The organism is Microbacterium sp. LS_15 (genome assembly GCF_041954735.1).
In the GTDB taxonomy this organism is placed as follows: Bacteria; Actinomycetota; Actinomycetes; order Actinomycetales; family Microbacteriaceae; genus Microbacterium.
The window spans coordinates 1-56233 of sequence record NZ_JAVAYD010000012.1 but is presented as its reverse complement, the minus strand read 5'-3'; the positions used below and the strand labels follow the sequence as shown (position 1 = coordinate 56233).

Genomic DNA, 56233 nt, shown 5'->3' with positions numbered 1-56233 from the left:
GGGGCCGACCGCCGGCGGTCTCGCGCGGCTGAGCGACGGCGCCGAGGTGCGGTTCGATCGGGTGCTCGCCGCGCTCGGCCGTCGCGTCGACACGTCCGGTCTCGGTCTGGACGCGGCCGGAGTGCGCCTGGACGACAGCGGTGCGATCGTCGTCGACCGCACGATGCGCACCTCGAACCCTCGGATCCGGGCGGCCGGCGACACCACTCCGCTGCCCCGCTTCACCCACACGGCCGGCATGTACGCCAGCGTCGCGGCGACGAACGCGGTGCTCGGACTGCGACGCGCGATCGAGTCCGACGCCGTCCCGCGCGTCACCTTCACTGCCCCCGAGGTCGCCGCCGTCGGCGTCGCGCCCGCGGATGCCGCGGACCGCGGCCTTCGGGTCGTCGTGCAGCCGAACCGCGAGGTCGACCGGGCGATCGCCGACGGCAGGACTGAGGGGTACACGGCCGTCGTGCTCGACCGCAGATCCCGCGTCCGGGGCGCCGTGGTCGTCGGGCCGCGGGCGGGGGAGACCCTCGCGGAACTCACCGTGGCGACGAGACTCGGCCTGACGGCGGGAGCCCTCGCCGGGACGATCCACGCCTACCCCACGTACTCCGACGCGGGGTGGAGCGCGGTGGTCGCCGACACCCGGCGCGCGCTGTCCGGCGGCGCGGTGGGCCTCGCGATCCGGCTGCTGCGCGTCATCCGCCGCCGGCGCGACTGACGCGGGCGCGGCGTGCGCGGCCCGCGCGGCCGACAGCCGCCCCGGTCAGCGCAGGCTGCGGTATCCGACGACGATGCGCTGCACGGCGCTCACCGCCACGAACAGGCACCACCCGATCGCGATCTGCCACGACCAGAACGGGAGGATCAGCCACAGGGCGTGCACGGCGATCGTCTCGGTGCCCTCGGCGATCCGTCCGAGGAACGACAGCGAGCGTCCGTCGTCGATGGTCCGCCCGGTGCGCTCCGCGATCGAGGAGAAGGCCAGGAACGCCGTGCCGTTGACGTAGTAGGCGAAGAGCACGGCGAGGAACGGCCACCACGGGGCGTCGAACCCCGACGTCGCCCCGATCGCGACCCCCAGTACGGTCGCGCCGTACACCACGAAGTCGGCGGTGATGTCGAGGAAGCCGCCCGCGTCCGACCCGCCCTCATCGGCGCCGGGGCCGGCGGCCGCGCGTCGACGGCGTGCGAGGGTGCCGTCGAGGCCGTCCGCGACCCGCGAGACGAGCCACAGGACGAGTGCCGGCCACCAGAGCTGCAGCGCCGCGGCGACCGCCGACGCGACCCCGATCACGAGACCCGCCACGGTGATCCGATCCGGCGTCACCCCGCGACGATCGATCGCCGCGGTGATCACGTCGAGAGGGCGGCTCAGGGCAGCGCGGACGGCACGGTCAAGCACGGGAGTCCTCCTGCGGTGCGCTGCCTTCCCGCGCCCCCTGCCGCCGTCTCAGGACAGCGGCGGCGATCAATCCGCCGAGCACCAGCACCCCCAGCCCGGCCACCGCCACCCAGAACGCCGGTCCGAGCTCCACGCCGAAAGCGCCGAGCGCCACGTAGGCGGCCGAGCCGGGGATGATGCCCAGGGCCGTCCCGGCGGCGTAATCGCGCGGACCCACGGACGTCAGGCCCGCGCCGTAGTTGATGAGTGTGAACGGGATGATCGGCACGAGTCGGGCACCCAGCACCGCGAGGAATCCTCGATCGGCGAGAGCGGCGTCCACGCGTGCCACGCGGGCACCCGTGAGCTTCTCGACGGCCTCGCGCCCCAGCGCCCTCCCGATCACGAACGAGGCGGCCGAGCCGAGGAGAGCGCCCACGTAGACCATGGCGAGCGCGGGCCAGAAGCCCCACACCACACCGGCGGCGATCGTGAGGATGTTCTTCGGCACCGGGGTGAGCGTGATCGCCGCATAGCCGGCGATGAACAGTGCCGCGCCGCCGATTCCGAGGCCCTCCGCCCAGTCCCGCACGGCCTCGACATCGCTCGGCGTGAGGAGGAACCCAACCGTTCCGGCGACGGCGACGAACAGGAGGAGGATACCGAGACGGATCGCCGCCCTGCGGCGACCCCGAGGGGCGTCCTGATGATGCATGTCGTCAGCGTCCACGGCATCCCTCCGACCTCCTATAGCCTAGTCCGGCGCGATTCGCCCGGCCCCATCCCGAAACGAGGATCCCCATGACCAGCACCGGACGTCGTTCCCGCCGGGCGGTCGCCGCCCTCGCCGGCATCGCCCTGCCGCTCGCGGCGCTCGCCGCGTGCGCTGCTCCCTCGACGGGCGAGACCTCGACGTCCTACGACGACTGGGATGCCGTGCTCGACGACGCGAAGGGGCAGACCGTCCAGCTCTGGATGTACGGCGGCGACGACCAGGGCAACGCTTACGTCGACGACGTGCTCGCTCCGGCGGTCGCCGAGTACGGGGTGACGCTGGAGCGGGTGCCCGTCACGGACACGGTCGATGCCCTCAATCGCGTGTTCACCGAGATGCAGGCGGGTCGGGACGACGGCACGGTCGACCTCATCTGGGTCAACGGCGACAACTTCCGCACCGGCAAGGAAGCCGACGCGTGGCTCTGCGGCTGGACCGATCTGCTGCCCTCGATGGCCGCGACCGATCCCGACGATCCGCTCCTGCAGTCGGACTTCGGCACCCCCGTCGACGGGTGCGAGGCGCCGTGGCACAAGGCGCAGTTCACGCTGGCGTACAACGCCGAGGCGATCCCGGACCCGCCGACGACCCTCGAGGGCGTGCTGGAGTGGGCCGAGGCGAATCCCGGCCGGTTCACCTATCCGGCGCCGCCCGACTTCACCGGTTCGGTGTTCCTGCGCGAGGTCCTCGCGAGCGTCTCGGGTGGAGCGGACGAGGTTCCCGCGCAGTTCTCCGAGGAGGCCTTCGACGAGCTGGCCCCCGCCCTGTACGAGCGCCTCGCGGAGCTCGCGCCGAGTCTGTGGCGCGGCGGCGACACGTACCCCGCCGACGAGGCCGAGCTCGGTCAGCTGTTCGCCGACCGGCAGATCGACATGACGATGACCTACGGTCCGGCCACCCTCACCGGACTGGTCGCCGACGGGACCTACCCGCCGGGGACCACCGTCCTCCCGCTCGAGGACGGCACGGTGGGCAACGCGAGCTTCCTGGGGCTCCCGGCGAACTCGGACGCGATCGCCGGGGCGATGGTCGTCGCCGATGTCGCGCTCTCGGTCGAGCAGCAGGTCGAGAAGGCCAAGCCGGACGTCTGGGGCCAGTTCACCGTGCTGGACATCGACGCCCTCGGGGACGACGACCGTGCGCTGTTCGACGCCCTGCCCGAGTCGCCGGTCGTGCCCGGTTACGAGGTGCTGTCCGAGAACGCGCACGGCGAGCTCGCGGCGGAGTGGGTGCCGGCGCTCGACGAGGGCTGGCGGAAGAGCGTCCTCGCTCGATGAGCTTCGCACCGGTCACGCGACGAGGCGGGACGCGCGGCGAGCGGATGCGCAGTGCGCTCCTCGTGCTGCCCGCCGTCGTCGTCGCGGCCGTCGTGGCGGGCGGCGGACTGGGCGCGACCGCGCTGCAGGCCCTCGGGCTCATGCCCGTGGCGGGCCCTGTCACGCCGGGACTGGGGGCGTTCACGGCGCACTCGGACGACCTCTTCGCAGCGGTCACGGTGTCGCTCGCGATCGCCGCGAGTGCGACCGTCATCGCCGTCGTCGTCGGCACCGCGGCAGCCGTGGTGATCGCCGCAGGCAAGACGGGCAGCCGCGTGCTCGCGGGGCTCGGGGCGACGGCGATCACCGTGCCGCATCTGATCGGCGCCGCCACGGTGGGGCTGCTGCTGTCGGATGCGGGGGTGCTGCCCCGACTGCTCGGGATCGCGCCGGACGCGTGGCCGGCGTGGGTCGGCGGGCCGCTGTGGGGGGCGGTGATCGTGGAGTTCGCGTGGAAGGAGTCCGCTTTCGTCGCGCTCGTCGTCACGGGGACGCTCGCGACGCGCATCGCGACCTACGACGAGACGGCCGCTCTGCTCGGGGCCGGGCGATGGAAGCGGTTCCGCCATGTGCTGCTGCCCCTGACGGCGCCGACGATCGTCATCTGCGCGACCATCAGCTTCGTGTACGCGCTGGGGTCGTACGAGGTGTCGTGGCTGCTCGGACGTTCGTATCCCGAGCCGCTTCCGGTCCTCGCGGTGCGACTGTTCCAGGGCGTGGCGCTGGACTCGCGTCCCGAGGCAGCGGCCGTCGCCCTCGTGACCAGCGCGATCGCTCTCGCCGTCGTCGGGCTCGCCTTCGCAGCCCTGCGGCGCACAGCGGTGTGGAGGTGACGGGGTGACCTCTCCGGTGCTCGCGGCTCCACGCACCGTCAGTCGGGCGGTCCGGCTGGTCGCCACAGCCGCGCTGGTGCTGTGGTTCGCGATCCCGCTCCTTCCGCTGGCCCTGTGGGCATTCGCCGACGCGTGGTCCTTCCCGTCCCCGCTCCCCACCGCGTGGGGCGGGCAGGGCGTCGCGGATGCGATCGGCTTCGGCATCCTGCCCGCCTTCGGACGCTCGGTACTGCTCGGCCTCGTGGTGGCGGCGATAGCGACCCCGCTGGGTGCGCTGGCCGCGCGCGCTCTGACGTTCGGCGCCGTCCCGTTCCCCCGCGCGGTGTCCGCGCTCCTGCTGGCCCCGATCGCCCTTCCGCCGTTCGCCGCCGTGCTCGGCGTGAACGTCGTGCTGCTGCGTGCCCACGTTCCGCCCCTCGTCGGCGTGGTGCTGGTGCTGGTCGTGTTCGCGCTGCCGTACACGGCGTTCGTGATGCGCGCGGCCTACGGTGCGTACAACCGGTCGTACGAGGAGGAGGCGCGTCTGCTCGGGGCGTCGCGCCTACAGGTGCTGCGCCGCGTGCAGCTGCCCATGCTGGCTCCGGCGCTCGCGCGCGCCGCCTTCCTCGCCTTCCTGGTGGCCTGGAGCGACTACATCGTGACCGTCATCGTCGGAGGAGGCGCGCTCGTCAGTCTGCCGCTCGTCGTCGCGGGAGCGACGTCGGGGTTGGGGAACGACGCGGCCGTCGCCGTCATGTCGCTCGCCTCGGTCATCCCTCCGATCGCGCTGCTGCTCGCGGTGCTGGCATTCGGCGGACGCCGCTCGCCTCGCGCGGGCGCCTCGCGCGGGGGTGCGGCATCCGACCGCGGGGCGGCATCCGACCGTCGCGCGGCATCCGATTCCTCTCCGGCAGACGTGTCGGCCGTCCTCCCACAGTCAGGAACCCCGTCATGAGCGCCGATCTCGAGGTCGTCCGACTCGACAAGCACTTCGCCGGATCGCCGACCCCGGCCCTGCGCGACTTCTCCCTGCACGTCGCCGCGGGGACGTGCACCGCCGTCCTCGGTCCGAGCGGCTCCGGCAAGAGCACTCTGCTGCGCGTGATCGCGGGTCTCGAGCGCGCGGATGCCGGGCACGTGCGCATCGGCGGGCGGGAGATGGACGAGGTGGATGCCGAGCGGCGCGGCGTCGGCATGGTCTTCCAGCGGTCGCTGCTGTTCCCGCACCTGTCTGTGCGGGACAACGTCGCCTTCTCCGACAGGATCCGGGGCATGGGTCGGACACAGGCCCGGGATCGGGCGGAGGAGTACCTCGGGATGGTGCGACTCGGCGGATTCGGAGACCGGGGCGTCGACGAGCTGTCGGGCGGCCAGGAGCAGCGCGTGGCGATCGCGAGAGCGCTCGCCGCGGAACCTGCGGTGCTCCTGCTCGACGAGCCGTTCAGCGCACTCGATCCGGCGCTGCGCAGCGACATGCACGACCTGCTGGATGCTGTCCGGTCGCAGGTCGCGCCGACGATCGTGCTCGTCACCCATGACCGCGACGAAGCGGCGCGAGCCTCGGATCGCATCGCCCTCATCGAGCACGGAGTGCTCCTGCACGAGAGCGACGTCCACGACGCGTACCGTCGGCCGCAGAGCCTCCGCGCATCCGTGCTGATGGGCGGTCGCAACGCCGTGCGAGGGGCGGTGCGCGACGGCATCCATCAGAGTGCCCTCGGGGCCGTGCCGGTGCCCGGCGCTGTCGACGGGACCGGTGTGATCGTGGTGCGACAGGAGGACGTGACCGTGCAGGACGACGAGCCCGGCCGTGCGGCGGGAACCGTCGACGCCGAGGCCCTGGTGTTCGGCGGTGTGATCGAGGACGTGCGCGTCACGGGACCTCGATCCGAGGTGGTGGTGCGGTGCGGAGGCGTGCTGCTGCATGCGGAGGATGCACCGACACGGTCGCGTCGCATCGGCGAGCGGGTGTCGGTCGTGATCCCGGTGGGGGCGGTCCACGTCGTCGCCGAGTAAGGCCGCGCGCGGTGGGGCGCGCGGTGGCCGCGCGGTGGGTGTGCGCGCAGTGGGGCTGCGCTGTCCGTCAGCTCGCCGCGGGCTGCGCGGCGCCGGTCGTCCTCACCGCGGTGAGTCCTGCGGGCCGCGACACGACCTGCGGTTCGGCGCCGTCGCGCAGTGACGGCAGGGGGAGCAGGCGGCGCAGTTCGATGTTCTCGATCGGGTCGAGGACGGAGTGCTGCACGCAGGCGGGAACAAGGCGTCCGTCCTCGGGGTGGGACATGGCGTACATGCACGCGCCCAGGCGCTCCTGCGTCTCCTTGAGGAGCGGGTCGTCGGCGACCACGCCGTTCTGCATCATCTCCCAGGCCGGCGCGACCTGCTCGGCATCCATGAAGTTGTGGATCACGAAGGTCTTGAACGACACGGCGCCCTTGCGCGCCTCGCGGATGAGACGTCGGAGTCCGCCGGCGCGGCGGACCACGCGGCGGCCGAGGCCGATCAGCGGCGGGATGTCGCCCGGGTGCGATGCGATGGCTCTGATGACCTTGACGACGAGCGTCGACTTCGGGATGCCGCCGAAGATCATGCCGCCGAAGTGGGCGAGGAAACGGTCTCGCGCGGCGATGTCCTTCGGGTCGTCGGGGTCGAGCAGCGGCGCGAAGCTGCCACCGACGCGCACTCCGACCGTCGAGCGGTTGCATCGGGGGTCGCCGAACTGGGTCGCCTGCCACGGCAGCTTCTGTCCGGCGCCGCGTTCGATGCGCTCCCAGACCGCGTCGATCGTGACCTCGCCGAAGTCCTCCCGCCACCGCCGGTCGTCGCCGATGAACGCGGCAGGCTGGAAGGACATCATGTCGAACGGCATGTCGAGCACGTCTCGCGTGACCTGCTCCACCTCGTCGACGTTCGACGGCGTCACCGTCATGTTGTGCGCGAGGTAGCTGTCGACGCCGTGATCGCGCTTGAGGTCGATGAACATCTGCGCGAACTTCTCACGGAAGGGATTCAGTTCGGCTTCGCTCCGCGGACGCACCGCGCCGCGGCGTCCGCGCATGAGCGAGTCGAAATGGGCGGCGAACGAGACCTTGTCGAAGCGAGGCGTGCCCTCCCCGTCGAGCACGAGGTCGAGCAGGTAGTCGTACTCGAAGTCGCCGTGGGTCATCGACATCGGCTCGCGTCCGGCGTCGCGCATCGCGAGGAGCGCCTGTGCGTGGTCTTCGGCGGGGAGAAGGCTGACCTCGCCGCCGATCAACTGGGCGTGGGCGCGCGGACCGCGGACCTGTCGGAGATAGGACATCTGCGATGCGACGTTGTCGACGGTGTGGTCTCCGTCGATCCTGACCTTGTTCGCGTCTGCGGAGTGGTAGCAGGGCGAGCAGGTGAGGTTGCATTTGGGGAAGACGCCGTGGGTGCCCTCGCATCCGACTGCGCACCGCCCGAGCAGCTGGTTTGGCGTCTTCGCGTGCTCGGGCAGTTCCGCCCAGCGCAGCGCGAGGGCGCGCTTGGTCTCAGGGTGGATGGGCCTCGTGTCGAGTTCCCAGCGCTTGAGCATCGTTGCCAGTCCCATGGTGCCCTTTCCGGCCGGCCGTTCGCGCGGCAGTCCCCGGGTTGTTCGGTGCGGCGGTGCAGTCGGATTGGTGCCGCGATCCCATCCTGCTCCCGTCGTCGCTGCGAGGCGAGAGCAGAAGCCGATTTCAGTGGAAGAGCACGATCAGGTAGGCGGCGAACAGCACGAGGTGGGTGGCGCCGTGAGTCGCGGTGACGCGCTTCGCGGAGAACGTGGTGACCGACAGCAGCAGCGTCGCGCCGAGCATGAGCAGATTCGCGGGAGACTCGGCGAGCACGACGGTCTGGCCCGTCAGCATCCCGATGACGAGCACCGCCGGGATCGTGAGTCCGACCGTCGAGACGAGTGCGCCGTGACAGAGGTTGGTGACGCGCTGGGCCTCGCCGGCGAGCGCGGCGCGGATCGCGGTGATCGACTCGGGCAGGAACACGATCGCGGCGATGAGCACCCCGGCGAGGGCCGGCGGGGCTCCCAGACGAGCGAGGCCGTCGTCGAGCAGCGCGGCCATGTCGTGCGACAGGAGCACGATCGGGAGCACGGTGACGACGAGCAGGGCGAGACGCACGGCGACCTCGAGACGATGCGCGCGCAGAGTCGCGAGGATGCTCGTGCATGAGCGTGCGCCGGCCGCGACCGCGCCGGGCGTGAGAGTGCCGGGCGTTACTGTGCCTGGCTCGACGGCGCCGGCCTCGACAGTACCCACCTCGGTGAAGTCGGCGGCCTGGGCGCCCATCTGGCGCACGAGGAAGAACGCGTACACGCCGAGGGTCAGCACGACGACGGGAATCTCGTGCGCTACCGTGTACGAGCCGTCGACGCCGATGAGCGCGGGCAGGCCGAACGCGAGTGTGACGAGCAGCACGAGCATCGCGAGATAGGCGGAGGTTCCCGTACGGTTGTGCTGCAGCCCGCGGTGGCGGATGCCGCCGACCAGCAGCGCGAGGCCGATGACGAGGTTCATGATGATCATCGCGACCGCCATGACGGAGTCGCGGGCGATCGTCTGATGCTCGCCGGGCCCGAGCATGACGGCCGAGATGAGGATGACCTCGATCAGCACGATCGACAGCGTGAGGACGAGAGACCCGTAGGGGTCGCCGAGGCGGTGGGCGAGTGCTTCGGCCTGCTTCACGACGCCGAACGCGCAGACGAGGATGACGGCGACGATCGCGACGAGTCCGACGACGAGCACGGCGGCCGGTGCGGGTGTGGTGAACAGCGGGTGCGCGATGAGCACCGCGGCGAACGAGCCCCAGCCGAGCACGATGCGTGCGACGTCGCTGCGCCCGATGAGGCTGCGGAGGGATGTGTGCGGGGTGAGCGACATGGTCGCGCTCCTTCGAGTGGGGCCGTCCCCGATCGAGATGACGGCCGGGTCGTCCCGATCGCCGCGCGGTGCAGGTGCACCGACGCTCACAACACGGATCCAGGATAGGCGAGGAACCGGAGCAACAGCTGTGCACGTGGCACCTGCGTTCTTCATCCGGGAGTCCGTCATCCCGCGCGGGCGGGTGCTGCAGGGCGTCTGCCAGATCGCATCGGACTGCTGTCCGGTCGCGTCGACCCGCGTGCGGGAAGGCTGAGCCGCGGAGCGCGCCAAAGACGCGCAGGGTCCCACCAGGCGGGCCCCCGCACTTCCGGTATGCCCTCCTTCATGCGGATCTCCCACCCGGAGTGGTCGAGTGACCGGTGGTGCCACCAGCAGAGGGGGACACCGTTGTCGGTGTGGGTGGGTCCGCCTCTGGCATGTTCGGTGACGTGGTGGATCTCGCACCAGGACGCCGGGACATGGCATCCGGGGATCAGGCATTCCTTGTCGCGTGCGACGATCGCTCGTCGTTGGTGCACAGTGAACACGCGGTCCGTGCTGTCGATCCCGACGATCCGGCCCGCGTCCATGGTGACGCGCTGGATCGTGCCCGAGCACCCGACGTGTGCGGCGACCCCGACGGGCAGCTGACTCTCTGCGCCCGGTGCGCTCGCCCTGCCGCGCCCTGTTGCGAGATCCGTCGCGTCGACGGTGACGACGAGGTGGGAGCCGCGCCGCCCAGGCTGGGCATGTCACGGTGGCGAGCGGCGATCCCCAGCGCTGCGGCGAGAGCGTCGTGACGCTTCTGCATCGCCGTGCGGTCATCGATCACCGCCCGAGGGTCGGAGTTGAAGGGATCGAGCTCACCGACATCGCTGCCGCCGACACCCGAGCCGCCGACGTCCGCGCCGCTGCCACCCGAGCCGCCGGCATCCGGACCGCCGACGTCCGAGCCGTCCGCGCCCGAGCCGCCGGCCTCGGTCGGAGAGAACCGCACACCGAGTCGAGGCGGCCCGTCGCCCTTGGGGTTGTTCTGAGCGTCGAAGATCAGCTCCAACTGCGCGGCGACGTCGGGCGTCAGCGCGCCCGAGATGGTCCGGAGCCCGTTGCGCAGCCGTCCGACCGTGATGCCCCGCCGTCTCGCGGCTTCGTCTGCGGGTTCCGCGCCGTCGGGATCGAAGATGGCGGCCAGAGCCTCGGCGAGCAGTCGCAGGTCCTCCGGCATCGGAGCCGGCCCGCGCTCGGAGCTCCGCCCCGCGTCGGTGGCTGCCCGCGCGCCATCCGAACCACCCGCATCTGCGCGCCCCGCGTGCGCATCGTCACGTGCGCCCCTGGCCGCATCGGCGAGAAGCTCGTCGGCGCGGAGGCGCTCGTCGAGACCGATCCGATCGCGCACCTGCTCCATCGGCGCCGTCGCGGCGAGCACGCCCGCGATGCCGACCACACCGTCGAGCAGCGCGGTCCGCATCGCGGGCCAGCGGGCAGGCAGACGCTCGCCGGACAGGAGGTTGGTCTGTCGGCGCACCAGGTCGGCGACCTTGCCGAGATGCGTGGCGTCGGTCGTGTCGACGAGGAGCGCTCGCCGCAGCAGCTCGTTCTCGCTGCGGCACCCCGCGGAATGCGGGAATTCGACATCACCCGTCGCGACGGTCTCGACGATCACCGCTTCGATGCGCCGGAACGCGGCGCCCGCCACGGCCAGCACCTCTCTGCGCTCAGGCTCAGTCAAGCCGGCCAGTGCGTCGTCGGCCAGCACCTGATCGAGGTCGGAGATGACCTGGTCGAGGAGGGTGCGGGACCGGGATGACATGCCCTCAGTCAACACCGGGCTTCCGACATTCGCACCGCTCGATCCCGCGGATTTACGCCAGGTCAGAGCTGTATTCCGGTACTCGCGATCCGCGATCCGGCATATCGCCGGACCGAGTCAGCACGCCACCTCTCAGCGCGCCCGCCCCTCAGCGAGGTAGGCGAGCCGGTGCAGGGTCTCCGAGTTGCGCCACCGCAGCAGGGGAGTGGTGAGGAATCCGGGCAGCAGCGTCGCCGGACCGTTCACCGGTTCCTCGTCGATGCGCGCCATGCATCCGCCGTCGTACGTCCGCACGCGGATCGTGACGCGTGCCTCGCCGATGGGCCACCCCTTGGCGCGCATGACCATCTTCCGCGGCGGATCCCATTCCTCCACGACTGTCGTGTCGTCGAGCAGGGCGGGCCAGACGCCCACGGAGTGGTGCAGCTCGGCACCCGGCTGTGGCCAGGTCTCGTCGACGTCGCGCATGCGGGATGCGCCGACCACCCATCCGGGGTAGAGCCAGCCGTCGCCGAGCACTCCGAACACGTCCTCTGGGCGGCAGTCCAGGGTGCGTACGTTCTTCGCCATGTCGTCCACCTCTCGTCGGTCTCGTGCATGGTCCGCGCAGACGGGCACCGCATCCAAGGGGGTTGACGGGCGCCGCGCGACGCCCCAGACAGCACAGCACAGCACAGCACAGCACAGCACAGCACCCGAACGGCACAGCACGGCTCAGCGACAGAACGGCGCAGGACGGCACAGCACGGCTGCCAGACGCGACAGCGCAGTTCCCGATCGGAACAGCACCCGCAGAGCACCCGACTAGTACCACAACACCGCCGCCCGCGCCTCCCCCTGGAACCCTCCCGACCGCTCTGGGAGGGTCGGTGCATGGCACTCATCGATCTCCCCGTGCGGGCCGTCCGCCGCGTCGGCGAACTCGCCCGTGACGACGCTCCCGCCCTCCTCACCCACGGTTACGGCTTCGGATCGCGCATCTGGCGCCGTGTACGACCGGGGGCGCGGTCGGCACCGATGCGTCTGCTCGGCGACGACGCGGTGTTCGTGCGAGGCGTCGAGGGCGTCGAGCTGTTCTACGACGGCGATCGCATCGCTCGTCACGGCGCGATGCCCGCGGTGGTGCAGGAGTCGCTCTTCGGCCACGGTTCCGTGCACAGCCTCGACGGTGACGACCACCGGCATCGTAAGGCGACGTTCGTCGACGTCGCGTACGAGGACGAGCAGGTGGCCCGCCTCGCACCTCTCCTCGAACGGGAATGGGATGCGGAGCGCCGGGCGTGGCTCGACGGCGGCACGCGCAGCGCGTACGACGCGGCGGTCGGCGCCTTCGGGCGTGCAATCATGCGGTGGGCAGGACTTCCGGGCTCCGGAGCGGCGAAGACCCGATGGGCGGCACGTCTCGCGCAGATCGTCGACGGCTTCGGGTCGCCGTACTCGCCGGTGTATCTCGCGGCGATCGCGAACCGCTGGTGGTCCGACCGCCATGCCGCGCGTCTCATCGAGGCCGTGCGCGCGGGCGCCCTGCGTGCGGAGTCGGGGACCGCCCTGTACGAGTGGGCGCACCACCGCGACCGCGGTGGCGACCTGCTGCCGGCGCGCGTGGCCGGTGTCGAGCTGCAGAACAGCATCCGTCCGATGATCGCGGTCGCGCGGTTCGTCGCGTTCGCCGCGAAGGAACTGCACGATCGCCCCGAGTGGCGCGACCGCATCGCGGCCGAGACGGCCGAGCGCGGAGCGCTGGTCGGCGGTCCGCTGTCGATCATGTTCGCGCAGGAGATCCGTCGCACGGCGCCGTTCGTGCCCATGCTCCCCGGCTGGGCGATCGCCGACATCGACATCGATGGCCAGCACGTCGACGCCGGCGGACGGGTCGTGCTCGACCTTCTCGGAACCAACACGGACGACCGGTTCTGGGCGCGCTCCGACCGCTTCGACCCGGAGCGCTTCCGCGACGTGGGCGACGACTACGAGTCGCTCGCGGCGTTCGTCCCGCACGGCGGCGCCGACGTGCCGACCGGCCACCGCTGCCCCGGCGAGAAGCTCGCGATCTCGGGGCTCGCCGCCGCGATCGCGACGCTCAGCGATCCGCGCCTGCTCATCCTCGGCGCCGGCCTCGACGTGAACCGACGCCGTCTTCCCACCAAGCCGCGGTCCGGCGCACTGGTGCGGTCGGCGACGGCATCCGGCAGTCGCTGCCCGTTCCACTGACCCGCCCTCGCGGTTCCGCACGCTCTCCCGCAGGCTGTCAAGGGGAGGGCGCGATCGCGGGCGAGCACGGATGCTGGACGCCACCCCTCACGAGACGGGTGAACCACTCGACGAACGGAGACACCATGTCCGACCCGACCTCCACCTCGGATGCCGAGAACTCGTCGCACGACGAGACACCGATGGTGCCGCACGAGCTCACCCCGGAGCAGCTGTCCGACGACCCTGTCACGGGCGATCCCGAGGCCACGGGAGCCGCGGACGGAAGTTCCGAGGACAGCGCCGACGAGACCGGCGTCTGATCGGCACCCCGACCGGACGCCCCAGCGCCGGTCGCCACCCCCGCGGCGACCGGTCCCGACGCCCGCCGCACGGATTCCCCCTTTTCCTCGTGCGGCGGGCGCCTTTCCGCTCGGGCCAGGGGCCGGTGATCGGGCTCAGTCCCTCCCCGACACGTCCGTCCCCTCCGGCAGTTCCGTCACCGGAGCGATCACGACCTCCTGCACCTTCCAGTCGAGGTCGGTGATGCGGGCGGCGAGGTCGGCCGTCTGCTCGACAGTGACCCGCGAGCGCCGCGGCACGACGAACGCCTCGATGTGGAAGACCTGTCCCTGATCCCGCATCCGCACCGACGCCTCCTTGACCCACGGCTGCGAGCGCATGGTCGAGAGGATGTCGCCGGCCAGCGGATGCGGATGCTCGCTGTCGAACGTGCGGGCACGCTGGTCCATGAGGTCGATGATGGCGGTCTTGGTGTTCTTCACCCCGTCCCACACGATGCCGAGCGAGATGAAGAGGGCGGCGGCGCCGTCGAGCCACCAGAGGCCCGCACCGACTCCCAGCACGCCGACGATCGACGCGACGGTCGTCTGCCAGTCGGCCTTGGCCATGTCGGCGTCGGCGTACAGCAGCTTGTTGTGCAGTACGGGAGCGAGTCGCGCCTTGGCCGGGCCGTAGAAGAACACGGGGCCGACGATGATCACGGCCATGACGGCGACCATGAACCAGCCGAGCCAGACGGTGTGACCCCAGAGGTTCACGGTGCCGATCGTGGGATGTTCGGCGGCGATCAGCCCGGTGACGGCCTCGATCGCGAGGTTCGCGCCGACGGAGAGCAGCGCGACTCCGGCGACGAGGTGCCCGACGCCCATCGCCCGGTGCAGTCCGTACGGGTGCTTCACGGTCGGACGCCTCCGCACGAAGAGCAGCGCGATGAGGAACGCGAACTGGGGGATGAGCGACAGCATGTCCTCGATCCAGGCCGTGCGCATGGCCTGCGAGCCGCTCACGACCAGCGCGATCACCGCGATCGTCACCGAGGTGTACGCGATCGTGAACCACTCCCATCTGATCGCGCTGCGCAGCGCCTTCTGCTGCTCCTCCGGCAGCTCGGTGCGTCCGATGCGGTCGACGGCGCTCACGATCCGACCTCCTCGTCGAGGTAGGTCTCGAGTGCGGTGAGGAACCCGTTCTCGCCGAGCGGCACGAGCATCACGATCGGTCGCCCGTGCGCGCCCTCGATCTCCGGGTATCCGCGCGTCATACCCGCTCTGTCGAGCCAGGGGCTCCGGTCGGTCATCCCCCCGACGACGAGGTCCAGGTCGCCGCGCTCCAGCATCCCGACCAGTGTCTCCTCCGATCCCTCCGTCCAGTCGACATCGGCGTCGACCGTGTCGGCGAAGCCGGTCACGAGCTCGGGCAGACTGCCGTCGGGTCCGCCTCCGCCGTCGTCGGCGATCAGTCCGGGGTCGGCGGAGAAGCCGACTCGCAGCTCCGCACCGCGCACGCTCTCGAGGGTCCCATCGGGGTCGATGGGGATGGTGAGTCCGCACCCGGAGAGCCCGCCGGCGAGGAGCAGCGCCGCCGCAGCCGCGCAGATTCGTGTCGTTCTCATGGCGGCAGGATCGCTCCGTCTCTCTCGCGGTCGCAATGCTGTTGACGGGCGCTGTCGGCGAGGCTAGCGCCGCATCCCCGCTACGGTAGGCACATGCGACAGGCCCTGCGGACGTTCGGACGCATCCTCGCCGGGCACTGGCCCGCTCTCATGGCTTGGTATCTCGGGGGCGAGGCCGTGCACCGCGTGCTCATCGAGCTCGCGGGCGTCGTCGGCGGCCTCACGACCCTCGGCGGTCTGCTGCTGCTTCCGCTCGCGGTCGCCGCCCGCCTCGTCTCGTACGTGGCGATGTACCTGACGGTTCGTCCTTCGCTGCCGCACAGCAGGCGGGAGGATGCCGGCGGCGCCCGCGAGTTCGCCTCGGCCACCCTCGCCGCGATCCTGCCGTTCTTCGCGTTCTACACGGCGTGGGGAATGCTCGACGCGGACCAGATCGAGTTCTTCCGCATCGCCAGTGCGATCGCGCTCGCCGACTCCGGGTACCAGCTCGATCAGGTGGGCGACCGCGGCGGCCTCATCGGGGTCGGCGTGCTGCCCGTGGCGGTGCTCGTGATCGCGCTCGCCGCCCGCATCGTCTACCTGCGGTTCGCCGACCGACTGCCGCGCGGGGTCGTGGTGCTCGCGGTGTACGCCGAGGTGCTGTGGACCTTCATGCTCTTCACGCTCGTGGCGCGGTGGTGGAGCGGCGTGCTCGCCTGGGTCGGCGAGCGCGAGGTCGTGAGCCGCCTGCAGGTGTTCGGCGACTGGTTCGCCGTGAACCTCGCGCCGGTCGCGGCGGTGTGGGAGGCCGCGACCTGGATCGTGGGCATCGTGATCGCCGCCGTGATCGTGCCCGCGGCGTGGCTGACGGTCGCCGGTGTCGTGTTCGGCACGACGTTCGACTCGACCCCCGGGTTCTCGCGCTGGGGCTCGGGTGCTGCGCGCGGCACCGCGATGAGCATCGCCCGCACGCTGGTGATGCGGCTCGAGGGACTCTGGGCGGCGGTGGCCGTGATCTGGCGCGGTGGACCGCTGCTGTTCGGCGCATACGTGCTCGCCTACGCGCTGTGGGCTCTGGCGGAGCAGTCGGGCACACGCGGTCTGCTGCAGCTCATCGGCGGCCACGAGGCGTCGTTCTGGGCGGGGGCGTTCCCGCTCGCGACGCTCGCCGTCGCGGCCTTCGCTGAACCGCTCCGCGTCGCGATCGTCGCGACCGCCTACGACGAGGTCATCGGCCGCCCGCAGGCGGGACTCGACACGCGCCCGTCAGGGTTCGACGAGGAACCGGGCGGTCACGTGGTCGCCGCCCTCGACGTCGAGGAGGAGCGGCCCCTCGGCGTCGTCCGGCAGCAGGAACACCGCGAGGATGCGGTACGACGACCCCTCGATGGTGCATGACCTCTCGTCCTCGTCGTAGGGCACGTCGAGTCCGTCCCGCGAGCTCAGCCAGGTGCGCGAGGTCGCGGGCTCGGTCACGCTGATCGTGCAGGAGCCGGCCTCCGGCCCGCCGCTCGACGTCAACCGCACGCTCAGCGACCGCGTGCCTTCCGGCGCCTCGAACTCGCCCCATTCCGCCCCGGACAGCGACAGCGTCTGACCCGCCACGTCAGCGCTGGATCCCGCCTCCACGACGCGGCTCTCCGGGCGGATGGCGGGGAGCACGTCGAGCCAGACGTAGGCGCCCACGACGGCCACGATCGCGACGGCGAGCGCGAGGAGCGCGACGCGCTGCCGACGGAGCCGGATCACGGCGTCACCAGACCGGAGCGGGTGATCTCGACGGTGTCCTCGCGGGCGATGCCGTCGAGGGGGAGCGCGATCACGACGAGGTCGTCGAGCTCGGCGGTGTAGTAGTCGGGGGTCAGTCGCAGCTCGGCGGTGCCGGAGTCGACGTCGGCGGGGAGCTCGAACGCCAGCATCCCGATGGTGTCGATGCCGACGCGCAGCGGCGTGCCGACCAGCGACGCCGTCGGGCGCTCGCTCGCCTGGAACACGCGGTCGCCGATCGCGAGGGTCGCGAGTCGGATCGACGCATCGATCTCGGTCTCGGGCGCCGAGACGGTCACGGTCACGACGAGCCAGTTCCCCTCGGCGCTCCAGCCGTCGTCGGTCTCGACCGTCTGCGCGAAGCGCGCCCCGACCGCCGTGGCGACGAGCGCCCGCGACGATACGGTCTCGTCCATCGCCCCGCGCCGCTCGATCGGGGCGACGAGCGCGTCGTCGTCGGGTGTGAGCGCGACGAGCGCCCCGGCCCCGACCACGAGGCAGGCGCCGATGATCCAGGGGAGGGCGCGGTTTCTCATCGGTCCTCCGATGCGGTGGCGACCACGCGGGCGACGAGACCGTCGGGTCGCCACGTCACGACGCGCGACGAGAGGATGACGGTGCCGCGGCTGACCTCGGCCTCATGCACGTCGAGGGCGACGGCGCCGTCGGCGAAGGCGTCGGCGGGCACCGGCCAGGCGATCGTGACCTCGTCGGGGACGCCGGGCTGCAGGACGACCTGGCCGGCGGAGCCGTCGGCCCGCCAGACCGTCGCGCTGCCGGTGGCGTCTGCGCCGTGCAGGTCGAGCAGCGGCTCGGCGGTGTTCACGAGATTCGCCTTGAGCAGGTCGGCCGTCGTGCCGACGCCGATCGGCGCGTCGGCGAGGTTCTCCATGCGCGCCGTCAGGACGAGCAGCTTCTCGCCGGGCTCCGCCTCGAGGTACTCGGACTCGACGGCGTCGGCGAACGCGACGTCGAGCACGGTGATCGCATAGGTCGAGGTGCGCACCTCGTCGCCAGCCCCGACCTCGGCGGCCTCGGTCGTCGAGCGCGCCAGACCTCCGGTCACGATCACGATCACGACGACGAGGAGGACGGATGCCGCGACCACCCACACCCATCGGGGAACCTCGCGCAGCGCGCGGCCCCACCGTGACAGCACGGCGCCGACCCGCGTCTGCTCCCCCGAGATCGTCACGGGGCCAGCCTAGTCAGACCACGGGTCGGGGCGTGGTCGGCGTCAGCGACAGGTCTCGAACACGTGCCCGTCGGCGTCGGCCGGCTGCAGGTCGCGGTCGCGCAGCACCATCGACACGGGCGAGTCGGGGTCGGCGCACATCTCGGCGAACGGGCGGGGCAGCTCGTCGGTGTACTCGATGTCGATCACCTGGTCGTCGTACACCGCCGTGTAGGCGCCGCACTCCTCGTACGCCGCGCACTCCTCGACCACCGCGAAGTCGAAACCGGCGCGGTCGCGCAGCGCAGCGGCATCCTCGGCGGCGTTCTTCTGCCCTGCCGCGAGACCCGATGCGTGCGCCCGCTCGACGAGCAGCGTCGCGAGCGCGAGGTTGTCGTCGAGGGTGAGTGCGTCGTCCGAGCGCGTGTACGAGTCGAGGTTGTCGAACTCGACGGCGTCGAAGCCCGACTCCGCGCAGCCGTCGATCCACGGTCCGACCATGGCGGCGATCCGGTCGCGGCGCTCCGCCGTCGACGTGTCGAGGAGCGCCTCGTCCGGCCAGTCGGGGTCGAAGACGGGCTCGCCGTCATCCTGGAGGAGCAGGTCGTCCGCCCAGTCGTCGAGCTCGCCCGGCTGGGTCTGGAAGCCGTTCACGTAGCAGATCGAGTAGACGCCGTCGGCGGGCTCGGCCGACCGGTCGCGCCCCACGATGCCCACCCCGTCGGCCGGTTCGTAGGCGCCGCCGAGCTGGTAGTCGGGCACCGCGCCCGTCGGGAGCAGCGCGACGTCAGCGGATCCGGCCCCCGACGCGGTCGGCCCTCCCCCCGCCACCTGCTCGCCGGCGCAGCCGACCAGCGCCACGCCGACCACGGCTGCGGCGAGGAGAGCGGATGCCGCGCGCCTCACCGCGGCAGCGCAGAGTCGTCGGCCGTGCGGTCGAGGCGCCCCGTGACGAGGAACACCGCGATGATCGCGATGATCACGTACAGGTACACCGACAGGCCCGCGAACGCGAGCAGCGGACTGCCGGTGCCGGAGCCGCTGTCGACGCCGCCCGTCGCGAGGAACGTCGTCGGGTCCGTGACCGCGTGCAGCAGGATCGGCCAGACGAGGCTGCCGGTCACGCGGAGCGTCAGGTACATCGCGACCCCGAAGAAGAACGTGAAGCCCATCGTGAACAGCACGGTGCCGACCGGCTGCCCGCTGATGAGGTTCGAAGAGCCCGGTGAGGAAGGTGAGGAGGATCACGCTCACCGCGTAGGCGCTCCAGTCGGTCGCGCCGACCCGCAGCAGCGCGGCGACCACGACGATCACGGGGGCGATCCACATCCAGCCGCGACCGCGGCCCGGCTGGCGGCCGAACAGCTCGGGGAGCCATCTCACCGATGCGGCGAAGGCGAGCAGGAGGGCGGAGCCGATGACGACGGGGAGCAGCAGCGTGATCGTGACGCTCGCGGGGTCGTCGAACGGGTTCCTCACGTCGTACCGGCCACGGAATACGATGCCGATCAGCTGAGACGCGCCGATGTAGAGGGCGAGGTAGATCGCGGCGACGAAGATCGCACGCCACCACCCGCCGCGCTCCCAGAAGCGCTGCCAGGGGGAGGCGCGCCGGGCGGCCGTGGTGGCGTCAGTCACGTCTCACACCGTACAGTCCGGCGATCTCCTTGGACCCCATTCCCTCTGCGTACGTCGGGTGCTGCGGCCAGCCCTCGGGGGAGTCCTCCCACTCCTCCTGGCGTCCGTACGGGAGCAGGTCGACGAGACCCTGCAGGTGGCTGAGCCGCTCCGTGCCCCGTCCGTTCGTGTGCCACGTGCGGTAGACCGTGTCGCCGTCGCGCAGGAACACGTTCACGCCGAAGCCCTCGTCGGGCCCCGCATCCATGTCGCCCCCGAAGGAGCTGTCCGCACTGGAGTACCAGGCCATGCGGTTGCCGACCCGGTCTCGGTAGGCGAGGGCTTCGTCGATCGGACCGTTCGTCACGATCACGAAGCGCGCGTCGTAGTAGCGCTCGATCACGTCGAGGCGGGTGAACTGCGAGGTGAACCCGGTGCACCCGGGGCACTGCCACTCGTTCCCGTCCGACCACATGTGGTTGTAGACGATGAGCTGCGGATGTCCGTCGAACACCTCGGCCAGACGCACCGGGCCCTCGGCGCCCACCAGCGTGTACTCGGGCAGCTCGACCATGGGGAGTCGACGCCGCTGCGCGGCGATCGCGTCGAGCTCACGCGTCGCGGCCTTCTCACGCACCCGGAGATCGGCGAGCTCGCGGCGCCAGGTGTGGGCGTCGACCACGGGCGGGAGGGCGTTCTGGGGTGTGCTCACGGCTGGCCTCCGATGATCGGCGGGATCGTGCCCCCAGTCTGCGCCCGACCGCCGACAGCGTCAACGATCCGCGGCATCCGCGGCCGGAGCCGGCTCGCCCTCGGCGGGGTTGCGGCGGATGCCGACCCACGACACCACCCCGCCGAGCGCGAGCAGTGCCGCGGTCACCCAGGTGGCGTTGTGGAAGCCGCCCAGGTCGAGGGTGCCGCCGATGATGGTCGAGAGCATCGCGACCACCAGGAGCCCGGCGACCCGCGAGACGGCGTTGTTCACGGCCGAGGCGATGCCCGAGCGTGATTCGTCGATCGCCCCGAGGATCGCCGAGGTCAGCGGCGCGACAGTCAGCGACAGCCCGAGCCCCATCACGATCATGGCCGGGAGCACCTGCCACCAGTAGTCGAAGTCCTCGGCGACGAGCAGCAGCATGACCGCTCCGGCGGCCATCACGAGCGGGCCGACCGTCATGAAGATGCGGGGTCCGAACCGGCCGGCCCACGATCCGGCTCGCGAGCTCAGCAGGATCATGAGGATCGTCATCGGCAGGCTCGCGAGACCGGCGGCGGTCGCCGAGAGGCCGGCGCCCTGCTGCAGGTACACGCCGATCACGAAGCCGTTGAGCGACAGGGCGGCGTAGACGAAGAGCGTCGCGAGGTTGCCCCACGCGAAGTCCCGCACGCGGAACAGCGACAGTGGCATGAGCGGTGCCGCCGACCGCTGCTGACGCACGAGGAACAGGGCGAACAGCGCGGCGCCGACCACGCCGGGCAGCCAGATCGCGGGGGAGCCCCAGCCGAGGTTGGGCTGCTCGATGAGCGCGAAGACGACGGCGCCGAGGCCGACCGCGCAGAGGATGCCGCTGACCCAGTCGACCCGCACGCCGCTCGGTCTCTCGTTCAGCCTCAGTCGGGCGAGCAGCAGCAGGGTCACGCCGATCGGCAGGACGTTGATGAGGAAGACGAACCGCCAGGAGAGGAAGTCGACGAACAACCCGCCGAGCAGGGGGCCGACCAGCTGCGCGCCGGTCGTGAACGCCGTCCACACGCCGATGGCCCTCGCCTGCACGTCGGACCGCATGGTCGCGGTGATGAGCGCCAGCGAGCTCGGAACCAGCAGGGCGCCCGCCGCCCCCTGGGCGGCGCGCGCGATGATGAGGACGAGGGGATCCGGTGCCGCCGCGACCGCGATCGAGGCCACGCCGAAGGCGATCAGGCCCACGCGCATCACGAGCACCCGGCCGTAGGCGTCCGACAGTGACCCCGCGAGCAGGATCAGCGCGCTGAGCGTGATGAGGTACGCGTCGACGACCCACTGCTGCGTGGTGATGCCGCCGCCGAGCTCCCGGCTGATGGCGGGCAGCGCGACGGTGACCACGGTGCCGTCGAGGAACGTCACGAACGAGGCCAGCACCGCGACCGAGATCACCAGTCGCTGCAGGGGAGCGAAGCGGGAGGATGCCACAGGCCGACACTACTGCGGCTCGGCACCCCCGCGGGCGGTCGTCGCGCGGTACAGATCGCGGAGCCCGGTGAGACCCCGCTTCTCGAGGGCGCGGAGCTGACGCTGCGCACCGGTGCCCTGCTCCCGGACGTGAGCGAGCTGTGCGGTCGCGAAGGCGTCGTCGCCCTGTGCCGCGAGCGCCGGCGCGATGCGCGAGAGCATCCGGTCGATCACATCCCGCGCCGGAGCCGCGTCGCCCGTCGTCGGGTCGACGATCCTCGCCTCCTGACCGAAGCGGGAGGCGGTCCACAGGGACGCGTCGATCGCGTCGAGTCCGATCTCGGGGCCGTCGTCGAGGTCGTCGCTCGCGACGAGAGCGCGGCTCAGTGCCACCGCCAGCATCGCGTCGTCGACGTCGAGCTGCGTGTCGCACACGCGCACCTCCACGGTCGGATACCGCTCCGACAGTCGGGCTGTCCAGCCGATCGACGAGGCCTCGGTGATGCCGCGCAGCGCGAGCAGCCCGTCGACGCGCGCCCGGTAGTCGGTGTAGTCGTGCGCGTGCGGCGGCGTCCACCCCGTGGGCAGGCGCCGGGTGAGGATCGACCGCCAGCTCGCGAAGCCGGAGGGGCGGCCGTCTGCGAACGGCGAGTTGCCGGTGATCGCGAGCAGCGCCGGCATCCAGGCGCGGATGCGGTTGAGTGCCCGCACGCGCTCCTCGTCGTCGTGCACCTCGACGTGCACGTGCAGGCCGTTGACCTCGTGCGTGCGGGTCAGCCCGCCGAGGATGCCCGCGACCTCGTCGTAGTGCGCCGAGGGGGAGACGACCGTCTCGTCGGACCACACGAACGGAGTGCCCGTGGCGGCGACGATCGCGCCGTCGGGCGCCGCCCCCGCGGCCATCGCGGTGCGCATGCCGTGCAGCTGAGCGACGGCATCCGCTGTCGTCTCGAGCGGAGACGAGGCGGTCTCGAGCTGGGAGGTGAGGAACTCCGGGGTCACCGCGCCGCCTGCGCGCTGACCGACCAAGCGGTCGCGGAGTCCCTGGTTCATGGTCAGGGGAACGAGAGTGTCTTCGTCGAGGAGGAAGAACTCCTCCTCGATGCCGAACCTGGCCACGACCGTGCCCTAGTGGTTGCGCAACGCCGAGATCAACTCGGCCTTCCGCTTGCCGCTGTACCCGGTGAGGCCGAGTTCCTTCGCGCGCTTCCGCAGCTCGGGGACCGTCCAGTCCTCGTAGTCGCCGTGCTCGCCGCCGCGGCGGCCGACGGCGCTGCGGCCCTCCTTGGCCGCGGCGTTCGAGATGCGCGCGGCCTTCTCCTTCGACGCTCCCTCGTCGCGGAGCTCTTCGTAGAGCTCCGGATCCTTCAGGGAGCTGTTCCTGCGTCCTGGCATGTCGTTCTCCTCACTCACGTGGCACTGCTCTGCGTCAAGCCCCTCGTGCGGGGCGTTCGTCCGGGTCTACCGTGAAGCCATCGAGACGGGCGTGCCCTGCGCCCCGGAGAAGGGAAGACCGATGAATATCCTTCTGATCATCGTCATCGTGATCGCCGTCATCCTGGCCATCACGGGCGGACTGGTGCAGTCGCTCCAGTTCCTCCTGTGGGTGGGTCTGGTCCTGCTGGCCATCGCCGTGATCGCCTGGTTGATCCGATCCATCTCGGGTAACCGCACGCGCTGACCCGTCACCCAGTGAGGCCCGCTTCGGCGGGCCTCACTGCTGTGTGAGGGCTTATTCCTTGAAGCCGTCGCGGATGCTCTCGCCCGCCTTCTGCGCGGCATCCTTGACGTTCTCCCCGGCCTGCTTGGCCGAGGCCTTCGTCTGGTCGGCCTGGCCCTCGGCCTCGAGGCGCTCGTTGTCGGTCAGCTTGCCGACGCCCTCCTTGATCTTCCCGCCCAGCTTCTCGGCGTTGTTCTTGATGTCGTTGTCTGCACTCATGATGCGTCCTTTCATCGTCCGATCAACGGGACTGCCACCCTCGCACGACGCCTGCCAACCGACCACGGGATTGACAACGGACCCCGCGCATGACAGCACGATCCGGCGGTCGACGCGCACGGGATCCGGGGCTACTGTGGGCCACAGGCGGGTGGTCCTGCCCGCTCTCACACCCGGCTGAGGCCGACGACGGAAGCGGTGCGCGATGGACTCGATGATGATGGACGCCTGGCGGACGAACATGACCTCGGCCTCCGAGGCGACGACCATGGACCTGGCGGCGATGGACATGTCGGTGCTGCAGGCCTGTATGGACGCGTGCTCGGCGTGTGAGCAGGCGTGCACGGTGTGCTCGACGCAGCTCATGGACTGCGCACCGGCCTGCATGAACTGCGCCGACATGTGCAACACGATGATGCGCGCCCTGATGCGGATGCAGGGCATGACCCCCGCGTCGATGATGGCCATGCTCGACGCGTGCATCGCCATGTGTCAGACCTGCATGGACGAGTGCATGGAACACGCGGCGCACAGCGACGTCTGCCGCATGTGCGCCCAGGCCTGCCAGGCGTGCATGGACGCCTGCATGGCCGTGCGCGACATGATGGTCCCGGCCTGACGCGGATCTCGCAGCGACGAGACGAAAGCGCCTCAGTCGCGCGCGACGTTGAACTGGATGCGCCCGACGGCGAGCACCCCGTAGCGCTCGTGCAGGGCGACGGGCGTGCCGGCCGGAGCCTCGAGCGCGGCACCCGCCGCGTTCCAGAGCGCGTGCGCGACGCCGTCGAGCGTGCGCACCACGACGTCGCCGGTGCGCGCGTCCGCGTGCTCGACGATCGCGTCGACCCACTCCGAGGGCGTCGCCGATGCGAGCCTGGCCTGGATGAGGTGCAGCGCGTGACCGGGTGCATGCGAGGAGCAGGCGTCGCCGCGGTGGCACATGCACGCCGAACGCTCACGCACCGTCGAGGGTGAGAGGCGGTTCTGCGGCGTGGACACGGCTGGCTCCTTCGGGATGCGGTCGGGTGGGTGTTCCGGCCAGCGTAGGCGCGGCATCGGCCGGAGCGAACCCGCACCGACACGAGGCGAAACAAACAGGCGTATACTCGCCGGGTGCTGTTGTCGATGAGCGCTCCCGGGATGCCGGTGCGGGCGCGGAGCGGAGCCGCAGGCGCATCTCGCGCCGCGGGCAGAGGCTGACGATCGGCCGGAGGCGGAACATCCCGTCACCGGTGTCGCGTCGTACCCGGCATCCCGCCGGTCCTCTCTTCCGACCCCCAGCCGCCGTCGGCGGCCTGTTCTGAAAGCACACACTCTCATGCGTCCCATCGACGAGCGCGCCCTGCGCGCCTCCTTCATCAACGCCACCCGCAAAGAGGTCTCCGACATCTCGCTGCCGCCCGGCTTCGACGAGATCGACTTCGACAAGCTCGACTACCTCGGGTGGACCGACCCCAAGCTGCCGCGCCGCTCGTACGTCGTGGTGTGGATCGACGACGTCGTCATCGGCGTCGTCCTGCAGCGCGCCGAGCAGCGCGTGCTCGCGCGAGCCCAGTGCTCGTGGTGCGAGGACGTGACGCTCCGCAACGACGTGCAGCTCTACACCGCCCGCAAGGCCGGGCCGGCCGGACGCAAGGGCGACACGATCGGGAACCTGACGTGCGCCGAGTTCGGCTGCTCGAAGAACGTGCGCGTGCTGCCACCGCTCGCGTACCAGGGGTACGACCGCGAGCTCGCGCGCGAGATGCGGATTCTGAAGCTCCAGGAGCACGTGCAGGCGTTCGTCAGCGCGGTCGCCGGCTGAGCGAGGCCGGAGGCGCGCGCCCGGTGCGCCTCCGGCCGGGTCAGGATGCTGCGACGACGGCGCGCACGTGCGCGTGGGCGGCGTCGGCGAGTTCCGCGGAGAGCCGCGCGAACTCGTCGACGCTGCGTCGACCCGGCCAGTCAGCGGGGAGCATCGCCGGCGGCAGGCCCGGATCGACGTAGGGGAGCACCCGCCATCGGTCGAGCAGGTGCACGTACGCCGCGAACGGCGCGGAGGGCAGCGTCTCGAGCGATCGCTGGAAGGCGAGGTGCTCGGCGCGGAGCGCGGCGAGGTCCCACCAGCGGGCGGCGGCGTCGGCCACCGACCCCTCGACGACCGGGTGCGCGCCGCGGAAGAGCGTGACCCAGTCCCGTGCACCGAGCCCGGCGACGGTCTCCTCGACCTCGCCCTCCAGGTGGCCCGGACAGATCAGCAGCGCGGCGGAGACCGCGCCGGCGCCGATCCACTGCAGACGGCGACGCAGCTGATGCCGCACGCTCCTCGCGCTCTCCGGGATCGAGAACGACACGAGGCACCACGCATCGGCGTCCGTCATCTCGCGCATCTCGAAGATGCGGCGGTCTCCGCGTTCGAGCATCGCGACGGCACTCGGGTCGAGGCGGTAGCCCGGCGCGTCGCGACGCTCGGCGAGCAGGAGGCCCTTCTGCTTGAGGCGCGTGATCCCGGTGCGCGCCTGCGCGGCGGGGATGCCGAGGTCGACCGCCAGCGCGACGAGATCGGCCGTCGAGATCCACCCGCCCAGCGGGCGCAGGTACAGGCCGATCAGCGTGCGCAGCAGCGACGCGGTGCTGCCGGGGCGGGCGTCGATGTCGTCGAGCACCGCCGCGGCACCCGTGTCAGTCACGCGCGTCCAGGGCGTCGCGAACAGCGAGCACGCCGCGGACCGTCTCGGCGTACGACGTGCTGAGCGGCGACAGTCCGAGACGGATGCCGTCGGGGAACCGGAAGTCGGGGATGATCCCGTCGGCCCAGAGCCGCTCCGTCACGGCGCGGAAGTCGGGGTGGCCGATCGTGACGTGTCCGCCGCGCGCCGCTGCGTCGCGCGGGCTGAGCAGCCGCACGCCGAGCGGCGCGAGCACCGCGTCGTAGGCGCGCACCGCGAGGTCGGTGAGAGCCTGCGATTTCTCGCGCACGGCGTCGATCGTCGCGTGCTCGATGAGGTCCAGCATCCCCTGCATCGCGAGCATCGACGTCACCGGCGGGGTGCCGCTCAGCAGCTGGCGGATGTCGGAGGCCGGCACGTATTCGGGTCCCATCGCGAAGATGTCGGCCGCGCTCCACCACCCCTGGATCGGCTGCCGCAGCACGTCCTGCAGCGAATGGCGCAGGTAGGCGAAAGCCGGGGAGCCGGGCCCGCCGTTGAGGTACTTGTAGGTGCAGCCGACCGCGAGATCGACGCCCCACGCGTCGAGCTGCATGGGCACGACGCCCACCGAGTGGCACAGGTCCCACATCATCAGCGCGCCGGCCTCGTGCGCGGCCGCGGTGATCGCCGGCATGTCGGCCAGCGCGCCGGAGCGGTAGTCGACGTGGCTGAGCGACACGACGGCCGTGCGGTCGGAGATCGCCGCGACGACGTCGGCGACCTGCACGCCGTGAACGGGATCGGGGTCGATCCAGCGGATCGTCGTTCCGGTCTCGGCCGCCACGCCCTCGACGAGGAAGCGGTCGGTGGGGAAGTTGCCCCGCTCCATCACGATCTCGGTGCGGACCGGGTCGTGCGCGACGGCCGCCCGCAGCAGCTTGTAGATGAGCACGCTCGTCGAGTCGGCGACGACCGTCTGACCGGGCTCGGCGCCGAGGGCGATCGCGCCGATGCGGTCGCCGAGCTCCAGCGGGAGTGCCATCCACTGCTCGTCCCACGAGCGGATCAGCCGCGTGCCCCAGTCGTCGCGCGCGAATGCCGCGAGGCGTTCCGGCACGTCGCGCAGCGGGCGGCCGAGCGAGTTGCCGTCGAGGTACGCGTGCACCCCCGGCGCATCGGCGAACGCGTCCAGGTGCGCGCCGAGCGGGTCGGAGGCGTCGAGGGTGGCGGCGAGCTCGCGCAGCGTCTCGTCGGCGGAGGTGTCGACGGCGTCGGCTGCGGTGTCGGGGGCGTCGGGCTGGGTCATGTCAGGCCTCCAGATCGGCGGTGGTCAGAGGGCGGGCGAGGGTCGGGTCGGCGTCCGGATGCGGCAGGACCAGCAGCACGGAGGCCGGGTCGCGGGGATCCACGGGGGCGAGGGTGCGCAGGAGCGGGATGCCGTCGAGCCCCGCCTCGCGCAGCGCCGCGACCTCGAGGGCGTTCACATCGACCGGGGCCGGGCCGTTGCCCATGTCGGTGCCGTACAGCACGGTGCCGCCTGCGGCGTGGAATCGGCGCACGTTGTCGACGGGGATCGCCCGCAGGTCGCCGTGGATCGCGAGCGTCGAGATCCACGACACGGATGCCGCCTGCTCGGCGATCTCGTCGTCGGTGAGACGTTCCGAGAAGGGCGCGTGCGCGAGGGCGTCGACGCCCAGGCGGGCGACCCGCTGCGCCTCGCCGACACCTTCGGCGTGCGCGACGACCGGCAGGCCGCGTGCGCTCGCCGCATCGACGATGGTGCGGAACGACTCGTCGGAGAAGACCGGACCGGCCGTGCTGTTGCTCGCGACCTTGACGCGGGTCGCCCCGGTATCCGCCATCTCGGCCACGACTGCGGAGGCCTGCTCGGCGTCGGCGATCTCGCGGAACGAACCGGGCGGCGCCCAGGAGCGGTCGGACGGGTAGCCGCCGACCGGCGTCAGGAACGCGCCCGCGTACTCGATGCGGGTGGCGCGTTCCGTCTCGTCGCTGCGCTCCTCGCTCGACGACCGGGGTCCGTCGCCATCCCGGTCGCCCCGCGAGCGGAGCGGGCCGACATGCGCTGCGCGCGCGTACGACGCGACGACCCCGGGGTTCGCCCCGAGGTCGACGACCCGCCCGAGCCGCGAGCCGGCGAGCCGCTCGTGCTCGACGAGCTGCAGGTGCACGTGGTGGTCGGTGAACCCGCCGACGATCACGCCGTCGAGGCGGGGGAGATCGGATGCCGCGGGCTCGCCGCGCAGCAGCATCCGCTCGCCGTCGAGGGCGACGACGCCCTCGCGCCACCCCTCGCCGTCGAAGAACGCGGCGGCCCTCATCAGCCGCCGATCTCGGTGCGCACGGTGTAGAGCTCGGGGAAGAAGGTGAGGTCGAGCGCGCGCTGCAGGAAGCCCACGCCGCTGGACCCGCCGGTCCCCGCCTTCATGCCGATCGTGCGGGCCACGGTCTTGAGGTGGCGGAAGCGCCAGAACTGGAAGTTGTCCTCGAGGTCGACGAGGTCTTCGCATGCCTCGTAGAGGTCCCAGTGGGTGCCCGGGTCCCGGTAGATCGCGCGGATCGCCGGGACGAGCTCGGGGGTCTCGCGGTACGGCAGACGCACGTCGCGGTCGAGGATCTCGGCGGGCACCGGCAGTCCGCGGCGGGCGGCGAAGCGCAGGAACTCGTCGTACAGCGTGGGCTTCTCCCATTCGGCTTCGAGCAGCGCGCGGTGGGCGGGGTGGTCGGAGAACACGCCGAGCATCTTCTCGTTCTTGTTGCCGAGCGCGAACTCGACGGCGCGGTACTGCACCGACTGGAAGCCGGACGAGTTGCCGAGCGCGCCGCGGAACTGCGCGTACTCGGTCGGGGTGAGTGTCGCGAGCACCGACCACTGCTGCGTGATGACGTCCTGGATCCGCTTGATGCGCGCGATGCGCTTGAGGGCCTCGCGCAGGTCGTCGCGGGCGAGCAGCTCGCGCGCGGAGGACAGCTCGTGCAGGAGCTGCTTGAGCCAGAGCTCGGTGGTCTGGTGCTGGATGATGAACAGCATCTCGTCGTGGTGCTCGGGGACGCTGACCGGATGCTGCGCGGTGAGCAGCTGGTCGAGCGACAGGTACGACCCGTAGGTCATACGCCCGGACAGGTCGGTCACGATGCCCTCTTCGAGTGCGCGCTCGTTCTCGGTGCTCATGGCACGAACATATCACTTTCGTGCCGAGCGTCACAGAGGTGAGATATGAGCGGTGCCCTTGCAAACTGGACCGTACCAATTGTTTCAAACAGGTTACGTTTCGGGGATGTCGGCCGATATGGTGTCATAGTCGTTCGTGAACTGGACCGTACCACTTGGAGGAAAGATGCGAAGGACGAGAACACTCACCCTGGGTGCCATGGTCCTGTCAGCGGCGCTGCTGGCAGGATGCTCCACCGGCACGAGCGGCTCCGGCGGCTCCGACGGATCGGGAGAGGGCACCGTGAAGCTGGTCGCCTGGCCCGGCCCGGAGGGCGATGCGATGGCCGAGGTCGTCGACGCCTACAACGCCGGCCAGGGCAAGGACGACGGCATCGAGGTCGAGCTGACCCTGCTGTCGCGACAGGACACCTTCTCCAAGGAGACGGCCCTCATGGCGTCGAAGTCCTCCGACGTCGACATCTACTTCACGGCGTCGTACAACATCGGACAGTTCGCGCCGTCGCTCGACCCTCTCACCGACATCGACACCTCCGCGTACTTCCCGGTCGCGGCCGAGGGTCTCACCTACGAGGACGAGCTCTACGCGTTGCCGCTCGACGTCAGCAACCACTTCCTGCTGTACCGCAAGGACCTCACCGACGCCCTGCTCGCCGACCCGGCCGCGCAGGCCGAGTACGAGAAGATCAGCGAGACCGTGCTCGGTGAGAAGCGCTCCCCGAAGGACCCGACCGAGTGGGACCTCGACGACTTCAAGGTCGCCGCCGCCTACTTCTCGCAGAGCACGAACCCGGCGTCGCCCACGGAGTACGGCACGATCCTCCAGGCGAAGAACCTGCTCTACAACACGATGATCTGGAACGACGTGCTGTGGGGCTACGGCGGCAACTGGGAGGAGGACGGCAAGGCCGCCCTCACGAGCGACGCCGCGAAGAAGGCCGTGCAGCTGTACGCCGACATCTACGAGAACGAGTGGACGTCGCCCGACAGCGCCCAGGCCGAGTTCCCCGAGACGCAGGCCGCGCTGCAGTCCGGCGACACCGCGTTCGCGGTCCAGTGGTCGGCGGCGTTCGCGCAGCTCAACGACCCCGAGCAGTCGCCGGACGTGGCGGGCAAGATCGCGATCGCGCCGGTCCCCGGCGGGCAGACGCACGTGCACGCGCTCGCCGTCTCGCTGAACAAGTACAGCGAGAACAAGGATGCCGCGAAGAAGTTCCTCTCGTTCCTCGCGACGACCGACGCGATGACGCAGTACGCCGAGGCCGGCGGCATCCCCGCGATGCCCGAGGTGCTGGAGGCGCAGGCGTCGCTGAACCCCGCGTTCGCGCAGGTCTCCGACAGCATCTCCGAGTACGGATTCTCCGAGCCCGTGTTCCCGCAGACGTTCCAGGCGTACAGCAAGCTCGCCGAGGACCTCAGCGGGGCGTGGGTCGGCCAGGCCGACGTCGACGAGGCGCTCGAGACGGCCAACGCCAACCTGCAGGAGCTGCTCGACCGCTGATGCCTCCGGGGTGGGCGCACAGCGCCCGCCCCGGACACCACGACACCTCGAGGAAGGTCGACGTGCCATGAGTCACACCGCCGAACGCGCGAGGACGATCAGCGCGGAGCGCCGCAAGCGCACCGTCGCCGCGACCGTGCTCAGCCTGCCGCTGATCCTGTTCGCAGCGGTCTTCGTCATCTACCCCCTGGCCACGGGAGCGCTCACCGCGTTCCAGAGCAGCACGCTGCTCGATCAGTCGAACGAGCTGAACGGCATCGACAACTTCATCTCGCTGTTCCGCAGCGACGGTTTCGCCAAGGCGGCCGGGTTCACCGTCGGGTTCTCCGCGCTCGTCGTCGCGATCGAGATGCTCCTCGGCTTCGCACTCGCGCTGCTGATGAACCGCGCCTTCCCCGGCAAGAAGCTCTTCTTCACGCTGCTGCTGCTGCCGATCATGATCGCGCCCGCCCTGCTGGGCGTCATGTTCCGGCTGCTGCTGAACGGCGACATCGGCGCGCTGCCCACCCTGCTCGAGAGCGTCGGGCTCAGCGTCTCCCTGTTCTCACCGGACTCGGTCGTGCCGCTCCTCGTCGTCCTCGACGTGCTGCAGTGGACGCCGTTCACCTTCCTCATCATCTACGCGGGGCTGCAGTCGCTGCCGAAGGAGCTCCTCGAAGCGTCCGCGATGGACGGGGCCGGTTATTTCCGCTCCCTCTTCTCGATCGTCGTGCCGGTGCTGAAGCCGGTGCTCTTCGCCGCGTTCTTCCTCCGCGCCATCGACGCGATCCGCACCTTCGACGTCATCTACGTGCTCACCGCCGGCGGACCGGGCACCACCACCACGACGCTCAGCATCTACATCTACAAGACGGCGTTCGAGGCGGGCGACTTCGGCAAGGCGGCCGCCGCCGCGCTCGTCGTGCTCGTCTGCCTGCTGCCGTTCGTGCCGTTCATCGTGCGACGCATCACCTCGACCGGAATGGAGGGGAAGCGATGACCACCGAGACGCTCGTCCGCCCCGCGAAGGGCCGCGCACGCTCCGCGGCATCCGACCCCCGCCCGCTGAAGTCGGGCCGCCGCTGGCTCTTCACCGCGCTCGCCGCGATCGTCGCGCTGATCGTCAACGTGCCGCTGCTGAACGCGGCGCTGGTGAGCTTCAAGCCCGACGGCGAGATCGCGAAGAACCCGCTCGCGCTGCCCGCGTCGCCCACGCTCGACCACTACGCGAACGTGCTCTACGCCTCGGGCTACGACTTCCCGCGTTTCTTCGTGAACTCGGCCCTGATCGCGGTCGGCACGGTCGTGGTCGTGCTCGTGATCGCCATCCCCGCGACCTATGCGATCGTGCGCCTCGGGTTCGGCGGTCGGTGGATCATCAGCAGTGCCTCCGGCCTCCGTCTGCTGCCGGCGATCTTCTTCGTCGTGCCGTTCTTCCTGCTGTTCTCGTCGCTGGGGCTGCAGGACACCATCCAGGGACTCATCGCGGCGAACGCGTTCCTCAACCTGCCGCTCGCGATCATCCTGCTCTCCTCCGCCCTCGGCGACATCCCGCAGGAGATCGAGGAGGCCGCGGCCGTCGACGGCGCCAACATCTACCGCACGCTCGGATCGGTCGTCATGCCGCTGCTCGCGCCGACCGTCGTCGCCGTCTCGGTGCTGGTCTTCATCTTCAGCTGGAACGACTACCTGTTCGCGCTGGTGCTCTCGACGTCGAACGCCACGCCGGTGACGCTGGGGGCGGCGAACTTCATCACCAGCACCGGCATCCGCTGGGGCGACATCTCGGCGGCATCCGTGCTGTCGACGCTGCCGCCGCTGCTCTTCGCGGTGTTCGCCCAGCGATACCTTGTGAGTGGGCTGTCGTCGGGCGCGGTCAAGGGATGAACCGGGCAGTTCAGGAGGGACGGACGATGCCGCACAAGTACGAAGAGGTCGCAGCCAGCATCCGCGAATCGATCGCGCAGTCGATGTCACCGCACGACGCCCTCGCCTCGGAGCGCGAGCTCATGGCGATCCACGGCGTGAGCCGGATGACGGTGCGGAAGGCGATCGCGACCCTCGTCGACGAGGGACGGGTCTACAACGTGCACGGCTCGGGGACGTACGTCGGCTCCGCCGACATCTTCTCGAAGACGCCGAAGCTCACGTCGTTCACGGAGGACATGATCAGCCGCGGCTCTGTTCCCTCGTCGCGGGTGCTCGAGCTCGCTCGGGTGGATGCTCCGGATGCCGTCGCCGCAGCACTCGGCCTCGCCGCCGGCGACGAGGTGACGCACATCCGCCGACTGCGTCTCGCCGACGACGTGCCGATCGCGATCGAGGACGTGTACGTGCCCGTGTCGGTGCTCGCGATCGAGTCGCTGAACCTCGGCGCCTCGCTCTACGAGCAGCTGCGCGAGGCCGGGCACGACGTCTTCCGCGCCGAGCAGGAGATCAAGGCGATCACCCTGACCGATCAGGAGAGCCAGCTGCTGGAGGTACCCGCAGCCGAGGCCGCGCTCGCCGTGACCCGGGTGAGCTCGTCGCGACGCGGGCAGCTGATCGAGTTCGCCCGCACGATCTATCGCAGCGACCGCTACACCTTCCAGCTCGCCGTCACGAGGGACGACAAATGACCTCGGCGCACACCGACATCGCCCTGCCCGCCCGGCTCCGCGCCCTGCGCGGCGGTCTCGTCGTGTCGTGTCAGGCATATCCGGGGGAGCCGCTGCGCCACCCGGAGTCCATGGCCCGCATCGCGCAGTCGGCGGTGACCGGCGGCGCGGTGGGGATCCGCGCGCAGGGGCTCGACGACATCCGCGCGATCGCCGAGGCCGTCACCGTGCCGCAGATCGGTCTGTGGAAGGTCGGAGCGGAGGGCGTCTTCATCACCCCGACGCTCGAGCACGCGCTCGCGGTGGCGGAGGCCGGGGCGGACATCGTCGCGATCGACGGCACGCGGCGACCGCGCCCGGACGGGCTGACGCTCGCCGAGACGATCCGCCGGTTCCGCGACGAGACCGGACTGATGATCATGGCCGACGCGGGCAGCGTCGACGATGCGCTCGCCGCAGAGGACGCCGGCGCCGACGTCGTCGGCACGACGCTGTCGGGATACACGGGAGAACGTCCCGTGTCGGACGGGCCAGACCTCGAGCTCGTCGAGATCCTGGCCTCGCGGCTCACCGTGCCCGTGCTCGCGGAGGGGCGGATCAGGACACCGGCGGAAGCCAAAGCCGCGCTGGATGCCGGTGCCTACTCGGTCGTCGTCGGCACCGCCATCACGCACCCCGCCACGATCACGTCGTGGTTCGTCGACGCGATCACCGCGGTGTGATGACCGACGGGGAGGGCGCGGACATGGTGGGGCTCGCGATCGACATCGGCCAGACGCAGGCGCGCATCCGGGTGCTCGGCGTTGCGGGGGCGAGCGCGGGCGAGCACAAGGTGCGGGGCTTCGCCTACGGCGGCGACCTGCTCGCCGTGATCCCGGAGATCGTGGACGACGCGGCCGGCATGCGGGGTCTGGACAGGATCGATGCGGTGACGGTGGGGAGCAGCGGGCTGTACGGGCGGGTGCCGGCGATCGACGGGATGGCGCACCGGCTGCATCGCGACCACGGTGTGCGGCGCACGATCGTCGCGGACGACGCGGTCACCGCCTACCTCGGTGCGAGAGGGGATGCGCACGGGGTCGTCGTCGCGGCGGGCACCGGCATGGTCGGCCTCGGTCGCGGACCGCGAGGTGCCGCACGGGTCGACGGGGTCGGCGGCATGATCGGCGATGACGGCGCGGGATGGTGGATCGGTCGCCGAGGGCTCATCGCGGCGATCAGTGCGGCGGACGGGCGTGCTCCGGCGTCGCGCGCGCTGCTCGCACGGCTGGAATCGCGGTTCGGAGCGGTGGCGGAGTTCCCCGCCGTGCTCGCCGCTGACGAGCATCCGGTCGCCGTCGTCGCGTCGTTCGCGAAGGACGTCGCCGAGGTCGCGCGCGAGGGCGACGAGGTCGCGACGGGCATCTGGCGGGAAGCCGGGGCGCACATCGCGGGTGTCGTCGTGGCGGCGGCGACGCGGTCGGGGCTCGACGGCGAGGTGCCGTGGGTGCTGCTGGGCCGCCTCGGTGCGGCGGACGACCTGCTGCGGCCGGGATGGGAACCCGCGCTGCGTGCGGGGCTGCCCGGTGCGGCGCTCGTCGCGCCGGACGGGATGCCGCTCGACGGCGTCACGCGGCTGCTCGACGTCGATACGGCGCGGTTCGGCGCGATGGTCCGCGCGGTGGAGCTCTAGGGGCGGAACCGCGTTTCGTCTCGCTTCGCTCGCTCGACGACCCAGGCCCCGCGGGTCGTCTCGGTCACTGTAGCTGGACTCATCGCGTGTCGCCGTGCGGCGCTCGTCCGACGGCTGCGGGAGCCGTGACGGAGGTCTCGCGAAAGACGGAGAACGGATCATCCGCCACAGACGATTCCTCCTCGGGACGCTCTCGATCCGGTCTCCTCGTCTCGACGATCCCCAGGATCACGGCCACCGCGATCCACACCACGATCGCCGCGGTCAGGAGAAGCAGGATGAGCGCGAGCAGCCAGAACGCGATGAACAGCGGAAGGGAGAAAAGCGCGATCACCTGGGTGCCCCCGTCCCGTCGAGCGCCCGTCGATCGCGCTCGTATCTGCGCTGGTAGGCGAGTTCCCAACGCCCCGGGCCTCCGCGGTGCTCGACGATCGCGTCGATCACGATGCGGATCACGACGTTGACGCCGATCGGGATGAGCAGGATGAACAGCAGGCTCGCCAGGACGATGCCCGCCCAGAACGGGAACGCGAAGAGGGCGACCAGGAGGGAGCCGTTGTCCATGCGCTCAGGGTAGTCCGTGTCAAGGGGTCGTCCATTCTCGACGAGCACCCTTCCGGGTGGATACCGTCGGATGATGGGCGACAGCATCGAAGCGCGGACTTTCACGCGCCAGGACCGCACGCAGTTCCGCGCGAAGACCGAGCGGTGCCTCGACGCGCTGGCGTCCATGCTCGCGGACGGGCGGTTCGCCACCGTCGATGCGCCGGACTCCCAGCTCGGGATGGAGATCGAGCTGAACCTGGTCGATGAGCACGGGGCTCCCGCGCGGAGCAACGAGGCCGTGCTCGAGGCGATCGCGTCCCCGGCATTCCAGACGGAGCTCGCACGCTTCAACGTCGAGATCAACGTGGCGCCGCGGCCCATCGGACGCGGCCATCTCCGAGAGCTGGAAGACGTCTTGCGCGGTGCGCTCGACGTCGCCGACCAGCGGGCGCGATCGACCGGCAGCGGCCTGGCGATGATCGGGATGCTCCCGACGCTCGACGAGACGCACTTCACGGAGCGCTGGTTCTCGGCAGATCCGCGCTACAGCCTGCTCGGGCAGCAGATCCTCGCGGCGCGCGGAGAGGACATCGAGCTGCAGATCGACGGTGTCGCGCTGGGCGACGACCGCCCCGCCGACCAGCTCGCGATGGTGTGCGACACGATCCTGCCCGAAGCTGCGTGCACGTCCGTGCAGCTGCACCTCCAGGTCGCCCCCGACTCGTTCGCCTCGTACTGGAACGCGGCGCAGGCGATCGCCGGCCCGCAGGTGGCGCTCGCCGCGAACTCCCCGTTCTTCGCGGGCAAGGCACTCTGGCACGAGACCCGGATCCCGATGTTCGAGCAGGCCACCGACATCCGTCCGCAGGAGCTCAAGAACCAGGGCGTGCGGCCGCGCGTGTGGTTCGGAGAGCGCTGGATCACGTCGATCTTCGACCTGTTCGAGGAGAACTCGACCTACTTCTCGGCCCTGCTGCCCGTGTGCTCGGACGAGGACCCGTTCGAGGCGCTCGACGAGGGGCGAGCCCCCGAGCTGTCCGAACTCCGCATGCACAACGGCACGGTCTACCGCTGGAACCGTCCGATCTACGACGCCGGCGACGGGACCGCGCACCTGCGCCTCGAAAACCGGGTGCTGCCCGGCGGCCCGACCGTCGTCGACGTGATGGCGGATGCCGCGTTCTACTACGGACTCGTGCGGAGCACCGCTGAAGCCGACCGCCCCATCTGGACGCAGATGACTTTCGACGCCGCCGCCGAGAACCTGCGGGAAGCCGCGCGCGGCGGCCTCGAATCGCGCTTGTACTGGCCGGAGGTCGGCTGGATCAGCCCGCGCGAGCTTGTGCTGCGGCGGCTGCTCCCGGCCGCGGCCGAAGGATTGGACGCGTTCGGCGTCGACCCGGACGTCCGCGACCGGTACCTCGGCATCATCGAGCAGCGGTGCCTCACCGGCCGCAACGGTGCCGTGTGGCAGCGCGAGAACGTGGCGGCTCGCGAGCGGTCCGGCGCGTCACGCACCGACGCGTTGCACGGCATGCTCGCGGACTACATCGAGCGGATGCAGTCCGGCGAGCCCGTGCACACCTGGACGCACTGATCTGGACGCCCGCCGGGCTGGCCGCTACAGCGCGGGGGTCCGCGGCGGGGGAGTGCGACGGCCCCCGGCAGCGCCGACCGCCTCGAACGCCGTCGCGAGCCGCAGCAGCGCCGAGTCGTCGTAGGCGCGTCCGGCGAACGTCAGCCCGATCGGCATCCCGATGTCGTGCATGAGCCCCATCGGCACGGTGACCGTCGGGATGCCGAGGTGCCGCACGACGAGGTTGCCGTTCGCGATCCACGTCCCGTTCCGCCAGCCGAGATCGGCCGACGCCTCGTTCACGTCCATGTCGGCGGGCCCGACGTCGGCGACAGCGGGGAACACGACGGCGTCGAGCCCCAACTCGTCCATCCACTCCTCGAGGTCGATGCGGCGGGTCTCCTCCAGACCGCGCAGTCCCTCGGGCAGCTCCGGCATATCGGCGATGCCTGTGCCGGGGTGGTCGCGCACCCAGTCCGGGTACTCGGCGATGTCGTCGTCGAATCCCGTGTAGCGGTCGGGCAGGGCGCCCTCGGGGTGCGGGAAGATCGTCGCCCCGTCGACGGCGGCGAGCGTCGACAGCCGGGGGTCGCCGTTCGCCTGCAGGAAGTCCTCCCACGCCCACGCCGACAGGTCGACGATCTCGCGGCGCAGGTACTCCGCAGACACGAGCCCCCTCGTCGCGATCGTCGGGGCGCCGGGGCGATCGCCCTCGTAGTTCGACACGACGGGGAAGTCGACCTCCACGACCGTGGCTCCGGCGGCTTCGAGGTCGCGCCGCGCGGCCTCCCACCGGGCGATCACCGATGCACGGGTGTCGATCCGCTGGCCCGTGGGACCGCCGATACCGGGGGAGGGGGCCGTTCCGGCATCCGCATCCGCGTTGATGTACAGGCGGGGGATGCCGATGCGCACGCCGTCGAGCGACGCGGCGTCCGCGAGAGCCGGATACGACTCTGGCCGCACGACCGATGCGGCGGGAAGCGGGATCCACGGCTGGGTGCGCCAGAAGTCGCCGCGGGTCTCGACGTCGTCGGCGACGATCACGTCGAGCACCTCGAGCAGGTCGGCCATCGTCCGGGTGTGCGGGACGACCACGTCCATGGTCGGCACGAGCGGCCAGTTGCCGCGGGTCGAGATCACGCCCCGCGAAGGCGTGTACGCGCACAGGGCGTTGTTGGTGGCGGGTCCCCGGCCGCTCGACCAGGTCTCCTCGCCGAGACCGAAGGCCGCGAAGCTCGCGGCGGTCGCCGTGCCCGACCCGTTCGACGAGCCGGACGCGAACGGCGCCGTGAGGAAGTCGGCGTTGTAGGGGCTTTCGGCGCGGCCGTACACGCCGCGCTGCATCCCGCCGTTCGCCATCGGGGGCATGTTCGTCAGACCGAGGCAGATCGCGCCGCCGGCGCGCAGCCGCTCGATCGTGAACGCGTCGCGCTGCGCGACGAGCTCGGCGAAGGCCGGGCTGCCGGATGCCGCGGTGAGACCGCGCACGAGGTAGCTGTCCTTCGCCGTATACGGGATGCCGTCGAGCGGACCGCGCATCTCGCCGTGTGCCCGCCGGGCGTCGGAGGCCTCGGCCTCGGCGTGCGCCTCGGGGTTGCGGACGACCACGGCGTTCAGCGCCGTCGCGGTATCGGGTCCGTCGTACGCGTCGATGCGCGCGAGGTAGGCGTCGACGAGGTCGACCGCCGTGACGGCTCCGCTCTCGAGCGCGTGGCGGAGCTCGGCGATGGAGGCTTCGTGGACTTCGATCATCGGTCTACCTTCGATGGAGCATTTCGTCTCGTCGCTGCGCTCCTCGCTCAACGACCGGGGCGGGGTGCTGTGCGCTCGCTCAACGACCGGGGTGGGGTGCTGTGCGCTCGCTCAACGACCGGGGGTGCAGGGCTGCTGCTGCGTGATGCAGTGGATGCCGCCGCCTCGATCGAAGAGCGCACGCGCGTCGACCGTGACGACGCGACGCCCGGGGTAGGCGTCGGCGAGGATCTCGCGCGCTGCGGCATCCGCCGCCGCGTCCCCGAAACCGCACGCCACGACGCCGTCGTTCGTGACGAGGTGGTTGACGTAGCTCCAGTCGACGAAGCCCTCCTCGTCGCGCAGCGTGCTCGGCGCGGGCAGATCGATGATCTCGAAGCGGCGGCCTGCGGCATCCGTCTGCTCGGCGAGGTGCGACCGCAGCTCGCGGGTGATCGCGTGGTCGGGGTGGTCGGGGTCGCGCTGGTCGTGCAGCAGCAGGCGCCCGGGGGAGAAGATCGTCGCGACGATGTCGACGTGTCCGTTCGTGCCGAAGTCGTCGTAGTCGCGGGTGAGGCCCCGGGGCAGCCAGACCGCCTTCGTGGCGCCGAGGGTGCGAGCCATCTCCGCCTCGACCCGCTGCCTGTCGGCATACGGGTTGCGGCGGGGGTCGAGCTGCACGGTGTCGGTGAGCAGCACGGTGCCCTCGCCGTCGACGTGGATGCCGCCGCCCTCGTTGACGAGCGTCGAGCTGACGAGCTCGGCTCCCACGGCGCCGGCGACGACGTGGGCGTGCTGGGCGGCCTTGCGCCACTGCGCCCACTCGGGGGCGCCCCATCCGTTGAAGATCCAGTCCACGGCGCCGAGGACGCCCGGTCGCTCGTCGTCGATCACGAACGTGGGGCCGGAGTCCCGCATCCAGAACTCGTCGACCGGTGCCTCCACGATGTCGATGTCGCGGCTCAGCATGCGCCGTGCTCTGGCGATCTCCGCGGGGTCGACGACCATCGTGACGGGCTCGAACTCGGCGACGGCGTGGGCGACAGCGGTCCAGGTGCCGTAGCCCTCCTCGCGCTCGGCCGCGGTGTCGCCGAGCGTCGGACCCTCGGCGGGGAACGCCATCCAGGTGCGCTCGTGGGGTGCGGTCTCGGCGGGCATATGCCAGGCCATGGGTGCTCTCCTCGCTGTCGATCGTCCGGCGTCCACGCTATTGAACATGCGATCAACGAGTGCTACGGTAACCCCTGATGAACACCACGTCAAGAGCCCCCTCCCCACGCCGGCTGCCCCCGGAGGAGCGCGAACGCTCCATCGTCGACGCCGCCGTCGCGCTCGCGGCCGAGAGCGGACTGGAGGCGCTGACGATCCGCGCGATCGCCGCCCGCGTCGGCGTGACGCCCGCCCTCGTGGCCCACTACCGCCCGGTCATGGAGTCGTTCGTCGCCGAGGTCTTCACCGCGATCGTCTCGGCCGAGCGCGACGAGGTCATCGCGTCGTACGACCCCGACGCCGACCTGCGGGCGAACCTCCTGCAGCTCATCGAGACCCTGCTCGACGAGCACCGCGACGACGTCGCCGTCGTGTGGGTGCAGTCGTGGGCGCTCGGCGCCCGCAACGAGGCACTCGGCGCCAGGGTGCGCGCGGAGATGGACCTGTGGCAGAGCGCGCTGGAAGACCTCATCGCCCGCGCGATCGCCGACGACCCGCACTCCACGGTCGACCCGGGGTCGGCGGCGTGGATGCTGCTCGCCATGGTCGACGGCATGAGCGCGCACTCGCTCGTCAAGTGGGCTCCCCGCGACAGGGCCGCGCTCGCGCGTCGCACGCTCGCGGCCGTGCTCGACATCCCGGCGGACGCCGTGTCGCCCGTCGCACAGACCTCGACAGACAGGTAGGAAGAACCCCATGGGTGCAGAACGCATGCACGCGGCATCCGCGGAGTCGACGGCGATCGTCGATGCCGTGCTCGACTACTCCCGACGACGGATGCTGGCCGCCGACGTGCCGCTCGACAAGCCGCAGACCCCGGCGGAGCTGAACCGCCTCGTCGGCACGACCATCACCGACGGGGGTCTCGGCGCGCAGCGGGCGCTGAGCGTGTTCGAGCACATCCTCGCCCCGGCGTGCCTCACCACGAGCCACCCCTCGTACCTGTCGTTCATCCCGACGGCCCCGACGATGGCGGCGATCGCGTTCGACCTCGTGGTGTCGGCATCCGGACTCTACGGGGGCAGCTGGCTCGAGGGCGCGGGGGCGGTGCACGCCGAGAACGAGGTGCTGTCGTTCCTCGCCGCCGAGTTCGGTCTGCCGGCGACGGCCGGCGGCGTCTTCGTGCAGGGCGGCACGATCGGCAATCTGTCGGCGCTCGTCGCCGCCCGGGAAGCGGCGCGGGCGCGACTGGCGGAGCGCGGCGTCGAGCCGCCCGCGCGCTGGAAGATCGTGTGCAGCGTCGAGGCGCACTCCTCGAACACCTCGGCCGCGAAGGTCATGGACGCCGAGGTGCTGCTCGTGCCGGCCGGCCCGGACGGGGTGCTACGAGCGGATGCCGTGCGCGAGGCGCTCCGCGAGCACGGCGACGAGATCTGCGCCGTCGTGGCCACGGCGGGCTCGACGAACTTCGGGATCGTCGACGACATCGCGGGCATCGCCGCGCTCAAGGACGAGTTCGACTTCTGGCTGCACATCGATGGCGCCTACGGGCTCACCGCGATGCTCGCGCCCGAGGCGCGGTCGATCTTCGCGGGGGTGGAGCGCGCCGACTCGGTGATCGTCGACCCGCACAAGTGGCTCTTCGCGCCGTTCGACTGCTGTGCGCTGATCTACCGTGACCCCGAGGCGGGGCGCCGCGCGCACACGCAGCACGCCGAGTACCTCGACACGCTCACCGAGGGCGACGACTACAGCCCCTCGGACTACTCGATCCAGCTCACCCGGCGTCCGCGCGGGCTGCCGCTGTGGTTCTCGCTCGCGACGTACGGCGTCGAGGCGTACCGCGAGGCGGTCGGTGCGACGATCGCGCTCACGCGACGCATCGCGGACGAGATCGCCGCGCGGCCCGAGCTCCGCCTCGTACGCGATCCGCAGCTGTCGGTCGTGGTGTTCGAGCGCGAAGGATGGGAGCGTGCCGACTACGACCGGTGGTCCGCCGCGCTGCTCGACTCGCAGCGCGCCTTCGTCGTGCCGAGCTCGCACCAGGGGCGGCCCAACACCCGGTTCGCCATCCTCAACCCGCTCACGACCTTCGACGACCTCGTCCGCATCCTCGACACGATGCGCTGACTCGCGATGCCGATGCGCTGACTCCTGATGCCGAGCCACCCCCTCGTGCTCGAGCGGCCCCCTTGCGACCTCTCGCAAGGGGGGTGGTTCGGTTGACGAGGGGTGGCTCGCCGGGGGCGGATGGCGTCAGCGGGTCGTGTGCGCGGCGAGGAAGTCGAGCGTCTGCTGCAGCGCCGTCCGGGCGTCGGGCATGTCGAGATGGAACTGGTATTCGTGCGGCAGTGCCGGGTCGTGCGGGGCGGGCCAGAAGAGCGTCGTGACGTCGACCCCGAGCTCGTCGAGGCGCTTCGCCATCGGGATCGACTGCAGCCAGGTGAGGCCGTCGCCGTTGCCGCCCGAGATGTACGTGGCGGGGAAGTCGGCCGTGACCCAGTCGATGGTCGACATCGTCGCACCCGTGGAGTCCTCGGCCCAGGTCTTGGTGCCGGCGTACGCCCACATCGCCGACTTGAAACCCCAGCCGGCGATGCCGTCGAGCTCTGCAAGCGCTGCGAGGTCGTAGACGCCGCAGTTGAGGATGGTCGCGACGACCTGCGATGCCTGGAGGGCCGGCTCGATGTCCATGATGTCGGCGTAGTCGGGGCTCGTGACGAGCGTGGCCATCTGGCTGGCCAGCTGTCCGCCGGCTGAGTCACCGGCGAGCACGATCTGGTCGGCGTCGACGCCGAGCTCGTCGGCGTGCTCGTCGATGTATGCGAGCGCCTCGTTCAGCTGGTGCACGGCGAGCGGGTACACGCCCTCCGGTCCGATCGTGTAATTCACGCCGATCGTCGTGTAGCCCTCGCCCGCGAGAATCCGCAGATACGGGTCGACGTTCTCCTTCTCGCCCGAGATCCACGCGCCGCCGTGGATCCACACGATCGTGGGGAGAGGCCCGGTGGCGGATGCCGGAGCGAAGACGTCCATCGTGGTGTCGGCGCCCGCGTCTCCGTACGACACGTCGAGCGTCTCGGCGAGGTCGGTGTCCGGCACGTGCCTGTCCATCTCGGCGGCCGTCTCGTCGCCGCCCTTCTCGAACACCGAGCGGATGAGCATCGCCGAGGGCCACGGCGTGAGCGCACTGACGACGGCGGCGATCGCGACCACCGCGACGATGATCAGCAGCGCGATCTTCGTGCGGTGCCACGGGCGGCGGGGGCGCCGCCCGGTCGTCTCGGTCGGTGCACTCTCGTCGGCGGGCGCGCTCGCGGTCATGGGGACCCCTCTCCGCGCAACAGTGTTGCAGTATTCCGGTTGCTGCCGCACCTGTCGGGTCGTCAGGCCGGTCGGCGTCCGAGCCCCCGGACAATGCCCTGCAGCCCATACTCGAATGCCCGATCCACGTCGCCGCCCAGACGGAAAGCTCCGGCGAGCTCCATCTGCAGAAACCCCGTCGCCCACGCGGTGAAGAGGCGTGCGGCGTCGAGCGCGTGCGCGGCTCCCACCAGGGACTCGCAGGCGCGGAGCACCGGCGCCGACGCGCGGTGCAGGGCGTCCTCCGGTGCGACCGGGGTGAACAGCAGGCGGAACGCCTCCGGTCGGTCGTGGGCGAATCGGCGGTACACGGCCGCCAACGCGGTCAGGTCGTCGTGGCTCCTCGCGAGCCGGGCGGCGAGGTCGTCAGCGGCCTCCGCCGCGACCGCCTGCAACAGGGCCTCGCGGTCGCGCACGCGTTTGTACAGCGAGGGGGCGCGCACGCCGACGCGAGCGGCGACGGCCTGCATCGTGACGCCGGCGGGGCCGCTCTCCTCGAGCAGGGCGCAGCCCGCCTGCACGACGGCCTCGGTGGTGGTGCGCTCGGGGGTCGGCATCCGGTTCTCCTGTCGTTGCAAGCCATGGCTATTGACAGTAGCTATGATAGCTACGTAACGTAGCCATCGCAACCGAAGGGACCGCCATGAAGCTCGCACCACACCTGCACCGCCTGGGCAACGACATCGTCGCCTCCTACCTGATCGACCTGCCGGAGGGCATCACTCTCGTCGACGCCGGGATGCCGGGGCACTGGCGCGACCTGCAGCGCGAGCTCGCGGAGATCGGCCGCCCTCTGGCCGACGTCCGCGGCGTCGTGCTGACCCACGGCGACAGCGACCACATCGGGTTCGCCGAGCGGCTGCGCCGCGAAGCGGGAGTGCCGGTCCACGTCCACGCCGCCGACGCGCATCGCGTCCGCACGGGCGAGAAGCCCAAGACCGCGTTGGGCCCGTCGCGCCTCGGACCGATGCTCGGCTTCCTCGCGTACGGCATCCGCCAGCGCGCGCTGCGCACGCCGCCCGTGACCGAGGTGGTGGAGGTCGCCGACGGCGACGTGCTGGAGCTCCCAGGAGCGCCCGTGATCATCGGGATGCCGGGGCACTCGCCGGGCAGCGTCGCCATCCACGTGCCGGCCGTCGACGCGGTGTTCGTCGGCGACGCGTTGACGACGCGTCACGTGCTGACCGGACGCGACGGGGCGCAGCCGGCGCCGTTCACCGATGAGCCGGAGCGCGCGCTGGCGTCGCTCGACCGACTCGCCGCCGTTCCGGCATCCTGGGTCCTGCCCGGCCACGGCGCGCCCTGGCGAGGCACCCCGGCCGACATCGCGAAGGCCGTGCGCGCGGCCGCCTGACGCCGCGCGGGACCCGCGTCAGCGGTCGGCGAGCACCGAGGCTGTGTCGCGAACCGTCAGCTGGGGCGGATACAGACCCATGACGTGCAGGGCGGCGGCGTGGTTCTCGGCCGTCGATCCGGCGCACGCGTCGGCGGCGATGGTCACGCGGGCGCCGGCATCCGCTGCGGCGAGGGCGGTCGAGATCACGCAGCAGTCGGTCGACACCCCGGCGAGCACGACGTGCGCGCCTCGCCCGACCACGGCCTCGATCGCGTCTCCCCACTTGCCGAACGTCGGCAGGTCGACGGTCGGATGCGGCGACAGGTCCCGCGCCTCGGGCACGAGGTCGAACAGCGGGTCGCTCGCCGGTCGGTCCGCGAACGGCCACTCGGCGAAGTAGTCGCCCCAGGCCGTGTCGCGGCCGCCCGTCGGCATCCATCGGGTGACGATCACGTTCTCGCCGAACGACGCGGCGAGCTCGCGGATGCGCCCGATCGCATCGCCGAAGAACGGCGATCCCCAAGCCGAGTCGGGGGAGGCGAAGATCGTCTGCGGGTCGATCACGACGAGCCAGGACGGGGTCCTCGCGCCTGTCGTCGCGCTCACGCCGTCTGCTCCTGGCGGCGGATCCTCCCGGCGCGCGCGAACCACGTGACCGCGAACGACAGCACGAGCGCGAAGAAGACGCCGAGGTTCGCGTAGGCCCACTCGCCGTCGCGGCCGCCGATGAGGAACAGCAGATACCCCTGCCAGTTGTTCCACGGCGCGGCATCCGCGAACGAGTTCACGACGAAGCCCCAGCCGATCACGCTGGCGACGACCAGGGTGCCGATCGACGTCCAGTCCCAGGCGCCGTAGCGTCCGCGGCTGTCGAACAGCGCCGCTTCGTCGTAGTCCGCCCGACGGCGGAGGATGTCGGCGATGAGGATCCCGGCCCACGAGGCGAGCGGCACGCCGAGCGTGATGAGGAAGCTCTGGAACGGACCGAGGAAGTCGGTCGCGACGAACACGACGTAGATCGTGCCGAGGGTCAGGATGACGCCGTCGATCGCGGCGGCCGACGGGCGGGGGATGCGGATGCCGAGGCTCAGCAGCGTCAGGCCGGACGAGTAGATGCCGAGCACGGCACCGGAGACGAGGGCCAGGACGGCCGTCAGCAGGAAGGGCACGAGCACCCACACGGGGAGGATCGTGGCGAGCGCGCCGATCGGGTCGCCCGCGATCGCGTTCAGGAGGTCGTCGTCCGAGCCGCCGAGCAGCAGACCGAACACGACAAGGATGACGGGGGCGACCGATCCGCCGATCGTGTTCCACGCGACGATCGCCCCGTCGGAGGCCGTGCGCTTCTGGTAGCGAGACCAGTCAGCGGCGATGTTGATCCACCCGAGTCCGAATCCGGTCATCACCATCACGAGCGCGCCGATCACCTGGCCGATCCCGCCGTCGGGGCGCGCCAGCACGGCCGCGAGGTCGATGGTGGGCGCGGCGAGGATCACGTACAGCACCGTCACGATGCCGGTGATCCATGTGAGCACCGACTGCAGCCGCATGATCGTGTGGTACCCGAGCACCGAGGCCGCGACGATGAGCGCCGCGACGATCACGGTCGCGATGATCTTCAGGGCGATGCTGTCGCCGTCGCCGCCCAGTTGCGAGATGACGGTGGCGGTGGCGAGCACCGCCATGATCGCGAGGAACGTCTCCCAGCCGATCGAGGTCAGCCACGACACGATGCCGGGGATCTTCTGCCCCTGCACGCCGAAGGCCGCGCGCGACAGCACCATGGTCGGCGCGGAGCCGCGCTTGCCGGCGATCGCGATGAGTCCGCACAGCAGGAACGACACGACGATTCCGATCACCGACACGAGCGTCGCCTGCCAGAACGAGATGCCGAAGCCGAGCACGAACGACCCGTACGACATGCCGAACACCGACACGTTGGCCGCGAACCACGGCCAGAACAGGTCGCGGGGCTTCGCGGTGCGCTCGGACTCGGGGATGATCTCGATGCCCGCGCGCTCGATGAGGGCGCCGCGGGTCTCCACCGGCTGGATCTGCGTCATCTGCTCATGATGGCACCGCGGCAGGGCGGTGGGGCAGAGCGTGACGATCAGCCGGCGAAGAACGCTCCGGCGACGCGCGTCAGGTCATGCAGGTCGGAGACGCCGGCGAGCTCGCGGGCGGAGTGCATCGACAGGATCGGGATGCCGACGTCGACGGTGCGGATGCCGAGGCGGGTCGCCGTGATGGGGCCGATCGTCGACCCGCAGGGCACGTTGTTGTTCGACACGAACTCCTGGGTCGCGACGTCGGCGGCGTCGCACCAGTCGTGCCAGGCGGCGGAGCCGACGGCATCCGTCGCGTAGCGCTGGTTGGCGTTGATCTTGAGGATCGGGCCGGAGCCGAGCACGGGCTGCACCACGGGGTCGTGCTTCTGCGCATAGTTCGGGTGCACCGAGTGGCCCACGTCGCTCGACAGGCACCATGACGAGGCGAAGGCCTGACGGCGCTGCGAGGAGTCGGCGCCGAGGGCGTCGTACACGCGGCCGAGGATGTCTTCGAGGAACGGTCCGGCCGCACCGGAGCGCGAGTTCGAGCCGAGCTCCTCGTGGTCGAACGCGGCGAGCACGGCGATGGGTCCGGAGGCGGCGACGCCGGCCTGCGCGAGCGCGACGACCCCCGCGTGCACGGACGCGAGGTCGTCGAGGCGGCCCGAGGCGAAGAACGCGTCGTCTTTGCCGAACACCGCGCCGCGCGCCGAGTCGGCGATGACGACGTCGTAGCCGCGGATGTCGGATGCCGAGAGGCCGGCCGATCCGGCGAGCTCGGCGAGGATGTCGGCCTCGGCGACGTCGCCGATGCCCCAGACGGGCTGCGTCTCGGCCTGCTTGTCGAGCGCGAGGCCGTTGTTGTTGACCCCGCGGTCGAGGTGCACGGCGAGCTGGGGCAGACGCAGCAGCGCTCCGGTGTCGGCCAGCACGACGCGTCCGTCGGCGAGCGCGAGGCGTCCCGCGAGGGTGAGCTCGCGGTCGAGCCAGGAGTTCAGCAGCGGGCCGCCGTAGACCTCGACGGCGGCCTGCAGCCAGCCGCGGCCGCCCGTGGTCGGCTGGGGCTTGAGCTTGAACCCGGGGGAGTCGGTGTGGGCGCCGAAGACGTGGTTCGGTGTCGTCGCCGTTGCGTCCTCCGGCACCGTCCACCCGATCGTCGCGCCGTCGCGGATGACGACGTACCGCCCGCCGGGGCGGATCTCCCACGCCTCCTCCTCGTGCAGTCGCTCGAACCCGGCGTCTTCGAGGCGACGGGCCGTCTCGGCGGCGGCGTGGTAGCTCGACGGGGACGCGGCGACGAAGTCGGCGAGGTCGTCGGCATGGGCGAGGGCGTCGGGGGTGACGGGCATGGTCGACCTTCCTGATGGGGTCCTTCGATCGTAATCGGAGGGGCGCGGGGCGGAGGCGGGCGGCGGTCGTTCCCGATGGCGCCGCGCTCGCCGCATCCGGTGTTCCAGCATTCTGATAGTGGACGTACAGCCCGCACTCAGCTATCGTCCTTTGGCGAGGGAGTTGCGTCGTTTCGAACGGCGCGGGGAGACTCCGGGGGAAACAGGGGACAGCTGTGTCTGCACACGCTCACTCGTACATTCGTCGTGCCATTGCGGGGGCCACGGCGGCACTGCTGCTCGCAGCGGGGCTGACGGTCGTCACCGAGACGGTCGCGCCGCTGCCTGCGTCTGCTGCGCAGGATCCGACGCAGTGCGCCGGATCGCTGTCGCTCGCGAACGGCAGCTTCGAACAGCCGGCGTTCACCGCAGGCGTGTCGATCGTCAACGAGAGTCTCGTGCCTGGGTGGCTCACCACCGCCACCGACAACCAGATCGAGATCTGGCGCTCCCCGGGCAACCCGCGGGCGTACCCCGCCGCTCAGGGCTCGCAGTTCGCGGAGCTCAACGCCACCCAGGCGAGCATGCTCTACCAGGACGTCGCGACCACGCCGGGGCAGACGCTCTACTGGTCGCTCAAGCACCGCGGTCGTGAAGGCACCGACACCATGCGCGTCATGATCGGCGTGCCAGGCGGCACGCTCGTGAACGTGAGCGGCCCGCTGGCCGACGGCACCGCCGCGTGGGGCACCCACACCGGCTCGTACACCGTGCCCGCAGGCCAGACCACCACCCGGTTCGGATTCCAGGCCGTCAGCACGGCCACCGGCAACCAGTCGGTCGGCAACCTGCTCGACGACATCGCCTTCGGCACCGGGCCGTGCCTCATCTCGACGAAGACGGTCGCGAACCTCACCCGCGGCGGCACCACCGCCGAGGTCGGCGACACCTTGCGCTACACGGTCACCACCCGCAACGACGGCGGCAACCCGGCGCTGCAGTCGATCTCGACCGACGTCCTCCCCGCGGGCATCGACTTCGTCCCCGGCTCCCTCCGCATCGTGAGCGGAGCGGGAGCCGGTGCGCTCACCGACACCACCGGCGACGACCGCGGCGAGTACGCCTCGGGCTCGCGCACCCTGCGCGTGCGGCTCGGTGAGGGAGGAACGGCCACCGCCGGCGGATCGATCAGCGCCGGCACCGCGACCTCGTACACGTTCGACGCCAAGGTCAGAGCGGATGCCGCGGCGACGACGATCGTCAACGAAGCGCGCGTCGCGTTCCGTGAACCCGTCACGAACATCGACCGCACCTCGGTCACCCAGGAGGCCGTCACCCCGGTGAACCCCGCGGCCGACCTCGCGATCACCAAGACCCTCGACACTGCGCCGCTCGTGGCCGGCCGACCCGCGACCTTCACGATCGGCGTCACGAACAACGGTCCGCAGACGGGCACCGGCGTCACGGTGACCGACGCGATCCCCGCCGGCCTCACGGGCGTGCAGGCGACCCCGAGCTCCGGCACCTGCAGCGTCACGGGCACCGTGTCGTGCGCGCTGCCCGACCTGGCCGTCGGCGCCAGCGCCACGATCACCGTGACAGGCACGGTCTCGCCGTCGTTCACGCCCGGCGCCGCGCTCACGAACACGGCCACCGTGTCTGGGTCACGCTTCGACCCCGTCCCCGCCAACAACACCGCGACCGCATCGGGGACCAGCACCGCCCTCGCCGACGTCTCGGTGACGAAGACGCACTCGCCCGCCGCCCCGGTGGCCGGCCAGAACGTCACCTACACGCTCACCACGCAGAACGCCGGACCGTCGGAGGCCCGCGACGTGCGGTTGAGCGACCCGCTCGACCCCGAGACGACGTTCGTCAGCGTGTCGACGCCGCAGGGCACCTGCGCGGTGGCCGACGGCATCCTCGACTGCGCGCTCGGCACGCTCGCGCCGGGCGCGACCGTGGTGACCACCGTGGTCGTGCAGATCGCGGCCGGAGCGACCGCGGTCGTGCAGAACTCCGTCGCCGTCACGAGCAGCACCCCCGACCCCGACCCGAGCAACAACGTCGACACCACGAGCTTCCAGCCCGAGATCGTCGCCGACCTCGCGGTCGTGAAGACGGCATCGGCCGCCCAGGTCGCCGCGGGCGGCACGGTCGACTTCTCGCTCGCCGTCAGCAACCTCGGCGCGTCGGATGCCGTCAACGCCGCACTGGTCGACACCGTCCCGACCGGGTTCACGGTCACCGGCGTGCAGGCGCCGGCCGGCGCGAGCTGCACCTTCACGGCGACGGACGTGCGCTGCGTCTGGGACCTGCTCCCCGTCGGCGGACCGACCACGGTCGTCGTCAACACGGTCGTCGCCGCCGACGCCCCCGTCGGATCGGTGATCAACACGGCATCCATCGCGTCCCCGGCCGATGACCCGAACCCGGCGAACAACTCCGACTCCGCCGAGGTCGAGGTCGTGCAGAGCGCCGACCTGGCGATCGTGAAGTCCGCGCCGGCGACGGGCGTCCCCGGCGGGGCGTTCGCGTACACGCTCGTCGTCACGAACGGCGGCCCGTCGGTCGCCCGCGGCGCCACGCTCTCCGACACGCTGCCCGCCGAGCTCCTCGGGGCGACGGTCGCGGATGCCGGCTGCGTCATCGCCGCCGGCACCGTGTCGTGCGAGCTCGGCGACCTCGCGCCCGACGCGTCCGTCACGGTCACCGTGAACGGCACGTGGAGCGCGACCGCGACCGGGACGATCCGGAACACGGCGACCACGACCTCGTCGACCCCCGACCCCGACACGGGCAACAACTCCTCCACGGTCGACGTCGCGCTCACCCCGAGTGCCGACGTGAGCGTCGTGAAGACGACCACCACCCCGAGCGTGCCGCTCGGCGGCACCGCGTCGTTCATCATCACCGTCAGCAACGCCGGGCGGTCGGCCGCCGCGGGTGTCGTGGTCTCCGAGCTCGCTCCGCCCGGACTCGCCGTGACCGCGGCGACGCCGTCGCAGGGCACCTGGGCTCCCGCCGACCACCAGTGGACGGTCGGCACGCTGCTGCCCGGGGAGTCGGCCACGCTCACCGTCACAGCGACGGCCACGGTCGTCGGCACCCACACGAACACCGCCACCGTGACCTCGCCGACGCCCGACCCCGATCCGTCGGACAACACGGGCACGTCGACCGTCGAGGTGACGCCGTCGGCCGATCTTGCGATCGTGAAGACGAGCTCCGTGAACCCTGCGCCGTCGAACGGGCCGATCACGTACACGATCGTGGTGACGAACAACGGACCGAGCCCGGCATCCGCCGTCGCGGTCTCCGACCCGCTGCCCGCCGCGCTGCTGAACGCCACGACGCCCACCGCAGGGTGCTCGATCACGTCGGGAACGCTGAGCTGCGCGGTCGGCACGCTCGCCGTGGGGGCGACCTTCACGGCCACCGTGAGCGGAGTCGTCGACCCCGCAGCGCCCGGCACGACCCTCGCGAACACGGCGACGGTCACCTCGACCACCCCCGACCCCGACCCCTCGGACAACACCTCGACCGTCGAGGTGCCCATCGCCGGCACCCCGCGCGTCGAGCTCGTCAAGAACGTCGCGGCTCCCGTGGACGCCACGGGAGACGGCCGGATCGGCGCGGGTGACACGGTGTCGTACACCTTCACGGTGCGCAACACCGGCGACGTCACGCTCACCAGTGCCGCCATCTCCGACCCGCTGCTCGGTGCGGGCGCGCTCGACTGCCCGACGCTCGCCGCACCCCTGGCCCCCGGGGCGTCGGCCGCATGCGGACCCGTCGTCTACACGCTGACCCAGGCCGACCTCGACGCGGGCGACGTGCACAACGACGCCACCGTCGTCGCGGAATCGCCGCGAGGACAGGCGACAGACGACGCCTCCGCCGACGTCGTGGTGCCCGCCGTCAACAGCATCGTGCTGACGAAGACGCCCAGCACCGTGATCGACGTCGACGGAGCGGGGCAGGTCACGGCCGGCGACACCATCGCGTACACGTTCACGGTCACGAACACCGGCACCACGACGCTGCAGAACGCGGTCATCACCGACCCGATGCTCGGCGGCACGGTCGTCTGCGCAGCGCTCGACGGCACGGCGCTCGCGCCCGGCCAGTCGGTGCAGTGCGCACCGGTCGACTACGTGCTCACGCAGGACGACATCGACGGAGGCGTCGTGCGCAACACCGCCACCGTGACGGCTGACGCCCCCGACGGCACGGTGTCGGACACGGCGTCCGCGTCGGCCGACATCGACCGCACCGCGGGCATCGAGCTCGTCAAGACGCCAGGACAGGTGCAGGACGCGGATGCCGACGGCGCGATCGGCGCGGGCGACACGGTGTCGTACACGTTCACGGTGCGGAACACCGGCACGACGACGCTCACCGACGTCACGGTGGCGGACCCGCTGCTCGGCGCAGGGGCCCTGTGCACCATCCCGCTGCTCGGCGTCGGAGGGTCGGCGGACTGCGGACCGTACACGTACGAGCTCACGCAGCAGGACATCGAGGACGGGCGCCGCCCCAACACCGCGACGACCTCCGGAACGAGCCCGCTCGGTCCGGTGGGCGACACCGCAGCGGCCGAGGTCGTGTTCGCCGGCACACCGGCCGTCGAGCTCACGAAGACCCCGGGGCAGCCCGTCGACGTGAACGGCGACGGCATGATCGGCGCCGGCGACACCGTCGCGTACTCGTTCACGATCCGGAACACGGGAACCACCCTGCTCACCGACCTCGTGCTCGACGACCCGCTGCTCGGGGGAGCAGTCGTCTGCGCGGCGCTCGACGGCCTCGCGCTCGCACCGCAGACGTCGGTCGACTGCGGTCCCGTCGACTACCTGCTGACGCAGGCCGACATCGACGCCGGCACCGTTCGCAACACGGCGACGGTGACGGGCCAGTCGGTCGCCGGGCCCGCCGACGACGACGCCACGGCTGACGTCACCGTCATCGGCACGGACGCGCTGGCCCTGCTGAAGTCGGCCGCCGCGGTCGTCGACGCCAACGGGAACGGACGGACGGATGCCGGCGACACCATCGCCTACACGTTCACCGTCACGAACACCGGCACGACGACGCTGACCGGCGTCGCGGTCTCCGATCCGCGCCTCGGCGGCGACGTCGTGTGCGCTGCGACCGAGCTCGCTCCCGGCGAGTCGACCGTGTGCCAGGGTCCGGCCGCCGTGCTGACCCAGGCCGAGATCGACTCGGGCGAGATCGTCAACACCGCGACCGCCACGGGCACCGGCACCGGGACAGGCACCAACGGGCAGCCCCCGACGGCCGAGGACACCGTCGTGACGCCGCTCGTCGTGCAGCCGGCGATCGCGCTCGAGAAGACCGGCGGCGACTACGTCGACGCGAACGGCTCCGGCCGCATCGACGCCGGCGACACGATCGCCTTCCGGTTCGTCGTGACCAACACCGGCGCGAGGACGCTGACGGACGTCGTGATCGACGACCCGAAGCTCGGAGGGGCGCTGGACTGCGGCATCCCGACCCTCGCTCCCGGCGCGACGGCGTCGTGCGGGCCCGTCTCGTACACGCTCACCGCTGCGGACGTCGCGAACGGGACGGTCGTGAACGTCGCCACCGTGAGCGGCGCCGCCGGGACGATCATCGTCACCGCGGCGGCGACGGCGACCGTCGACGTGACGGCGCTCGCGACCACCGGTGGCGTGATCACCGGGCTGGGCTGGGCGCTCGCCCTGCTCGCGGTGGGCCTGCTCGCGCTCCTCGTCTCGCGGGTGCGGCGCCGCGAGATCGCGGAGTGAGGTGGAGGTGGACGGGATGCCGATGGCAGCCCGTTCACCTGCCGGCCACGTTCGCGGGGTACGGTGGTCTCGATAGCGCCTAGGGTTCCGGGGCGCGGCGGAGGTCCTCGGATCGCCGTCGCCCCGACTGGTCCGAGCGGCGCCACGGCAGCCCTCCGCAGGGCCGCCGTCATCTGACAGGACAAAAGCCCGGAGGACCCTGTTCGTCGCGCCCGCGGCGGATGGAAGGGTCTCCCGTGTCGACACTCGCCTTCGTCCTCGTCATCGCCGCAGCGGTCTCGCACGCCGCGTGGAACGTCATCGCGCACGGCGTCAGTCGCGCGGGGACGCCGTTCCTGTGGTGGGGTGCCGTCGGCAGCACGGTCGTCTGGGCCGGCGCGATCCCGTTCACCGGCGGCATCGGCGCCGACGACCTCCTCGCGTTCGCCCTCGGGGTCGGCGTGTCCGGCGTGCTGCACGTCGTCTACATGGCCGTGCTGCAGCGTGGCTACCGCGAGGGCAACCTCTCGACCGTCTACGCGACCGCGCGCGGCACGGGGCCGTTCCTGTCGGTGATCGTCGCGGTGCTCCTGCTCGGCGAGCGGCCGTCGATCGTCGCACTGGTGGGCGTCGTCGCGATCATCGTGGGAGTCGTCGCGATCGGGCTCGTCGACCGCGGTCGCGCGACCCGGCGCGGGCGGGGGATCGACCTCGGGATCGTCTTCGGACTGCTCACCGGGGTCGCCATCGCCGCGTACACGATCTGGGACGCCAACGCCGTCCGCACCTGGAACCTCTCACCCGTCGCGTTCATGGTCGGGACGACGCTGCTCGAGATCCCCTTCTACTCGCTCGGCGTGCGGCGCCGCTGGGCGGCCGTGCGGATGCTGTGGCGCACCCAGTGGCGCAGGGTCATCGCGTTCAGCATCCTCTCCCCGCTGTCGTACATCCTCGTGCTCACCGCGATCCAGATCGCACCGGTCGCGCTCGTCGCGCCGCTGCGCGAGGTGAGCGTCGTGCTCGTGAGCCTCTTCGGTGTCTTCGCGCTGAAGGAGAGCAGGCCCGGGTGGCGCATCGCCGCGTCGGCCGTCGTCGCCGCGGGGATCGTGATGCTGGCACTGTAGATTCGACCCCGTTCGCTGTGTGAATGGGGTTGTGGTGGTGTGGGAGTTCCGGGCGGCTCGTCCGTCGGATGCAGGGTGGATGGCCGAGCTGCGCGCTGTCGTGATGCGGCCCGATCTCGAACGGCTGGGGCGCTTCGATGCGGTGCGGGTGCGGAGCCGGTTCCTCGATGCGTACGTGCCGGAGCTCACGCGCGTCATCGTCGTCGACGGAGCGGATGCCGGACTCATCGCGGTCCGGCCCGAGCGCACCGAGACCTGGATCGAGCACTTCTACCTGGATCCGTCGCTGCAGGGGAGGGGGATCGGCGGCTCCGTGCTGTCGACGCTCCTCGCGGAGGGCCCGGCCGCCGGACCGTTCCGGTTGAACGTGCTGCAGGGGAGTCCCGCGCGGCGGCTCTACGAGCGGCACGGCTTCGTGCAGGATGCCGCGGACGAGATCGACGTCTTCATGGCCCTCGCCGCGCCGGGGCGAGATGCTCCCACCGCAGGTCGTTGAGCGGGCGGATGTGCCCCCTTCCCCGGGTCGTTGAGCGAGCGGAGCGAGACGAAACGCGGTGGGGTTTCGGTCGGGTTCTGTGCCTGTCCTCGATCCTGTCCGGTAGCGTTCCAGAGTTCTGGAATACCCTTCTGACCTGGCCCGTTTTTGCGTGGTTTCCCCCGTGTGAATGTCGGTGGTCGCGGGTTGACTGTCCGTATGACCCATCCCGCCGAGACTCTCGCTCAGGTCGTGTCCGACCTGGATGTGGTGCTGTCCGACAACACCCTGGCGGGGTTGTCCGATGCGGATCGGGTGCGGGTGTTTCAGGCGGCGGGTGCGGTGTTGCGGCGGGTGGACGCGGTGGTGGTGGAGACTCTGGGGTCGACGAACCCGGTCGATCTCGCCCACGGGGCGGGGTGTCGGAGCGTGCAGGAGCTGGTGCAGCGGACGCTGCTGGTGGATGGGCCCGGTGCGGGGCGGGTGGTGAAGGCGGCGGGTCTGGTGCGGCGGGAGTCG

Annotated in this window: 55 protein-coding genes and 1 pseudogene (1 of these 56 cut by a window edge); 25 read left to right on the top strand and 31 right to left on the bottom strand. The window is 71.2% G+C overall.

What is annotated here, in order from left to right; genetic code table 11:
• Positions 1-712 carry the final stretch of a dihydrolipoyl dehydrogenase family protein gene (locus tag RAC69_RS13870; RefSeq protein WP_375087325.1) on the top strand. It extends 776 nt beyond the left edge of the window, so only the last 712 of its 1488 coding nucleotides appear in the window; its start codon lies beyond the left edge, outside the window; it ends in the stop codon at positions 710-712.
• Positions 713-757: 45 nt separating this feature from the next.
• Here RAC69_RS13870 and RAC69_RS13865 read toward each other — a convergent pair whose 3' ends face one another.
• On the bottom strand, positions 758-1396 hold the full coding sequence (locus RAC69_RS13865) for a CDP-alcohol phosphatidyltransferase family protein (protein WP_375087324.1): 639 nt from the start codon (positions 1394-1396) through the stop codon (positions 758-760).
• Entirely contained in the window at positions 1389-2090 is a 702-nt protein-coding gene (locus RAC69_RS13860; RefSeq protein ID WP_375087323.1) for a TVP38/TMEM64 family protein, read from the bottom strand. The genes RAC69_RS13865 and RAC69_RS13860 overlap by 8 nt, the downstream gene beginning before the upstream one ends.
• Before the next feature lie 86 nt (positions 2091-2176).
• On the opposite strand from RAC69_RS13860, the gene RAC69_RS13855 reads away from it, so the two are divergent.
• Genes RAC69_RS13855 through RAC69_RS13840 form a run of 4 tightly spaced genes read left to right on the top strand, consistent with a single transcriptional unit; the run spans position 2177 to position 6294 of the window.
• Complete coding sequence (locus RAC69_RS13855; RefSeq protein ID WP_375087322.1) at positions 2177-3427, top strand: ABC transporter substrate-binding protein; 1251 nt, start codon at positions 2177-2179, stop codon at positions 3425-3427.
• The gene (locus RAC69_RS13850; RefSeq protein ID WP_375087321.1) at positions 3424-4299 is read left to right on the top strand and encodes an ABC transporter permease; all 876 of its coding nucleotides are present in this window, start codon (positions 3424-3426) and stop codon (positions 4297-4299) included. The genes RAC69_RS13855 and RAC69_RS13850 overlap by 4 nt, the downstream gene beginning before the upstream one ends.
• Positions 4300-4303: 4 nt before the next feature.
• On the top strand, positions 4304-5233 hold the full coding sequence (locus RAC69_RS13845; RefSeq protein WP_375087320.1) for an ABC transporter permease: 930 nt from the start codon (positions 4304-4306) through the stop codon (positions 5231-5233).
• Positions 5230-6294 (top strand): ABC transporter ATP-binding protein, encoded by a 1065-nt coding sequence (locus tag RAC69_RS13840; RefSeq protein WP_375087319.1) that lies wholly within the window; start codon positions 5230-5232, stop codon positions 6292-6294. The genes RAC69_RS13845 and RAC69_RS13840 overlap by 4 nt, the downstream gene beginning before the upstream one ends.
• 67 nt (positions 6295-6361) lie before the next feature.
• Here the strand turns inward: RAC69_RS13840 and RAC69_RS13835 are convergent, their stop codons facing one another.
• From RAC69_RS13835 to RAC69_RS13820, 4 genes are all read right to left on the bottom strand, one after another.
• Positions 6362-7846, bottom strand: a complete 1485-nt coding sequence (locus RAC69_RS13835; protein ID WP_375087318.1) for a hypothetical protein — start codon at positions 7844-7846, stop codon at positions 6362-6364.
• Between the two features lie 127 nt (positions 7847-7973).
• Positions 7974-9173, bottom strand: a complete 1200-nt coding sequence (locus RAC69_RS13830) for a calcium:proton antiporter (protein ID WP_375087317.1) — start codon at positions 9171-9173, stop codon at positions 7974-7976.
• 475 nt (positions 9174-9648) lie between these two features.
• A complete protein-coding gene (locus RAC69_RS13825) occupies positions 9649-10965 on the bottom strand; it encodes a hypothetical protein (RefSeq protein WP_375087316.1) in 1317 nt (438 codons plus the stop codon).
• Between the two features lie 132 nt (positions 10966-11097).
• A complete protein-coding gene (locus tag RAC69_RS13820; RefSeq protein WP_375087315.1) occupies positions 11098-11535 on the bottom strand; it encodes an SRPBCC family protein in 438 nt (145 codons plus the stop codon).
• A gap of 303 nt (positions 11536-11838) precedes the next feature.
• Between RAC69_RS13820 and RAC69_RS13815 the strand changes: the two genes are divergently transcribed.
• Positions 11839-13176, top strand: a complete 1338-nt coding sequence (locus tag RAC69_RS13815; protein ID WP_375087314.1) for a cytochrome P450 — start codon at positions 11839-11841, stop codon at positions 13174-13176.
• A 125-nt stretch (positions 13177-13301) separates the two neighbouring features.
• Positions 13302-13478: a hypothetical protein gene (locus tag RAC69_RS13810; RefSeq protein WP_375087313.1), complete on the top strand. Its 177-nt coding sequence runs from the start codon at positions 13302-13304 to the stop codon at positions 13476-13478.
• A 135-nt stretch (positions 13479-13613) separates the two neighbouring features.
• Here the strand turns inward: RAC69_RS13810 and RAC69_RS13805 are convergent, their stop codons facing one another.
• Together RAC69_RS13805 and RAC69_RS13800 are read right to left on the bottom strand one after the other, a co-directional pair.
• A complete protein-coding gene (locus RAC69_RS13805; protein WP_375087312.1) occupies positions 13614-14597 on the bottom strand; it encodes a cation diffusion facilitator family transporter in 984 nt (327 codons plus the stop codon).
• Positions 14594-15070, bottom strand: coding sequence for a hypothetical protein (locus tag RAC69_RS13800; protein WP_375087311.1), 477 nt, complete (start codon positions 15068-15070; stop codon positions 14594-14596). Before RAC69_RS13800 ends, RAC69_RS13805 begins: the two co-directional genes overlap by 4 nt.
• Before the next feature lie 93 nt (positions 15071-15163).
• Here RAC69_RS13800 and RAC69_RS13795 point away from each other — a divergent pair, with 93 nt between their 5' ends.
• Positions 15164-16447 carry a hypothetical protein gene (locus tag RAC69_RS13795; protein WP_375087310.1) on the top strand — a complete coding sequence of 428 codons (1284 nt, stop codon included), beginning with the start codon at positions 15164-15166 and terminating at the stop codon, positions 16445-16447.
• Between the two features lie 347 nt (positions 16448-16794).
• Here the strand turns inward: RAC69_RS13795 and RAC69_RS13790 are convergent, their stop codons facing one another.
• From RAC69_RS13790 to RAC69_RS13755, 8 genes are all read right to left on the bottom strand, one after another.
• On the bottom strand, positions 16795-17352 hold the full coding sequence (locus tag RAC69_RS13790) for a hypothetical protein (protein WP_375087309.1): 558 nt from the start codon (positions 17350-17352) through the stop codon (positions 16795-16797).
• Positions 17349-18011 (bottom strand): hypothetical protein, encoded by a 663-nt coding sequence (locus RAC69_RS13785; protein ID WP_375087308.1) that lies wholly within the window; start codon positions 18009-18011, stop codon positions 17349-17351. Before RAC69_RS13785 ends, RAC69_RS13790 begins: the two co-directional genes overlap by 4 nt.
• A gap of 42 nt (positions 18012-18053) precedes the next feature.
• Positions 18054-18896, bottom strand: coding sequence for an endo alpha-1,4 polygalactosaminidase (locus tag RAC69_RS13780; protein ID WP_375087307.1), 843 nt, complete (start codon positions 18894-18896; stop codon positions 18054-18056).
• Positions 18893-19174, bottom strand: a complete 282-nt coding sequence (locus tag RAC69_RS13775) for a hypothetical protein (RefSeq protein ID WP_375087306.1) — start codon at positions 19172-19174, stop codon at positions 18893-18895. The genes RAC69_RS13780 and RAC69_RS13775 overlap by 4 nt, the downstream gene beginning before the upstream one ends.
• 446 nt (positions 19175-19620) lie before the next feature.
• Positions 19621-20319 carry a DUF899 family protein gene (locus RAC69_RS13770; protein WP_375087305.1) on the bottom strand — a complete coding sequence of 233 codons (699 nt, stop codon included), beginning with the start codon at positions 20317-20319 and terminating at the stop codon, positions 19621-19623.
• Between the two features lie 60 nt (positions 20320-20379).
• Positions 20380-21777 (bottom strand): MFS transporter, encoded by a 1398-nt coding sequence (locus RAC69_RS13765; protein ID WP_375087304.1) that lies wholly within the window; start codon positions 21775-21777, stop codon positions 20380-20382.
• 9 nt (positions 21778-21786) lie between these two features.
• The gene (locus RAC69_RS13760; protein WP_375087303.1) at positions 21787-22875 is read right to left on the bottom strand and encodes a YbdK family carboxylate-amine ligase; all 1089 of its coding nucleotides are present in this window, start codon (positions 22873-22875) and stop codon (positions 21787-21789) included.
• A 9-nt stretch (positions 22876-22884) separates the two neighbouring features.
• Positions 22885-23151, bottom strand: coding sequence for a Rho termination factor N-terminal domain-containing protein (locus RAC69_RS13755; RefSeq protein ID WP_341933517.1), 267 nt, complete (start codon positions 23149-23151; stop codon positions 22885-22887).
• Between the two features lie 121 nt (positions 23152-23272).
• Between RAC69_RS13755 and RAC69_RS13750 the strand changes: the two genes are divergently transcribed.
• Positions 23273-23437, top strand: coding sequence for a hypothetical protein (locus RAC69_RS13750; protein WP_179297663.1), 165 nt, complete (start codon positions 23273-23275; stop codon positions 23435-23437).
• 51 nt (positions 23438-23488) lie between these two features.
• Here the strand turns inward: RAC69_RS13750 and RAC69_RS13745 are convergent, their stop codons facing one another.
• On the bottom strand, positions 23489-23695 hold the full coding sequence (locus RAC69_RS13745; protein WP_375087302.1) for a CsbD family protein: 207 nt from the start codon (positions 23693-23695) through the stop codon (positions 23489-23491).
• 205 nt (positions 23696-23900) lie between these two features.
• Here RAC69_RS13745 and RAC69_RS13740 point away from each other — a divergent pair, with 205 nt between their 5' ends.
• Positions 23901-24314, top strand: coding sequence for a hypothetical protein (locus tag RAC69_RS13740; RefSeq protein WP_375087301.1), 414 nt, complete (start codon positions 23901-23903; stop codon positions 24312-24314).
• Between the two features lie 32 nt (positions 24315-24346).
• Here the strand turns inward: RAC69_RS13740 and RAC69_RS13735 are convergent, their stop codons facing one another.
• On the bottom strand, positions 24347-24694 hold the full coding sequence (locus tag RAC69_RS13735) for a hypothetical protein (RefSeq protein WP_375087300.1): 348 nt from the start codon (positions 24692-24694) through the stop codon (positions 24347-24349).
• 319 nt (positions 24695-25013) lie between these two features.
• Between RAC69_RS13735 and RAC69_RS13730 the strand changes: the two genes are divergently transcribed.
• Positions 25014-25499 carry an FBP domain-containing protein gene (locus RAC69_RS13730; protein WP_375087299.1) on the top strand — a complete coding sequence of 162 codons (486 nt, stop codon included), beginning with the start codon at positions 25014-25016 and terminating at the stop codon, positions 25497-25499.
• Between the two features lie 40 nt (positions 25500-25539).
• Here RAC69_RS13730 and RAC69_RS13725 read toward each other — a convergent pair whose 3' ends face one another.
• Genes RAC69_RS13725 through RAC69_RS13710 form a run of 4 tightly spaced genes read right to left on the bottom strand, consistent with a single transcriptional unit; the run spans position 25540 to position 29515 of the window.
• A complete protein-coding gene (locus tag RAC69_RS13725; protein WP_375087298.1) occupies positions 25540-26364 on the bottom strand; it encodes a PaaX family transcriptional regulator C-terminal domain-containing protein in 825 nt (274 codons plus the stop codon).
• A complete protein-coding gene (locus RAC69_RS13720; protein WP_375087297.1) occupies positions 26357-27631 on the bottom strand; it encodes a kynureninase in 1275 nt (424 codons plus the stop codon). Before RAC69_RS13720 ends, RAC69_RS13725 begins: the two co-directional genes overlap by 8 nt.
• 1 nt (position 27632) lies before the next feature.
• Complete coding sequence (locus tag RAC69_RS13715; protein ID WP_375087296.1) at positions 27633-28664, bottom strand: hydrolase; 1032 nt, start codon at positions 28662-28664, stop codon at positions 27633-27635.
• Positions 28664-29515, bottom strand: coding sequence for a tryptophan 2,3-dioxygenase (locus RAC69_RS13710; protein ID WP_375087295.1), 852 nt, complete (start codon positions 29513-29515; stop codon positions 28664-28666). The genes RAC69_RS13715 and RAC69_RS13710 overlap by 1 nt, the downstream gene beginning before the upstream one ends.
• Positions 29516-29714: 199 nt before the next feature.
• Between RAC69_RS13710 and RAC69_RS13705 the strand changes: the two genes are divergently transcribed.
• The 6 genes from RAC69_RS13705 (at position 29715) to RAC69_RS13680 (ending at position 35264) form a co-directional block, all read left to right on the top strand.
• Positions 29715-31016, top strand: a complete 1302-nt coding sequence (locus tag RAC69_RS13705) for an extracellular solute-binding protein (protein ID WP_375087294.1) — start codon at positions 29715-29717, stop codon at positions 31014-31016.
• A gap of 67 nt (positions 31017-31083) precedes the next feature.
• On the top strand, positions 31084-31995 hold the full coding sequence (locus tag RAC69_RS13700; protein WP_375087293.1) for a carbohydrate ABC transporter permease: 912 nt from the start codon (positions 31084-31086) through the stop codon (positions 31993-31995).
• On the top strand, positions 31992-32882 hold the full coding sequence (locus tag RAC69_RS13695; protein ID WP_341933528.1) for a carbohydrate ABC transporter permease: 891 nt from the start codon (positions 31992-31994) through the stop codon (positions 32880-32882). Before RAC69_RS13700 ends, RAC69_RS13695 begins: the two co-directional genes overlap by 4 nt.
• 26 nt (positions 32883-32908) lie before the next feature.
• The gene (locus RAC69_RS13690) at positions 32909-33613 is read left to right on the top strand and encodes a GntR family transcriptional regulator (RefSeq protein WP_375087292.1); all 705 of its coding nucleotides are present in this window, start codon (positions 32909-32911) and stop codon (positions 33611-33613) included.
• Positions 33610-34314 carry an N-acetylmannosamine-6-phosphate 2-epimerase gene (locus RAC69_RS13685; protein ID WP_375087291.1) on the top strand — a complete coding sequence of 235 codons (705 nt, stop codon included), beginning with the start codon at positions 33610-33612 and terminating at the stop codon, positions 34312-34314. The genes RAC69_RS13690 and RAC69_RS13685 overlap by 4 nt, the downstream gene beginning before the upstream one ends.
• The gene (locus RAC69_RS13680) at positions 34314-35264 is read left to right on the top strand and encodes an N-acetylglucosamine kinase (protein ID WP_375087290.1); all 951 of its coding nucleotides are present in this window, start codon (positions 34314-34316) and stop codon (positions 35262-35264) included. The genes RAC69_RS13685 and RAC69_RS13680 overlap by 1 nt, the downstream gene beginning before the upstream one ends.
• A 79-nt stretch (positions 35265-35343) precedes the next feature.
• Here the strand turns inward: RAC69_RS13680 and RAC69_RS13675 are convergent, their stop codons facing one another.
• On the bottom strand, positions 35344-35598 hold the full coding sequence (locus tag RAC69_RS13675) for a hypothetical protein (protein WP_375087289.1): 255 nt from the start codon (positions 35596-35598) through the stop codon (positions 35344-35346).
• Positions 35595-35828: a hypothetical protein gene (locus tag RAC69_RS13670; protein ID WP_375087288.1), complete on the bottom strand. Its 234-nt coding sequence runs from the start codon at positions 35826-35828 to the stop codon at positions 35595-35597. The genes RAC69_RS13675 and RAC69_RS13670 overlap by 4 nt, the downstream gene beginning before the upstream one ends.
• Before the next feature lie 73 nt (positions 35829-35901).
• Here RAC69_RS13670 and RAC69_RS13665 point away from each other — a divergent pair, with 73 nt between their 5' ends.
• Positions 35902-37407 carry a glutamate--cysteine ligase gene (locus RAC69_RS13665; RefSeq protein WP_375087287.1) on the top strand — a complete coding sequence of 502 codons (1506 nt, stop codon included), beginning with the start codon at positions 35902-35904 and terminating at the stop codon, positions 37405-37407.
• Positions 37408-37431: 24 nt separating this feature from the next.
• Here RAC69_RS13665 and RAC69_RS13660 read toward each other — a convergent pair whose 3' ends face one another.
• On the bottom strand, positions 37432-39141 hold the full coding sequence (locus RAC69_RS13660; protein WP_375087286.1) for an amidase: 1710 nt from the start codon (positions 39139-39141) through the stop codon (positions 37432-37434).
• 111 nt (positions 39142-39252) lie between these two features.
• A complete protein-coding gene (locus RAC69_RS13655) occupies positions 39253-40290 on the bottom strand; it encodes an agmatine/peptidylarginine deiminase (protein ID WP_375087285.1) in 1038 nt (345 codons plus the stop codon).
• A gap of 77 nt (positions 40291-40367) precedes the next feature.
• Between RAC69_RS13655 and RAC69_RS13650 the strand changes: the two genes are divergently transcribed.
• A complete protein-coding gene (locus RAC69_RS13650; RefSeq protein WP_341933535.1) occupies positions 40368-41015 on the top strand; it encodes a TetR/AcrR family transcriptional regulator in 648 nt (215 codons plus the stop codon).
• Between the two features lie 10 nt (positions 41016-41025).
• Positions 41026-42399 carry a pyridoxal phosphate-dependent decarboxylase family protein gene (locus RAC69_RS13645; RefSeq protein WP_375087284.1) on the top strand — a complete coding sequence of 458 codons (1374 nt, stop codon included), beginning with the start codon at positions 41026-41028 and terminating at the stop codon, positions 42397-42399.
• Positions 42400-42525: 126 nt separating this feature from the next.
• Here the strand turns inward: RAC69_RS13645 and RAC69_RS13640 are convergent, their stop codons facing one another.
• Positions 42526-43593 (bottom strand): alpha/beta hydrolase, encoded by a 1068-nt coding sequence (locus tag RAC69_RS13640; protein WP_375087283.1) that lies wholly within the window; start codon positions 43591-43593, stop codon positions 42526-42528.
• A 62-nt stretch (positions 43594-43655) separates the two neighbouring features.
• Positions 43656-44189: a TetR/AcrR family transcriptional regulator gene (locus tag RAC69_RS13635; protein ID WP_375087282.1), complete on the bottom strand. Its 534-nt coding sequence runs from the start codon at positions 44187-44189 to the stop codon at positions 43656-43658.
• Between the two features lie 86 nt (positions 44190-44275).
• Here RAC69_RS13635 and RAC69_RS13630 point away from each other — a divergent pair, with 86 nt between their 5' ends.
• Positions 44276-44986 carry an MBL fold metallo-hydrolase gene (locus RAC69_RS13630; protein WP_375087281.1) on the top strand — a complete coding sequence of 237 codons (711 nt, stop codon included), beginning with the start codon at positions 44276-44278 and terminating at the stop codon, positions 44984-44986.
• Between the two features lie 18 nt (positions 44987-45004).
• Here the strand turns inward: RAC69_RS13630 and RAC69_RS13625 are convergent, their stop codons facing one another.
• The 3 genes from RAC69_RS13625 to RAC69_RS13615 are packed head-to-tail and all read right to left on the bottom strand — an operon-like array spanning position 45005 to position 48365.
• Positions 45005-45574, bottom strand: coding sequence for a cysteine hydrolase family protein (locus RAC69_RS13625; RefSeq protein WP_375087280.1), 570 nt, complete (start codon positions 45572-45574; stop codon positions 45005-45007).
• Positions 45571-47031, bottom strand: coding sequence for a purine-cytosine permease family protein (locus tag RAC69_RS13620; protein WP_375087279.1), 1461 nt, complete (start codon positions 47029-47031; stop codon positions 45571-45573). The genes RAC69_RS13625 and RAC69_RS13620 overlap by 4 nt, the downstream gene beginning before the upstream one ends.
• Positions 47032-47078: 47 nt before the next feature.
• On the bottom strand, positions 47079-48365 hold the full coding sequence (locus RAC69_RS13615) for a M18 family aminopeptidase (protein ID WP_375087278.1): 1287 nt from the start codon (positions 48363-48365) through the stop codon (positions 47079-47081).
• Positions 48366-48580: 215 nt separating this feature from the next.
• Here RAC69_RS13615 and RAC69_RS13610 point away from each other — a divergent pair, with 215 nt between their 5' ends.
• From RAC69_RS13610 to RAC69_RS13595, 4 genes and pseudogenes are all read left to right on the top strand, one after another.
• Positions 48581-54136: a hypothetical protein gene (locus tag RAC69_RS13610; protein WP_375087277.1), complete on the top strand. Its 5556-nt coding sequence runs from the start codon at positions 48581-48583 to the stop codon at positions 54134-54136.
• 236 nt (positions 54137-54372) lie between these two features.
• The gene (locus RAC69_RS13605) at positions 54373-55239 is read left to right on the top strand and encodes an EamA family transporter (RefSeq protein WP_375087276.1); all 867 of its coding nucleotides are present in this window, start codon (positions 54373-54375) and stop codon (positions 55237-55239) included.
• A 79-nt stretch (positions 55240-55318) separates the two neighbouring features.
• Positions 55319-55735 carry a GNAT family N-acetyltransferase gene (locus RAC69_RS13600; protein WP_375087275.1) on the top strand — a complete coding sequence of 139 codons (417 nt, stop codon included), beginning with the start codon at positions 55319-55321 and terminating at the stop codon, positions 55733-55735.
• 198 nt (positions 55736-55933) lie between these two features.
• A pseudogene (locus RAC69_RS13595) lies at positions 55934-56233 on the top strand (hypothetical protein); the annotation flags it as partial.

Excerpts from the sequence above, each read along its gene's own strand:
- RAC69_RS13740 (WP_375087301.1), top strand. The coding sequence starts at position 23,901 with ATGGACTCGATGATGATGGACGCCTGGCGGACGAACATGACCTCGGCC.
- RAC69_RS13655 (WP_375087285.1), bottom strand. The coding sequence starts at position 40,290 with ATGGCCTGGCATATGCCCGCCGAGACCGCACCCCACGAGCGCACCTGG.
- RAC69_RS13620 (WP_375087279.1), bottom strand. The coding sequence starts at position 47,031 with ATGACGCAGATCCAGCCGGTGGAGACCCGCGGCGCCCTCATCGAGCGC.
- RAC69_RS13835 (WP_375087318.1), bottom strand. The coding sequence starts at position 7,846 with ATGGGACTGGCAACGATGCTCAAGCGCTGGGAACTCGACACGAGGCCC.
- RAC69_RS13685 (WP_375087291.1), top strand. The coding sequence starts at position 33,610 with ATGACCTCGGCGCACACCGACATCGCCCTGCCCGCCCGGCTCCGCGCC.
- RAC69_RS13855 (WP_375087322.1), top strand. The coding sequence starts at position 2,177 with ATGACCAGCACCGGACGTCGTTCCCGCCGGGCGGTCGCCGCCCTCGCC.
- RAC69_RS13830 (WP_375087317.1), bottom strand. The coding sequence starts at position 9,173 with ATGTCGCTCACCCCGCACACATCCCTCCGCAGCCTCATCGGGCGCAGC.
- RAC69_RS13750 (WP_179297663.1), top strand. The coding sequence starts at position 23,273 with ATGAATATCCTTCTGATCATCGTCATCGTGATCGCCGTCATCCTGGCC.
- RAC69_RS13660 (WP_375087286.1), bottom strand. The coding sequence starts at position 39,141 with ATGATCGAAGTCCACGAAGCCTCCATCGCCGAGCTCCGCCACGCGCTC.
- RAC69_RS13680 (WP_375087290.1), top strand. The coding sequence starts at position 34,314 with ATGACCGACGGGGAGGGCGCGGACATGGTGGGGCTCGCGATCGACATC.
- RAC69_RS13820 (WP_375087315.1), bottom strand. The coding sequence starts at position 11,535 with ATGGCGAAGAACGTACGCACCCTGGACTGCCGCCCAGAGGACGTGTTC.
- RAC69_RS13840 (WP_375087319.1), top strand. The coding sequence starts at position 5,230 with ATGAGCGCCGATCTCGAGGTCGTCCGACTCGACAAGCACTTCGCCGGA.
- RAC69_RS13755 (WP_341933517.1), bottom strand. The coding sequence starts at position 23,151 with ATGCCAGGACGCAGGAACAGCTCCCTGAAGGATCCGGAGCTCTACGAA.
- RAC69_RS13720 (WP_375087297.1), bottom strand. The coding sequence starts at position 27,631 with ATGACCCAGCCCGACGCCCCCGACACCGCAGCCGACGCCGTCGACACC.
- RAC69_RS13705 (WP_375087294.1), top strand. The coding sequence starts at position 29,715 with ATGGTCCTGTCAGCGGCGCTGCTGGCAGGATGCTCCACCGGCACGAGC.
- RAC69_RS13645 (WP_375087284.1), top strand. The coding sequence starts at position 41,026 with ATGGGTGCAGAACGCATGCACGCGGCATCCGCGGAGTCGACGGCGATC.
- RAC69_RS13690 (WP_375087292.1), top strand. The coding sequence starts at position 32,909 with ATGCCGCACAAGTACGAAGAGGTCGCAGCCAGCATCCGCGAATCGATC.
- RAC69_RS13860 (WP_375087323.1), bottom strand. The coding sequence starts at position 2,090 with ATGCATCATCAGGACGCCCCTCGGGGTCGCCGCAGGGCGGCGATCCGT.
- RAC69_RS13810 (WP_375087313.1), top strand. The coding sequence starts at position 13,302 with ATGTCCGACCCGACCTCCACCTCGGATGCCGAGAACTCGTCGCACGAC.
- RAC69_RS13800 (WP_375087311.1), bottom strand. The coding sequence starts at position 15,070 with ATGAGAACGACACGAATCTGCGCGGCTGCGGCGGCGCTGCTCCTCGCC.
- RAC69_RS13600 (WP_375087275.1), top strand. The coding sequence starts at position 55,319 with ATGGCCGAGCTGCGCGCTGTCGTGATGCGGCCCGATCTCGAACGGCTG.
- RAC69_RS13710 (WP_375087295.1), bottom strand. The coding sequence starts at position 29,515 with ATGAGCACCGAGAACGAGCGCGCACTCGAAGAGGGCATCGTGACCGAC.
- RAC69_RS13650 (WP_341933535.1), top strand. The coding sequence starts at position 40,368 with ATGAACACCACGTCAAGAGCCCCCTCCCCACGCCGGCTGCCCCCGGAG.
- RAC69_RS13825 (WP_375087316.1), bottom strand. The coding sequence starts at position 10,965 with ATGTCATCCCGGTCCCGCACCCTCCTCGACCAGGTCATCTCCGACCTC.
- RAC69_RS13615 (WP_375087278.1), bottom strand. The coding sequence starts at position 48,365 with ATGCCCGTCACCCCCGACGCCCTCGCCCATGCCGACGACCTCGCCGAC.
- RAC69_RS13815 (WP_375087314.1), top strand. The coding sequence starts at position 11,839 with ATGGCACTCATCGATCTCCCCGTGCGGGCCGTCCGCCGCGTCGGCGAA.
- RAC69_RS13665 (WP_375087287.1), top strand. The coding sequence starts at position 35,902 with ATGGGCGACAGCATCGAAGCGCGGACTTTCACGCGCCAGGACCGCACG.
- RAC69_RS13700 (WP_375087293.1), top strand. The coding sequence starts at position 31,084 with ATGAGTCACACCGCCGAACGCGCGAGGACGATCAGCGCGGAGCGCCGC.
- RAC69_RS13630 (WP_375087281.1), top strand. The coding sequence starts at position 44,276 with ATGAAGCTCGCACCACACCTGCACCGCCTGGGCAACGACATCGTCGCC.
- RAC69_RS13850 (WP_375087321.1), top strand. The coding sequence starts at position 3,424 with ATGAGCTTCGCACCGGTCACGCGACGAGGCGGGACGCGCGGCGAGCGG.
- RAC69_RS13695 (WP_341933528.1), top strand. The coding sequence starts at position 31,992 with ATGACCACCGAGACGCTCGTCCGCCCCGCGAAGGGCCGCGCACGCTCC.
- RAC69_RS13730 (WP_375087299.1), top strand. The coding sequence starts at position 25,014 with ATGCGTCCCATCGACGAGCGCGCCCTGCGCGCCTCCTTCATCAACGCC.
- RAC69_RS13745 (WP_375087302.1), bottom strand. The coding sequence starts at position 23,695 with ATGAGTGCAGACAACGACATCAAGAACAACGCCGAGAAGCTGGGCGGG.
- RAC69_RS13790 (WP_375087309.1), bottom strand. The coding sequence starts at position 17,352 with ATGAGAAACCGCGCCCTCCCCTGGATCATCGGCGCCTGCCTCGTGGTC.
- RAC69_RS13640 (WP_375087283.1), bottom strand. The coding sequence starts at position 43,593 with ATGACCGCGAGCGCGCCCGCCGACGAGAGTGCACCGACCGAGACGACC.
- RAC69_RS13635 (WP_375087282.1), bottom strand. The coding sequence starts at position 44,189 with ATGCCGACCCCCGAGCGCACCACCACCGAGGCCGTCGTGCAGGCGGGC.
- RAC69_RS13795 (WP_375087310.1), top strand. The coding sequence starts at position 15,164 with ATGCGACAGGCCCTGCGGACGTTCGGACGCATCCTCGCCGGGCACTGG.
- RAC69_RS13670 (WP_375087288.1), bottom strand. The coding sequence starts at position 35,828 with ATGGACAACGGCTCCCTCCTGGTCGCCCTCTTCGCGTTCCCGTTCTGG.
- RAC69_RS13715 (WP_375087296.1), bottom strand. The coding sequence starts at position 28,664 with ATGAGGGCCGCCGCGTTCTTCGACGGCGAGGGGTGGCGCGAGGGCGTC.